This is a genomic window from Streptomyces sp. ML-6, from assembly GCF_030116705.1.
Taxonomy (GTDB): Bacteria; Actinomycetota; Actinomycetes; order Streptomycetales; family Streptomycetaceae; genus Streptomyces.
This window is the reverse complement of sequence record NZ_JAOTIK010000001.1, coordinates 2,420,406-2,478,076: the sequence shown is the minus strand read 5'-3', so window position 1 is coordinate 2,478,076 and position 57,671 is coordinate 2,420,406. Positions and strand designations below refer to the sequence as shown.

44 protein-coding genes, 1 tRNA gene and 1 pseudogene (2 of these 46 cut by a window edge) are annotated in these 57,671 nt (G+C 72.0%); 31 read left to right on the top strand and 15 right to left on the bottom strand.

What is annotated here, in order from left to right; all coding sequences use genetic code 11:
• Positions 1 to 552, bottom strand: the 5' portion of a protein-coding gene (locus tag OCT49_RS10735; RefSeq protein WP_283851659.1) for a helix-turn-helix domain-containing protein. It extends 288 nt beyond the left edge of the window; the window shows 552 of its 840 coding nt (coding positions 1-552); its start codon is at positions 550 to 552; its stop codon lies beyond the left edge, outside the window.
• 137 nt (positions 553 to 689) lie between these two features.
• Between OCT49_RS10735 and OCT49_RS10730 the strand changes: the two genes are divergently transcribed.
• From OCT49_RS10730 to OCT49_RS10720, 3 genes are all read left to right on the top strand, one after another.
• Entirely contained in the window at positions 690 to 974 is a 285-nt protein-coding gene (locus OCT49_RS10730) for a hypothetical protein (protein WP_283851658.1), read from the top strand.
• The gene (locus OCT49_RS10725) at positions 971 to 1,324 is read left to right on the top strand and encodes a hypothetical protein (RefSeq protein ID WP_283851657.1); all 354 of its coding nucleotides are present in this window, start codon (positions 971 to 973) and stop codon (positions 1,322 to 1,324) included. Before OCT49_RS10730 ends, OCT49_RS10725 begins: the two co-directional genes overlap by 4 nt.
• Before the next feature lie 87 nt (positions 1,325 to 1,411).
• Positions 1,412 to 2,065, top strand: coding sequence for a hypothetical protein (locus OCT49_RS10720; RefSeq protein ID WP_283851656.1), 654 nt, complete (start codon positions 1,412 to 1,414; stop codon positions 2,063 to 2,065).
• A 184-nt stretch (positions 2,066 to 2,249) separates the two neighbouring features.
• Here the strand turns inward: OCT49_RS10720 and OCT49_RS10715 are convergent, their stop codons facing one another.
• Together OCT49_RS10715 and OCT49_RS10710 are read right to left on the bottom strand one after the other, a co-directional pair.
• Complete coding sequence (locus OCT49_RS10715; RefSeq protein ID WP_283851655.1) at positions 2,250 to 2,720, bottom strand: hypothetical protein; 471 nt, start codon at positions 2,718 to 2,720, stop codon at positions 2,250 to 2,252.
• A complete protein-coding gene (locus tag OCT49_RS10710; RefSeq protein WP_283851654.1) occupies positions 2,717 to 3,016 on the bottom strand; it encodes a hypothetical protein in 300 nt (99 codons plus the stop codon). Before OCT49_RS10710 ends, OCT49_RS10715 begins: the two co-directional genes overlap by 4 nt.
• A gap of 104 nt (positions 3,017 to 3,120) precedes the next feature.
• Between OCT49_RS10710 and recD2 the strand changes: the two genes are divergently transcribed.
• Positions 3,121 to 5,379, top strand: coding sequence for an SF1B family DNA helicase RecD2 (gene recD2, locus OCT49_RS10705; RefSeq protein WP_283851653.1), 2,259 nt, complete (start codon positions 3,121 to 3,123; stop codon positions 5,377 to 5,379).
• A gap of 197 nt (positions 5,380 to 5,576) precedes the next feature.
• Entirely contained in the window at positions 5,577 to 6,866 is a 1,290-nt protein-coding gene (locus OCT49_RS10700; protein ID WP_283851652.1) for a citrate synthase, read from the top strand.
• A 576-nt stretch (positions 6,867 to 7,442) separates the two neighbouring features.
• Here the strand turns inward: OCT49_RS10700 and OCT49_RS10695 are convergent.
• The 3 genes from OCT49_RS10695 to OCT49_RS10685 all read right to left on the bottom strand — a co-directional run bounded on the left by OCT49_RS10695 (position 7,443) and on the right by OCT49_RS10685 (position 11,989).
• Complete coding sequence (locus OCT49_RS10695; protein WP_283851651.1) at positions 7,443 to 9,866, bottom strand: heavy metal translocating P-type ATPase; 2,424 nt, start codon at positions 9,864 to 9,866, stop codon at positions 7,443 to 7,445.
• A gap of 119 nt (positions 9,867 to 9,985) precedes the next feature.
• Positions 9,986 to 10,294, bottom strand: coding sequence for a heavy-metal-associated domain-containing protein (locus tag OCT49_RS10690; RefSeq protein ID WP_283851650.1), 309 nt, complete (start codon positions 10,292 to 10,294; stop codon positions 9,986 to 9,988).
• Between the two features lie 687 nt (positions 10,295 to 10,981).
• Positions 10,982 to 11,989 carry a sugar phosphate isomerase/epimerase family protein gene (locus tag OCT49_RS10685; protein ID WP_283851649.1) on the bottom strand — a complete coding sequence of 336 codons (1,008 nt, stop codon included), beginning with the start codon at positions 11,987 to 11,989 and terminating at the stop codon, positions 10,982 to 10,984.
• A gap of 132 nt (positions 11,990 to 12,121) precedes the next feature.
• On the opposite strand from OCT49_RS10685, the gene iolC reads away from it, so the two are divergent.
• From iolC to mmsA, 5 genes are read left to right on the top strand one after another with little or no spacing between them, the layout of a single operon-like run.
• A complete protein-coding gene (gene iolC / locus OCT49_RS10680; protein WP_283851648.1) occupies positions 12,122 to 13,222 on the top strand; it encodes a 5-dehydro-2-deoxygluconokinase in 1,101 nt (366 codons plus the stop codon).
• Positions 13,219 to 14,163: a Cgl0159 family (beta/alpha)8-fold protein gene (locus OCT49_RS10675; RefSeq protein WP_283851647.1), complete on the top strand. Its 945-nt coding sequence runs from the start codon at positions 13,219 to 13,221 to the stop codon at positions 14,161 to 14,163. Before iolC ends, OCT49_RS10675 begins: the two co-directional genes overlap by 4 nt.
• Positions 14,160 to 15,044, top strand: coding sequence for a 5-deoxy-glucuronate isomerase (iolB, locus tag OCT49_RS10670; protein WP_283851646.1), 885 nt, complete (start codon positions 14,160 to 14,162; stop codon positions 15,042 to 15,044). The genes OCT49_RS10675 and iolB overlap by 4 nt, the downstream gene beginning before the upstream one ends.
• On the top strand, positions 15,041 to 16,921 hold the full coding sequence (iolD, locus tag OCT49_RS10665) for a 3D-(3,5/4)-trihydroxycyclohexane-1,2-dione acylhydrolase (decyclizing) (RefSeq protein ID WP_283851645.1): 1,881 nt from the start codon (positions 15,041 to 15,043) through the stop codon (positions 16,919 to 16,921). The genes iolB and iolD overlap by 4 nt, the downstream gene beginning before the upstream one ends.
• A gap of 25 nt (positions 16,922 to 16,946) precedes the next feature.
• Positions 16,947 to 18,446: a CoA-acylating methylmalonate-semialdehyde dehydrogenase gene (gene mmsA / locus OCT49_RS10660; protein WP_283851644.1), complete on the top strand. Its 1,500-nt coding sequence runs from the start codon at positions 16,947 to 16,949 to the stop codon at positions 18,444 to 18,446.
• A gap of 71 nt (positions 18,447 to 18,517) precedes the next feature.
• On the opposite strand, the gene OCT49_RS10655 is transcribed toward mmsA, so the two are convergent.
• Together OCT49_RS10655 and OCT49_RS10650 are read right to left on the bottom strand one after the other, a co-directional pair.
• A complete protein-coding gene (locus OCT49_RS10655; RefSeq protein WP_283851643.1) occupies positions 18,518 to 18,940 on the bottom strand; it encodes a hypothetical protein in 423 nt (140 codons plus the stop codon).
• A gap of 227 nt (positions 18,941 to 19,167) precedes the next feature.
• A complete protein-coding gene (locus OCT49_RS10650; RefSeq protein ID WP_283851642.1) occupies positions 19,168 to 19,941 on the bottom strand; it encodes a VC0807 family protein in 774 nt (257 codons plus the stop codon).
• Positions 19,942 to 20,404: 463 nt separating this feature from the next.
• On the opposite strand from OCT49_RS10650, the gene OCT49_RS10645 reads away from it, so the two are divergent.
• Positions 20,405 to 22,975 carry an alpha/beta fold hydrolase gene (locus OCT49_RS10645; protein ID WP_283855747.1) on the top strand — a complete coding sequence of 857 codons (2,571 nt, stop codon included), beginning with the start codon at positions 20,405 to 20,407 and terminating at the stop codon, positions 22,973 to 22,975.
• On the top strand, positions 22,972 to 23,880 hold the full coding sequence (locus OCT49_RS10640; protein ID WP_283851641.1) for an ABC transporter permease: 909 nt from the start codon (positions 22,972 to 22,974) through the stop codon (positions 23,878 to 23,880). Before OCT49_RS10645 ends, OCT49_RS10640 begins: the two co-directional genes overlap by 4 nt.
• A 19-nt stretch (positions 23,881 to 23,899) precedes the next feature.
• On the opposite strand, the pseudogene OCT49_RS10635 reads toward OCT49_RS10640, so the two are convergent.
• Positions 23,900 to 25,527 (bottom strand): annotated as a pseudogene (locus OCT49_RS10635) (nuclease/transposase family protein).
• Positions 25,520 to 26,095 (bottom strand): IS607 family transposase, encoded by a 576-nt coding sequence (locus OCT49_RS10630; RefSeq protein ID WP_283851640.1) that lies wholly within the window; start codon positions 26,093 to 26,095, stop codon positions 25,520 to 25,522. Before OCT49_RS10630 ends, OCT49_RS10635 begins: the two are co-directional and overlap by 8 nt.
• Positions 26,096 to 26,232: 137 nt before the next feature.
• On the opposite strand from OCT49_RS10630, the gene OCT49_RS10625 reads away from it, so the two are divergent.
• The gene (locus tag OCT49_RS10625; RefSeq protein WP_283851639.1) at positions 26,233 to 26,847 is read left to right on the top strand and encodes a DUF4291 domain-containing protein; all 615 of its coding nucleotides are present in this window, start codon (positions 26,233 to 26,235) and stop codon (positions 26,845 to 26,847) included.
• Here the strand turns inward: OCT49_RS10625 and OCT49_RS10620 are convergent.
• On the bottom strand, positions 26,844 to 28,430 hold the full coding sequence (locus OCT49_RS10620) for an ABC transporter substrate-binding protein (protein WP_283851638.1): 1,587 nt from the start codon (positions 28,428 to 28,430) through the stop codon (positions 26,844 to 26,846). The genes OCT49_RS10625 and OCT49_RS10620 overlap by 4 nt on opposite strands.
• 929 nt (positions 28,431 to 29,359) lie before the next feature.
• Here OCT49_RS10620 and OCT49_RS10615 point away from each other — a divergent pair.
• From OCT49_RS10615 to OCT49_RS10595, 5 genes are all read left to right on the top strand, one after another.
• On the top strand, positions 29,360 to 31,000 hold the full coding sequence (locus tag OCT49_RS10615) for a vWA domain-containing protein (RefSeq protein WP_283851637.1): 1,641 nt from the start codon (positions 29,360 to 29,362) through the stop codon (positions 30,998 to 31,000).
• Positions 31,001 to 31,084: 84 nt separating this feature from the next.
• Positions 31,085 to 31,543 (top strand): anthrone oxygenase family protein, encoded by a 459-nt coding sequence (locus OCT49_RS10610; protein WP_283851636.1) that lies wholly within the window; start codon positions 31,085 to 31,087, stop codon positions 31,541 to 31,543.
• Positions 31,544 to 31,852: 309 nt separating this feature from the next.
• Complete coding sequence (locus OCT49_RS10605) at positions 31,853 to 33,364, top strand: FG-GAP repeat protein (protein ID WP_283851635.1); 1,512 nt, start codon at positions 31,853 to 31,855, stop codon at positions 33,362 to 33,364.
• 90 nt (positions 33,365 to 33,454) lie between these two features.
• Complete coding sequence (locus tag OCT49_RS10600; RefSeq protein WP_283851634.1) at positions 33,455 to 34,747, top strand: sensor histidine kinase; 1,293 nt, start codon at positions 33,455 to 33,457, stop codon at positions 34,745 to 34,747.
• On the top strand, positions 34,720 to 35,379 hold the full coding sequence (locus OCT49_RS10595; RefSeq protein ID WP_502963355.1) for a response regulator: 660 nt from the start codon (positions 34,720 to 34,722) through the stop codon (positions 35,377 to 35,379). The genes OCT49_RS10600 and OCT49_RS10595 overlap by 28 nt, the downstream gene beginning before the upstream one ends.
• 28 nt (positions 35,380 to 35,407) lie before the next feature.
• Here the strand turns inward: OCT49_RS10595 and OCT49_RS10590 are convergent, their stop codons facing one another.
• Complete coding sequence (locus OCT49_RS10590) at positions 35,408 to 39,031, bottom strand: P-loop NTPase family protein (RefSeq protein WP_283851632.1); 3,624 nt, start codon at positions 39,029 to 39,031, stop codon at positions 35,408 to 35,410.
• A 159-nt stretch (positions 39,032 to 39,190) separates the two neighbouring features.
• On the opposite strand from OCT49_RS10590, the gene OCT49_RS10585 reads away from it, so the two are divergent.
• The 6 genes from OCT49_RS10585 (at position 39,191) to OCT49_RS10560 (ending at position 44,711) form a co-directional block, all read left to right on the top strand.
• Positions 39,191 to 39,370 (top strand): hypothetical protein, encoded by a 180-nt coding sequence (locus OCT49_RS10585; RefSeq protein WP_283851631.1) that lies wholly within the window; start codon positions 39,191 to 39,193, stop codon positions 39,368 to 39,370.
• 263 nt (positions 39,371 to 39,633) lie between these two features.
• Entirely contained in the window at positions 39,634 to 41,154 is a 1,521-nt protein-coding gene (locus OCT49_RS10580) for a type I-E CRISPR-associated protein Cse1/CasA (RefSeq protein WP_283851630.1), read from the top strand.
• Complete coding sequence (casB, locus tag OCT49_RS10575; protein WP_283851629.1) at positions 41,151 to 41,747, top strand: type I-E CRISPR-associated protein Cse2/CasB; 597 nt, start codon at positions 41,151 to 41,153, stop codon at positions 41,745 to 41,747. The genes OCT49_RS10580 and casB overlap by 4 nt, the downstream gene beginning before the upstream one ends.
• Positions 41,744 to 43,117: a type I-E CRISPR-associated protein Cas7/Cse4/CasC gene (locus OCT49_RS10570; RefSeq protein ID WP_283851628.1), complete on the top strand. Its 1,374-nt coding sequence runs from the start codon at positions 41,744 to 41,746 to the stop codon at positions 43,115 to 43,117. Before casB ends, OCT49_RS10570 begins: the two co-directional genes overlap by 4 nt.
• Positions 43,114 to 43,992: a type I-E CRISPR-associated protein Cas5/CasD gene (gene cas5e / locus OCT49_RS10565; RefSeq protein ID WP_283851627.1), complete on the top strand. Its 879-nt coding sequence runs from the start codon at positions 43,114 to 43,116 to the stop codon at positions 43,990 to 43,992. The genes OCT49_RS10570 and cas5e overlap by 4 nt, the downstream gene beginning before the upstream one ends.
• Positions 43,989 to 44,711: a type I-E CRISPR-associated protein Cas6/Cse3/CasE gene (locus tag OCT49_RS10560; protein ID WP_283851626.1), complete on the top strand. Its 723-nt coding sequence runs from the start codon at positions 43,989 to 43,991 to the stop codon at positions 44,709 to 44,711. The genes cas5e and OCT49_RS10560 overlap by 4 nt, the downstream gene beginning before the upstream one ends.
• Positions 44,712 to 45,039: 328 nt before the next feature.
• Here the strand turns inward: OCT49_RS10560 and OCT49_RS10555 are convergent.
• Positions 45,040 to 45,112, bottom strand: a tRNA-Arg gene (locus OCT49_RS10555).
• 328 nt (positions 45,113 to 45,440) lie between these two features.
• Here OCT49_RS10555 and OCT49_RS10550 point away from each other — a divergent pair.
• From OCT49_RS10550 to OCT49_RS10520, 7 genes are all read left to right on the top strand, one after another.
• Entirely contained in the window at positions 45,441 to 47,090 is a 1,650-nt protein-coding gene (locus OCT49_RS10550) for a dynamin family protein (protein ID WP_283855746.1), read from the top strand.
• Positions 47,090 to 49,129 (top strand): GTP-binding protein, encoded by a 2,040-nt coding sequence (locus OCT49_RS10545; RefSeq protein WP_283851625.1) that lies wholly within the window; start codon positions 47,090 to 47,092, stop codon positions 49,127 to 49,129. Before OCT49_RS10550 ends, OCT49_RS10545 begins: the two co-directional genes overlap by 1 nt.
• Positions 49,130 to 49,228: 99 nt before the next feature.
• Positions 49,229 to 49,837, top strand: coding sequence for a single-stranded DNA-binding protein (locus tag OCT49_RS10540; RefSeq protein WP_283851624.1), 609 nt, complete (start codon positions 49,229 to 49,231; stop codon positions 49,835 to 49,837).
• Positions 49,838 to 50,093: 256 nt separating this feature from the next.
• Positions 50,094 to 51,539 carry a Cys-Gln thioester bond-forming surface protein gene (locus OCT49_RS10535; RefSeq protein ID WP_283851623.1) on the top strand — a complete coding sequence of 482 codons (1,446 nt, stop codon included), beginning with the start codon at positions 50,094 to 50,096 and terminating at the stop codon, positions 51,537 to 51,539.
• Positions 51,540 to 51,898: 359 nt separating this feature from the next.
• A complete protein-coding gene (gene ettA / locus OCT49_RS10530) occupies positions 51,899 to 53,563 on the top strand; it encodes an energy-dependent translational throttle protein EttA (protein WP_283851622.1) in 1,665 nt (554 codons plus the stop codon).
• A gap of 5 nt (positions 53,564 to 53,568) precedes the next feature.
• Positions 53,569 to 53,991 (top strand): acyl-CoA thioesterase, encoded by a 423-nt coding sequence (locus OCT49_RS10525; protein ID WP_283851621.1) that lies wholly within the window; start codon positions 53,569 to 53,571, stop codon positions 53,989 to 53,991.
• Positions 53,988 to 54,671 carry a DUF8010 domain-containing protein gene (locus tag OCT49_RS10520; protein WP_283851620.1) on the top strand — a complete coding sequence of 228 codons (684 nt, stop codon included), beginning with the start codon at positions 53,988 to 53,990 and terminating at the stop codon, positions 54,669 to 54,671. The genes OCT49_RS10525 and OCT49_RS10520 overlap by 4 nt, the downstream gene beginning before the upstream one ends.
• A gap of 162 nt (positions 54,672 to 54,833) precedes the next feature.
• Here OCT49_RS10520 and OCT49_RS10515 read toward each other — a convergent pair whose 3' ends face one another.
• Positions 54,834 to 55,796 (bottom strand): ATP-binding cassette domain-containing protein, encoded by a 963-nt coding sequence (locus OCT49_RS10515; protein ID WP_283851619.1) that lies wholly within the window; start codon positions 55,794 to 55,796, stop codon positions 54,834 to 54,836.
• Positions 55,793 to 57,671, bottom strand: the 3' portion of a protein-coding gene (locus tag OCT49_RS10510; RefSeq protein ID WP_283851618.1) for an FtsX-like permease family protein. 923 nt of this gene lie beyond the right edge of the window; the window shows 1,879 of its 2,802 coding nt (coding positions 924-2,802); its start codon lies off the right edge, out of view; the stop codon is at positions 55,793 to 55,795. The genes OCT49_RS10515 and OCT49_RS10510 overlap by 4 nt, the downstream gene beginning before the upstream one ends.

Here is a 57,671-nt window from a genome sequence, read left to right as displayed (position 1 = left end):
CATGTCGGCGATCTTGCGCAACTGTTCCGCCATGACCTGCGGGCCACCGACGCGCCGTCGGAGGGACGCTTCGTCGAGCAGCGCCCAGACGACCGGACGCGCCGACTCCGCGAGCATCCGGCCACGCTCCAGGCGGTTGACGACGAACGTGTCAAGCTCGTCCGGCTGATAGTTGGTGCTGAACGCCTCGAAGACGGCGCGGGCGTACGGGCCGGTCTGGAGCAGCCCGGGGATCAGCGACAACCCGTACAGGCGCACTTCGGTGGCCTGTCGCTCCAACTCCGCCACGGGCGCGAAGTGCTGGGCGAACTTCGAGTCCAGGTCCTCCAGCCACCGGGCGAAGAACCCGTCGGTCCCCAGCGCCCGGTCGATCCGCTGCGCATCCTCCGGGTTAGGTAGTCGCCGTCCCGCCTCGTAATGACTGATCAGCGTGGGCGAGCAGACCACCACCTCGCCCAGCGCCTCCTGCGTCAGCCCCGCCGCGATACGCCGTAACTTCAGCTCCTCGCCGTACTTCTCCCGAGGTGTACGAGGCCTTCGCTTCGTCCCCATGCGCTTCAACTCCCCGTCTTGACGGACGCGCTGTCATCCCCGACCCCCTGGAGCGTAGCCACGCCCGACCCCACTCTGTGATGAGTTCGGCACAGAGCGCATCCGTTCGTGGGTATTCAGAGGGAGAGCACACCGACATGAAGAATCTCGTCCGCCGGGTCACCGAGTCGCTGAGGCGGCTGGTGTGCCCAGGCCCCGCCACCGTCCATCCCTGCTCCTGCGTGTACGCGGCCGGTCCTACCGCCCGCCGTACCGGTGAGCGTCCGCCGCGCGGCGAGGACAGCCCACTGGTCCGTCCGTATCTCGTGGCGCACGAGCGGCAGATGGCCGAGGCCCGACGTCGGCGGCGCACGCTGTGGCTCGCCGTGCACGGTGTGGACATCGGTCCCCGGCCCGCCTTCGGAGCGGAGGTTGCCGCGTGAACGCGGAGCGGCCCCAGCACCACACGTTCAGGCTGCTGCCCTGGACGGGGGCGGAGGGCAAGCCGAGTTACGTCCTGGGGGACGGTACCGGCTACGTGTCACGGATGGCCGACGGCATCGAGAGCGTCCAACTCGGCATGGCGGACGATCTGCTCGGCCACGCCGCCGAACTGCTGGCGGACCAGAGCGTCACGGGGCCGGAGCTCCACTTCCTGGCCAGCCGGTTGAGCGAGTCGCTGCGGGAGGTCAAGGCAGTCGCCGAGAGCCGGGGTTCGCGACTGAACGCGAGTGGGTCCGTTCCGGACACCGACGGGCTCAGGCATCGAGAACCGGACATCGACATCCGATGAGTCCACAAGCCGCTTGACGGGCTCCCGGGCTGTCACCAAACCTGTTCATGCAGCTCAGAGAACATGTGACAGTACGGGGGCTCAACGATGGCCATTCCCAGGCCGCAGACCAGCCAGTTCGAGGCGTTCACCACGAACCTCGCCTACGCCCGCAAGATGGTCGACGCGGGGCGGTATCTGGCTCCGTTCCAGCCGGGGACGGTCGATGTCGACGACTTCTACCGTGCCGCCTGGGTGCAGGCCGTGGCGGCCATCGACCACTGGTTCCATGAGGAGCTCTTCCGCCGCGTCGCCGAACTGGCGGCCAAGGACAGCCCCGAGATGCCGCTCCAGCTTCGCAACTACGAGATCCCTCTGCACCGGGTCGAGGCCGTGCAGCGTGGTGATGTCACGCTGGCCGAGGTGGTCGTCGAGCATGTCAAGGAGAGGTGGGGCAACGCCTCACTCCAGAATCCGCGCGCCATCTCCGACGTACTGAGGCTCGTCACCGAGAAGAACGTCTGGCAGGGCGCAGCCGCGCAGATCAACACCTGGCAGGGGGGTCGCACCGCGTACACGGACAAGACGCTGAAGGCGCAGTTCATGAGCATCACCACCCGCCGCAACAAGATCGCGCACGACGCGGATCTGGTGGCCGGAGACCTCAAGCAACGGCGCCCCATCACCGAGCCCGACGTCACGGATGCGATCAACTGGATCGACCGCATCGCCCTGGCGATGGCGCACGTACTCGACGAGTAGGCACCGAACGTGCCGAGGTGACGCGGCCCCGGCCAGGCGCGGCACCCGCTCAGCGCCCGACGGATTTCCCGGGCGGCGCCTCACCCCGAAGCGCCGACGCTCGATCACGGCAGTGGTCGGCCGACCGTTCCCGGCACGGGCCGTTGCAGCCACGGGCACCGTTACGGCCAGGTGGACTCGCCCGTCAGATGGCCACGGCCGAGACATCGGCTCCGGGCAGTGTGGCGGCGTACGCCTTGATGTCGTCGGTGTCGGAGGTCAGCACGGCGCCTCCGCCGTGGGCGGCTGCGACGAAGACGGCCAGCGCATCCACCGGGTCGGGACGTTTCTTGGGCGGTAGCGCGGCCGTGCCGATCATGTCGCCGATCGTTTTCCAGTTCTCGATGGTCATGCCCCCCGCACAGGGAAGGCAATTGGGCACCTGGTCCACGGGGAAGCGGGCCCTGGTTCCTGGGTACACGACCACGTCGGCGAGGATTCGCTTCCACTCGTAGGCGGTCTTCGGGCTTGTCCGCCAGGCCTGCGAGAGGGCGGGACCAGGGATGATCGGTCGGTGTCCGCCGGCTGCGACGAAACCCTTGTGCAGGACGTGTGCCCGACGGTTCTGGCTCACCAGCGCCATCAACATGCCGGTGTCGTAGACGACTACGTTCACGAGGCGGCCTCGTCGCGGGAAGGGCGGCCGAGGATCGCGGCAACCTCCGCCCGTTCATCCCCGGTCAACTCGATCTCGTCACCGGCCCAGGTGCCGGTGCCGGCATTCTCCTCGGCCTCCGCGCGCGCCTCCTCGAACGGCCTGAAAATCCTCCGGACACGGTCCTGCTGGTCCATCTGGGCTTGTGCGGCGATCGTGAGGAATGTGGAAACATCGAGTCCGGCGTCTGCGGCGTGCTCTCTGATCCGGTCGCGAACCTCGGACGGCATGCTGATCGAAAAGCGCTCGGTAGCCATACGGTCACGATAACACCGAGTGTTACGGGGTGTCGTGGGCTCGGTGCATGTCAGCTTCCGGCGTGGCCCACCCGCTGTCGGTTCCGCCCGGTACCGTCGCACCCATGTCCACCACGTCCGCCACGCCCCCCAAGCCGAACATGGCCGTTCTGGAAGGCGTACTCGAACGGATCACGTACGCCAACGAGGAGAACGGATACACGGTCGCGCGCGTCGACACCGGTCGCGGTGCCAACGACCTGCTCACCGTGGTCGGTTCGCTGCTCGGTGCGCAGCCCGGTGAATCGCTGCGCATGGAAGGCCGCTGGAGCTCGCACTCGCAGTACGGCAAGCAGTTCACCGTCGAGAACTACACGACGATCCTGCCCGCCACTGTCCAGGGCATCCGCCGCTACCTCGGCTCCGGCCTGATCAAGGGCATCGGCCCGGTCATGGCGGACCGGATCACCACGCACTTCGGGGTCGACACCCTCGACATCATCGAGCAGGAGCCGAAGCGGCTGATCGAGGTGCCCGGCCTCGGGCCCAAGCGGACGAAGATGATCGCCGCCGCCTGGGAGGAACAGAAGGCGATCAAGGAAGTGATGGTCTTCCTCCAGGGGGTCGGGGTCTCCACCTCCATCGCCGTCCGCATCTACAAGAAGTACGAGGACGCGTCGATCTCCGTCGTGAAGAACCAGCCCTACCGGCTGGCCGCCGACGTCTGGGGCATCGGCTTCCTCACCGCCGACAAGATCGCCCAGGCCGTCGGCATCCCGCACGACAGCCCGGAGCGGGTCAAGGCCGGTCTCCAGTACGCGCTGTCGCAGTCCACCGACCAGGGGCACTGCTTCCTTCCCGAGGAGCGGCTGATCGCGGACGGGGTGAAGCTCCTCCAGGTCGACACGGGCCTGGTCATCGAGTGCCTCGCCGAACTGGCCGAGGACCCGGAGGGCGTCGTACGGGAGAAGGTGCCGTCGCCCGAGGGCGGCGAGCCGGTCACCGCCGTCTACCTGGTGCCCTTCCACCGTGCCGAGGTCGCCCTCGCCGCCCAGGTGCAGCGGCTGCTGCGGACCCCTGACGAGCGGCTGCCGGCCTTCGCGGACGTGGACTGGGACAAGGCGCTGGCCTGGCTCGCGAAGCGCACGGGGGCGGATCTGGCGCCCGAGCAGGAGGCGGCGGTCCGGCTCGCGCTCACCCGGAAGGTCGCCGTGCTGACCGGTGGCCCCGGCTGCGGGAAGTCGTTCACCGTCCGGTCGATCGTGGAGCTGGCGCGGGCCAAGAAGGCCAAGGTGGTGCTGGCCGCGCCGACCGGACGGGCGGCCAAGCGGCTGTCCGAGCTGACCGGCGCCGAGGCGTCCACCGTGCACCGGCTGCTCGAACTGAAACCGGGCGGCGACGCCGCGTACGACCGGGAACGCCCGCTGGACGCCGATCTGGTCGTCGTCGACGAGGCGTCGATGCTGGACCTGCTGCTCGCCAACAAGCTGCTGAAGGCGGTGGCGCCCGGCGCCCATCTGCTGCTCGTCGGAGACGTCGACCAGCTGCCGTCGGTCGGCGCGGGGGAGGTGCTGCGCGATCTGCTCGCCGCCGGCAGCCCCGTACCCGCCGTCCGGCTCACCACGATCTTCCGCCAGGCCCAGCAGTCCGGCGTCGTCACCAACGCGCACCGGATCAACTCCGGGATCCCGCCCCTCACCCAGGGCCTCAAGGACTTCTTCCTCTTCGTGGAGGACGAGACGGAGGACGCCGGGGTGCTCGCGGTGGACGTCGCGGCCCGCCGCATTCCGGCCAAGTTCGGGCTGGACGCGCGCCGGGACGTCCAGGTCCTCGCCCCGATGCACCGCGGACCGGCCGGGGCGGGCACGCTCAACGGGCTCCTCCAGCAGGCCATCACCCCGGGCCGCCCGAGCCTCCCCGAGAAGCGGTTCGGCGGCCGGGTCTTCCGGGTCGGCGACAAGGTCACCCAGATCAGGAACAACTACGACAAGGGGGAGAACGGCGTCTTCAACGGCACGGTCGGCGTCGTCACCGCCCTCGACCCGGACGAACAGACACTGACGGTCCTCACCGACGAGGACGAGGAGATCGGCTACGACTTCGACGAACTGGACGAGCTGGCCCACGCGTACGCGATGACGATCCACCGCTCCCAGGGCAGCGAGTACCCGGCGGTCGTCATCCCCGTGACCAAGAGCGCCTGGATGATGCTCCAGCGGAACCTGCTGTACACCGCGGTGACCAGGGCGAAGAAGCTGGTCGTGCTGGTCGGCTCCCGGCAGGCGATCGGCCAGGCGGTCCGCACGGTTTCCGCGGGCAGGCGCTGTACGGCGCTGGATTACCGGCTGTCGGGGGGCGCGGGCGGAGGATCGACGGAAAAATGATCGATCAAATCGGTGGGAAACATCACGCAGCCCTTCCGGAACCGGAAGCAAGGGGGCAGGATGAGTAGGCTCGCGGCACTGAGTGCCGCGAGTAGGTCCAATGGACGACCCCGAGTGCACTCTCCTGAGCCAAATGGGGGAGGGTGGAGACAGTCAGGGAACCTCGAAGAAGAGGCACTACGTCGGTGAGGGATGACGTGAGCGACAACTCTGTAGTACTGCGGTACGGCGACGGCGAGTACACCTACCCGGTGATCGACAGCACCGTCGGCGACAAGGGCTTCGACATCGGGAAGCTCCGGGCCAATACCGGTCTGGTGACACTGGACAGCGGATACGGCAACACCGCAGCCTATAAATCCGCCATCACCTACCTCGACGGTGAGCAGGGCATCCTCCGCTACCGCGGCTACCCCATCGAGCAGCTCGCCGAGCGCTCGACGTTCCTGGAGGTCGCGTACACGCTCATCAACGGTGAGCTTCCCAAGGTCGACGAGCTGTCGGCCTTCAAGAACGAGATCACCCAGCACACGCTGCTGCACGAGGACGTCAAGCGCTTCTTCGACGGCTTCCCGCGCGACGCCCACCCGATGGCCATGCTGTCCTCGGTCGTCAGCGCGCTGTCCACGTTCTACCAGGACAGCCACAACCCGTTCGACGAGGAGCAGCGCCACCTCTCGACGATCCGGCTGCTGGCCAAGCTGCCGACGATCGCGGCGTACGCCTACAAGAAGTCGATCGGCCACCCCTTCGTCTACCCGCGCAACGACCTCGGGTACGTCGAGAACTTCCTGCGCATGACCTTCTCGGTCCCCGCCCAGGAGTACGACCTGGACCCGGTCGTCGTCTCCGCGCTCGACAAGCTGCTCATCCTGCACGCGGACCACGAGCAGAACTGTTCGACCTCCACCGTGCGTCTGGTCGGCTCCTCGCAGGCGAACATGTTCGCCTCGATCTCCGCCGGCATCTCGGCGCTGTGGGGCCCGCTGCACGGTGGCGCCAACCAGTCGGTGCTGGAGATGCTCGAGGGCATCCAGGCCAACGGCGGCGACGTGGACTCCTTCATCCGCAAGGTGAAGAACAAGGAGGACGGCGTCCGGCTGATGGGCTTCGGCCACCGCGTCTACAAGTCCTTCGACCCGCGCGCCAAGATCATCAAGGCCGCGGCCCACGACGTGCTGTCCGCGCTCGGCAAGTCCGACGAGCTGCTGGACATCGCGCTGAAGCTGGAGGAGCACGCGCTCTCCGACGAGTACTTCGTCTCGCGCAACCTCTACCCGAACGTGGACTTCTACACGGGTCTCATCTACCGGGCCATGGGCTTCCCGACCGAGATGTTCACCGTGCTCTTCGCGATCGGCCGCCTGCCGGGCTGGATCGCCCAGTGGCACGAGATGATCAAGGAGCCGGGTTCCCGCATCGGCCGCCCGCGCCAGATCTACACCGGTGAGGTCCTGCGCGACTTCGTTCCGGTCGAGAGCCGCTGAGCCCACCACACCCCCGCACGACCCCCGGCCGTCACGGCGGCCGGTCGACTTCGCCCCGCGTACCGCGCTTTCGCACAGAGCGCGGTGTTCGGGGCGATCCGCGTTCCCGGCGGAACACCGCGGCCGGACAGGCTCCCGGCGGAACGCCGCGCCGGACAGAGAGAAGCGCCTCGCCATCGATCCCCCCACGGGCCGACAGCGAGGCGCTTCCCATGTCCCGGAGCGGATTCCCCCCACGGGATCCGGCCGGGCGTCTGCGGGAGCCGAAGCTCCTGGGTGCTCCTCGACCGCAGCGAACTGCGTCGTTCTTCACTCGTACTGCGGGTACCGCTGTACTGCGTGTGGTGCCGTACTGCTGTGGTGCCGTACTGCTCGTGCGATCTGCCGGGGTACGTACGCACGGGAGGGCCGCTCAAAGCTCCCCGGTGCACGTGCCCCGGCCAACGCTTGCCCGGAGCGTCCCCCAAGACACTCCGCGGACGTCCCCCAAGACATCCTTGGCATCGCACTCTTAGACTCACGAACCCGCCGGATGGTTACCCTGAAATCCATGTGATCTGGATCTCTTTGTGGAAATTAGGTGAAGGCGCGCAACCGCAGGCTGTTCGTCACGACGAAGACCGATGAGCACGCCATCGCCGCTCCAGCAATCATAGGGTTGAGCAGGCCAAATGCCGCAAGGGGTAGGGCGGCGACGTTGTAGCCGAATGCCCAGAAAAGGTTGCTTCTGATAGTGCTCAGGGTGCGCCGGGAGAGCCGGATCGCGTCGGCGGCCACCTTGAGATCTCCACGAACCAGCGTGAGGTCGCTCGCCTCGATCGCGGCGTCCGTGCCGGTGCCCATCGCCAGACCGAGGTCGGCGGTGGCGAGCGCGGCCGCGTCGTTGACCCCGTCGCCGACCATGGCGACCGAACGGCCCTCGGCCCGGATCTGCTCGATGACGTGCACCTTCTCCTCGGGGAGCACCTCGGCGTGGACCTCGTCGATCCCGACGGCACGGGCCACGGCCTCGGCCACGGCGCGGCTGTCGCCGGTCAGCAGGACGGGGTGGAGGCCCAGGGCGCGGAACTCCGCGACGGCCTCCGCGCTGGATTCCTTGATCCGGTCGGCCACGGTGAGGACACCGAGTGCCTCGCCGTCCCGGGCGACCGCGATGGCCGTACGCCCCTGGGCCGCCGCGTCCGCGACGGCGTCGGACAGCGCGCCGGGGAGGGCGATGCCCGCGTCGGCGAGGAGCTGTTCGCGGCCGACGAGGACGGCGTGGCCCTCGACGACGCCCTGGACGCCGAGTCCGGCGATGTTGGCGAAGTCCTCGGGGGTGGGGAGGGCGGTGCCGGTGCGTTCGGCGGCTCCGGCGGCGACGGCCTGGGCGATGGGGTGCTCGGAGGCGTGCTCGAGGGCGCCGGCGAGGCGCAGGACGTCGTTCTCGGTGGTGGTGTCGGTGGTGTGGACGGTGAGGAGGGTCATGCGGCCGGTGGTGACGGTGCCGGTCTTGTCGAGGACGATGGTGTCGACGCGGCGGGTGGTCTCCAGGACCTCGGGGCCCTTGATGAGGATGCCGAGCTGGGCGCCGCGTCCGGTGCCGACCATGAGGGCGGTGGGGGTGGCCAGGCCCAGGGCGCAGGGGCAGGCGATGATCAGTACGGCCACGGCCGCCGTGAACGCCGCGGTCACGTCATCCGTGGCGAGCAGCCATCCGGCCGGCGTGGCCAGCGCGATCAGCAGCACCACGGGGACGAAGACGGCGGAGATCCGGTCGGCGAGGCGTTGGGCGGCGGCCTTGCCGCTCTGGGCGTCCTCGACGAGTTTCGCCATCCGGGCCAGCTGGGTGTCGGCACCGACCCGGGTGGCCTCCACGACGAGCCGGCCGGAGGTGTTCACGGTGGCCCCGGTGACGGAGTCCCCGACGCCCACGTCCACGGGGACGGACTCGCCGGTGAGCATGGCGGTGTCCACGGCCGAGGCGCCCTCGACGACGGTGCCGTCGGTGGCGATCTTCTCGCCGGGACGGACGACGAACCGGTCGCCGACGGAGAGCCGGCCGACGGGAACGCGCACCTCCACGCCGTTCCGCAGGACGGCGACGTCCTTGGCGCCCAGGTGCATCAGCGCGCGCAGGGCGGAACCCGCCTTCCGCTTGGACCGTGCCTCCAGGTAGCGGCCCAGCAGGATGAAGGTGATGACGCCGGCGGCCACCTCCAGATAGATGGTGGAGGCGCCGTCGGTGCGTGAGACGGTGAGGTCGAAGCCGTGCCGCATCCCGGGCATGCCCGCGTCCCCCAGGAACAGCGCCCACAACGACCAGCCGAAGGCGGCCAGGGTGCCGAGCGAGACCAGGGTGTCCATGGTGGCCGCGCCGTGCCGGAGATTGGTCCAGGCGGCCCGGTGGAAGGGCAGCCCGCCCCAGATCACGACGGGAGCGGCGAGGGTGAGCGAGAGCCACTGCCAGTGGTCGAACTGGAGGGCCGGGATCATCGCGAGCACGACGACGGGGGCGGCGAGGACGGCCGAGACGATCAGCCGTTGCCGCAGCCGCCGCAGCGAACCGGCTTCTTCCGAGCCGTCGTCCTCGGTGCTGGTGCTGGTGCTGGTGCTGGTGCTGGTGCTGGTGGCGGTATCGATGCCGGTGGCGTCGTCGGCGCTGGTACCGGTGGCCGTTCCCGTGCCGGTGTCGTTCTCGGCGCCGGTGGGGGCGTCGGCGCCGGCATCCGTACCGGCGTCCGGAGGCGGGGCGGGGGTGGCGGCTTCGGGGTGGTCCACCGGCTGCGCCGTGTAACCGGTCCTCTCCACCGTGGCGATCAGATCCGTGAGGCCGGTCCCCGGACCGTAGGAGACCCGGGCCTTCTCGGTGGCGTAGTTGACGGTGGCGGTGACGCCGTCCATCCGGTTGAGCTTCTTCTCGACGCGCGCCGCGCAGGAGGCGCAGGTCATCCCGCCGATCGAGAGTTCGGCCCGCGAACTCTCCGCCGCCGGGGTCTCGGCCGCTGTTGCGCTGTGCATGTCCGAACTCCTGAAATGCCGACCGGGCCGTGCCCCACCAGTATCTGCTGGTGGGTCCGGCCGACGGCAAAGAGGGTGATTCGGTTGTTATCCGGTATGTCGGTGGTGCCCGAGGATGCTCAGGCCCGGCCGACGAGCTCGTAGCCGGCCTCGTCGACGGCGGCGCGCACGGCGTCGTCGGACAGCGGGGCCTCGGAGGTGACGGTCACCAGGCCGGTGGAGGCCACGGCCTTCACCGAGGTGACGCCCTCGATGCCGGAGACCTCCTCGGAGATGGCGCCCTCGCAGTGGCCGCAGGTCATGCCGGACACCTGGTAGACGGTGGTCACCGCGCCCGCCTGCGCGTCGGTGTCCGCGCTGTCGTGGCAGGAACCGGTGGGCGAGCAGCAGGAGCCGGTGGCCTGGGGGAGCTGGGTCTCGGCGGTCATGGTGTTCTCCTCTTCGACGGACGCGGAAGGTTGCGGTGTCGGGCGCCTCCGGAACTCCCCGGCGGCCCGACAACATCACTCTATACCCCTAGGGGGTATTAATGCGAGCCCTGTCGATGATTCGGCCCGGCGGCCCGCACGCCCCGGGCCGGCGAGCGCGGCCGGGCCGGTGCGATGGGCGTGATCACGATGAAGCCGCCAGCCGGGAAGAGCGGGAAGAGGGTGAACGTGTGCTCCCGCTCGGCAGTGGGAATCGGCGTGCATCCCTGGGCGAGGAGCATCCGGCCCGGGCCCGCCCCGGTCACCCTGGCGGCCGGCCGGATCGCGATGCCGGGCACCGAGTCCCGGAGCGAGTGCAGCACGGCGACGGCGGGATGCGTGCCGATCGCGGGCGCGGCGAAGCGAAAACGCCCGTTCGGCCGCCGGAAGGGTCGGCAGGGCCGCGCACGTCTGCCGGCCGATGGCGGAGATCAGGCCGCCGGGGTGCCCCGGCCGGTCGGGGCGAGGGCGGCGGACGGAAGGGCCGTGGTCAGGGCGGGGGTGGTCGCGGCCGCCCCGCGGGACGACGGCGTCTTTCGGATCACGGCGCGTCGTTCCCCGGGCGGTGGTGGGGCGTACGGCGTCGGCGCCCCGCCGGAACCGGGCACCGGCTTCCCGCCGAGGGCATCGCCGCGCACCGCCGCCACGTCACTGCCCGGGATCGTTCGGCCTGCCCGAAGCCCGGCCCGGCCCCCCGCCGCCGTCAGGGGCCGTGCCACCCTCCCGAGGCTCCCCGCCCTCCCGACGCCCGCCGCAGGAACGGAGGAACTCCCGGGTGCGGCGGGCGATGGGGAACGGCCGGTCGGGCGGACACGGATACATGTCCTGCTCGACGATGGCGAAGAGGTCGACGTCCAGCTTCCGGGCCGCGGCGAGCACCGGCTCCAGCGCGGGCACCCCGCCCGGCGGTTCACACATCACGCCCCGGGCCACGGCCGGCCCGAACGGCACCCCGTCCGCCACGACCCGGGCCAGCACCTGCGGATCCACCTGCTTGAGGTGCAGGTAGCCGATCCGTTCGCCGTAGGTCTCGATCAGCTCGACGCTGTCGCCGCCGCAGTAGGCGTAGTGCCCGGTGTCGAGGCAGAGCGAGACGAGGTCGGGATCGGTGGCGTCGAGGAAGCGGCTGACGTTCTCCTCGGTGTCGATGTGGGTGTCGGCGTGCGGATGGACGACGATCCGCAGCCCGAACCGGTCCCGCACCTCGCGGCCCAGCCGCTCCGTCTGGGCGGTGAGGTCGCGCCACTGCTCCGCCGTGAGCTCGCGGTCCTCCAGGACCTCGCCCGTCCGGTCGTCGCGCCAGAACGAGGGGATGACCACCAGATGCCCGGCCCCCATCGCCCGGGTGAGTGCCGCGATGTCGGCGACATGCGCCCAGGTCCGGTCCCAGACGCCCGGGCCGTGGTGCAATCCGGTGAAAACCGTTCCGGCCGAAACCGTGAGCCCCCGGCGGCTGGTCTCCTCGGCGAGGCGGGCCGGGTCGGTCGGGAGGTAGCCGTACGGGCCGAGCTCGATCCACTCGTAACCCGCCGCGGAGACCTCGTCGAGGAAGCGCCGCCAGGGCACCTGCCGCGGGTCGTCGGGGAACCACACCCCCCACGAGTCGGGTGCCGAACCGATGCGGATGCGGGACGGGGCGGGCGCCGAGGACGTCATGGCGCCCAGCCTTCCGGCCGGGGCGACAGGTGTCAATCATTCGTCCGTATGTCCGGACAAAGCATTGACACGATTGCGGGGCAGGGTTAGACCTGGGGTCAGTCGCCCCGGACGCCGGCCGAAGGGATGCTCATGCCTGAGCCGTACGACGTGATCACCATGGGCCGGATCGGTGTGGATCTCTACCCGTTGCAGAGCGGGTTGCCCCTGGCCGAGGTGGACACGTTCGGAAAGTTCCTGGGCGGCTCGCCGACCAACGTCGCCGTCGCGGCGGCCCGGCTCGGACGACGGACGGCGGTGGTGACCCGCACGGGCCGGGACGCCTTCGGGGAGTACCTGCACCGGCAGCTGCGGGAGTTCGGGGTGGACGACCGGTGGGTGACACCCGTCGACGCGTACCCGACACCGATCACCTTCTGCGAGATCTTCCCGCCCGACGACTTCCCGCTCCACTTCTACCGCAGGCCCAAGGCCCCCGACCTGGAGATCCACCCCGGGGAGCTGGACCTCGGGGCGATCCGGGCCGCCCGGGTCTTCTGGATGACGGGCACCGGCCTGTGCGCCGAGCCGAGCCGCGCCGCCACCCTCGCCGCCCTGCGCGCCCGCGACCGGTCCGGCACCACCGTCTTCGACCTCGACTGGCGCCCGATGTTCTGGGACGAGGCGGCGGGGGACACGGCGGAAGGGGCCCCGGTGGGAGGGGCCACCGGGGAAGGGGCTTCGGTGGAAGGGGAGGCCGCGGCGGAGGGCCCCGGCCCCGCGCCCCTCCCGGCCCCCGCGCCCCGTTCCGTCCCCGCCGCCCGCTACCGCGAGGCCCTCGCCCACGCCACCGTCGCCGTCGGCAACCTCGACGAGTGCGAGATCGCGACCGGCGAACGCGAACCGCGTGCGGCGGCCCGCGCCCTGATCGACGCCGGGGCCGAACTCGCCGTCGTCAAGAAGGGCCCCGGGGGCGTGCTCGCCATCCACCGCGACGGCACGGTGGCCGACGTGCCGCCGCTGCCCGTCGAGGTCGTCAACGGCCTCGGCGCCGGGGACGCCTTCGGCGGGGCGCTCTGCCACGGACTCCTCGCGGGCTGGGACACCGACCGCGTCATGCGGTACGCCAACGCCGCCGGCGCCATCGTCGCCTCCCGGCTCGCCTGCTCGTCCGCCATGCCGTTCCCGTACGAGGTCGAAGCGGCCCTGGCCGAGGGCGCCGTCGTCCCCCGCCCCACCGGAGCCGCCCCATGACACCCCCGGCCTCCTCGGTCCGCGACCTCGTCCGGCTGCGCGTGCACCATCCCGAGGCCGTCGCCGAAGCCGCGGCGCGCCGCCGCAGACGCCCCCTCGTCGGCGACCGCGGACGGCTGATGATCATCGCGGCGGACCACCCGGCCCGCGGCTCCCTCGCCGTCGGCGACCGCGAACTGGCCATGGCCAACCGCTTCGAACTCCTGGAACGGCTCTGCCTCGCCCTCTCCCGCCCCGGCGTCGACGGCGTGCTCGCCACCGCCGACATCCTCGACGACCTGCTGCTCCTCGGCGCGCTGGAGGAGAAGGTCGTCATCGGCTCGATGAACCGCGGCGGTCTCGCGGGCGCCGCCTTCGAGCTCGACGACCGGTTCACCGGCCACCGCCCCCAGGACCTCGCCCGGCTCCGCTTCGACGGCGGCAAACTGCTGCTCCGGATCGACTACGACGACCCCGGCTCGCTCGACACCATGCACGCCACCGCCCGCGCCATCGACGCCATGGCCGCGCACCGGCTGCCGGTCTTCGTCGAGCCGTTCCTCTGCCGCCGCAGCGGGGGCCGCCTCCACAACGACCTCGGTGCGGAGGCGGTGACCACCTCGATCGCCATCGCGTCGGGGCTGGCCGGGACCTCCGCGTACACCTGGCTCAAGGTCCCCGTCACCGACGACCCCCACGCCATGGCCCGGGTGATGGAGGCGTCGACGCTGCCCGCCGTGCTGCTGGGCGGGGAGGTGGGCGACGACCTGGACGGCGCGTTCGAGAAATGGCGCACGGCCCTGCGCCTGCCCACCGTCCAGGGGCTGGTGGTGGGGCGCTCGCTGCTCTACCCGGCCGGCGGGGACGTGGCCGCGGCCGTCGACACCGCCGTCTCGCTGCTGGAGCCGGCCGGATCCGGGAAAACGGAAACGGACCGGAGAACGGGTAGGGAACGGCCATGACGACGGACGACGAACAGCACCGCCACCACCTCCGCGCCGGAACCACGGCGAACGGCCCCTACGCCCTCGACATCGGCCCCGAGCAAGCCGGATGGGACCGGTCGGCCCTGCGCGTCCTGGAACTCGGCCCCGGCGGAATTCACACACTCGTCACCGGGGAATGCGAGTGGATCGTCCTTCCGTTGACCGGCGGCTGTACGGTGCACACCTCAGGTGAGATCTTTGAACTACTGGGCCGGGAAAGCGTGTTCAGCGGCGTGTCCGACTTCGCCTATGTACCGCGCGACGCCCACGCACAGATCGCCTCCGGCGCAGGAGGCCGCTTCGCCCTGGCAGGAGCGAAGTGCGAGCGACGACTCCCCGCTCGCTACGGCCCCGCGCCGGAGGTACCGGTCGAACTGCGCGGCTCGGGGACCTGCTCGCGCCAGGTCCACAACTTCGCCGCCGCCGACACCTTCGAGTGCGACCGGCTGATCGCCGTCGAGGTCCTCACCCCCGGCGGCAACTGGTCCTCCTACCCGCCGCACAAGCACGACGAGCACCGCCCCGGCGTCGAATCCGTCCTGGAGGAGATCTACTACTTCGAGGTGGAGCACGACGGCCTCGGCTACCACCGGGTGTCGCCGTCCCGGCCCGGCGGCACGGACGTCCTCGCCGAGGTGCGCAGCGGCGACACGGTCCTGATCCCCGACGGCTGGCACGGCCCGTCCATCGCCTCCCCGGGCCGCACCCTCTACTACCTCAACGTGATGGCGGGCCCCGGCGAGAAGCGGGAATGGCTGATCAGCGACCACCCGGAGCACGGCTGGATCCGCGACACCTGGCCGTCGCAGCCGATGGACCCCAGACTTCCCCTCCACGGGCCGGAGGACCGCCCATGAGCACCCGCCGCCTCACCACCGCCCAGGCCCTGGTGGCCTTCCTGGCCCGCCAGTACACCGAACGCGACGGCCGGCGGCAGCGGCTGATCGGCGCCACCTGGGGCATCTTCGGCCACGGCAACGTCGCCGGCATCGGCCAGGCGCTCGTCGAGTCGGGCCGGGCCATGCCCTACCTCCAGGGCCGCAACGAACAGGCCATGGTGCACGCCGCCGTCGGCTACGCCCGCCAGTGCGGGCGGCTCTCCGCGCACGCCGTCACCACCTCCATCGGCCCCGGCGCCACCAACCTCGTCACCGGCGCCGCCCTCGCCACCGTCAACCACCTCCCCGTCCTCCTCCTGCCCGGCGACACCTTCGCGGCCCGGCCCGCCGACCCGGTGCTCCAGCAGCTCGAAGTCCCGTACGCGGGCGACGTGTCGGTCAACGACTGCCTGCGCCCCGTCTCCCGCTACTTCGACCGGATCACCCGCCCCGAGGCCCTGGTCCCGGCCGCCCTCCAGGCCGTACGGACCCTGACCGACCCGGCGCAGACCGGTGCCGTCACCCTCGCGCTGCCGCAGGACGTGCAGGTCCAGGCGTACGACTGGCCGGAGGAGTTCTTCGCCGAACGCGTCTGGCACGTACGCCGTCCCGCCCCCGACCCGCAGGAGTTCGAGCGGGCGGTGCGGGCGGTGCGCGGCGCCCGCAGGCCACTGATCGTGGCGGGCGGCGGCGTCCACCACAGCGCGGCCGAGCACACCCTCGCCGCGTTCGCCGCCGCCACCCGCATCCCGGTCGCCTCCACCCAGGCCGGCAAGGGCTCCCTGCGGCACGACCACCCCGCCGACGTCGGCGGCATCGGCCACACCGGCACCGCGACCGCCGACGAGCTGGCCCGCACCGCCGACCTGGTCATCGGCATCGGCACCCGCTACTCCGACTTCACCACCGCCTCCGCCACCCTCTTCGCGAACCCCGGGGTCCGCTTCCTCAACCTCAACATCACCGGCTTCGACGCCCACAAGCTCGGCGCCCTCCCGCTCGTCGCCGACGCCCGCACCGCCCTCGAAGCCCTCACCACCGCGCTCGCCGAGCGCAACCACCGCGTCGACCCCGCCTACGAGACCGAGTACACCGACGCCAAGGAGCGCTGGGAACGGCGCGTCACCGCCGCGTTCACCGCCCCCGACCCGCACGCCCGCCCCACCCAGGCCCAGGTCGTCGGCCTCCTCGACGGCCTCGTCACCGAGGACGACATCCTGATCAACGCGGCCGGTTCGCTCCCCGGCGACCTGCACAAACTCTGGCGGGCCCGCTCCCCGCAGCAGTACCACGTGGAGTACGGCTACTCCTGCATGGGCTACGAGATCCCGGCCGCGATCGGGGTCCAGCTGGCCGCCCCCGACCGCCCGGTCTGGGCCCTCGTCGGCGACGGCACGTACCTGATGAACCCCACCGAGATCGTCACCGCCGTGCAGCAGGAACTCCCGGTGAAGCTGGTCGTCCTGCAGAACCACGGCTACGCGTCCATCGGCGGGCTCTCCGAGGCGGTCGGCGCCGAACGCCTCGGCACGGCCTACCGCCACCGCGCCGCGGACGGCACGTTCACCGGCCCCCCGCTGCCCGTCGATCTCGCGGCCAACGCGGGCTCGCTCGGGATGCGGGTGCTGCGCGCCAGGAGCGTGCGCGATCTGCGCGAGGCCCTCCGCGAGGCGCGGGCCGCGGACCGTCCCACTTGTGTCTACGTCGAGACCGAAACGGCAGACACAGTGTCGGGCCCCCCTCCGGCACAGGCGTGGTGGGATGTTCCCGTTGCCGAGACGGCCACCCGGCCGTCGGCCGTGAAAGCCCGGGAAGAGTACGACCGCCACGTCGCCGACCGTCGCCACCACCTCTGAAGACGCCATCGAAGGAGTTTCTGTCATGAAGACCGTCAACCACTGGATCGGTGGCAAGACCGTCGAGGGCGCGTCGGGCAACTACGGCCCGGTCACCGACCCGGCCACCGGAGAGGTCACCACCCGGGTCGCGCTCGCCTCCCTCGACGAGGTCGACGCCGCGGTCGCCGCCGCGAAGGACGCCTACGCCTCCTGGAGCACGTCCTCGCTGGCCACCCGCACGGCGATCCTCTTCCGCTACCGCGCGCTGCTGGACGCCCGCCGCGACGAGATCGCCGCCCTGATCACCGCCGAGCACGGCAAGGTGCACTCGGACGCGCTGGGCGAGGTCGCCCGCGGCCTGGAGATCGTCGAGCTGGCCTGCGGCATCACCACCCAGCTCAAGGGCGAGCTGTCCACCCAGGTCTCCAGCCGGGTCGACGTCGCCGCGATCCGCCAGCCGCTCGGCGTCGTCGCCGGCATCACCCCGTTCAACTTCCCGGCCATGGTGCCGATGTGGATGTTCCCGCTGGCCATCGCCTGCGGCAACACCTTCGTGCTCAAGCCCAGCGAGAAGGACCCGTCGGCCGCGAACCTGCTGGCCGAGCTGGCCGCCGAGGCCGGCCTGCCGGACGGCGTGCTGAACGTCCTGCACGGTGACAAGGTCGCCGTCGACGGCCTGCTGAACCACCCGGACGTCGCCGCGGTCTCCTTCGTGGGCTCCACCCCGATCGCCCGGTACATCCACACCACCGCCTCCGCCAACGGCAAGCGCGTCCAGGCCCTCGGCGGCGCGAAGAACCACATGCTGGTGCTGCCGGACGCGGACCTGGACGCCGCCGCCGACGCCGCCGTCTCCGCCGCGTACGGCTCCGCGGGCGAGCGCTGCATGGCGATCTCCGCGATCGTCGCGGTCGGCTCGATCGCCGACGAGCTCGTCGCCAAGATCAAGGAGCGCGCCGAGAAGATCAAGATCGGCCCCGGCAACGACCCGACGTCCGAGATGGGCCCGCTGATCACCGCCGCCCACCGCGACAAGGTCGCCTCCTACGTCGCGGGCGCCGCCGCCCAGGGCGCCGAGGTCGTGCTCGACGGCACCGGTCACACCGTCGAGGGCTTCGAGAACGGCCACTGGATCGGCCTCTCCCTGCTCGACCACGTGTCCACCGACTCGGACGCGTACAAGGACGAGATCTTCGGCCCGGTGCTGTGCGTCCTGCGCACCGAGACGTACGAGGAGGGCGTGGCCCTCATGAACGCCTCGCCGTTCGGCAACGGCACCGCGATCTTCACCCGGGACGGCGGCGCCGCCCGCCGCTTCCAGCTGGAGATCGAGGCCGGCATGGTCGGCGTCAACGTGCCGATCCCGGTGCCGGTCGGCTACCACTCCTTCGGCGGCTGGAAGGACTCCCTCTTCGGCGACCACCACATCTACGGCAACGACGGGGTGCACTTCTACACCCGCGGCAAGGTCGTCACCACCCGCTGGCCGGACCCGGCCGACGCCCCGGCGGGCGTGGACCTGGGCTTCCCCCGCAACCACTGATTCGTTCCGAGCCCCCTCCCCGCGGCCCGCACGGACACCTCCCCCGTCCGTGCGGGCCGTCCCGCGTGCGCTCACGCGCGTCGCAGACCCAGGTACTGGAGCGCGCCCATGGCCGCCACCGTCAGGCCCTGGAACACGATCCATCCGTTGCCGACGCCCGTCGCGGTCAGCGCGTCCACGGCGACCGTCACGACGCTCGCCACGGCCCAGGCCGTGTTCAGGGCGATGACGGCGGCGACCGGGCCGCGGCGGATGTTCTCCTGGCGGGAGACGGCCAGCACCCACAGCGCGTACCCGACGAGGAACACGCCCACCGGGTACTGCACCGAGAGGCGCACGCCGAGGAAGGAGTCCAGGACCGTGGCGAGCCCGAGGTATCCGAGGCCGTTCGCACCGGTGAGGACGGCGTCCGCCAGGAGGGCGAACCGGAGAAGGCCGTCGGAGCGGTCGGTGCCCGTCGCAGGGACCGTACCCGCGTTCCGGAACGACATCATGAGGTCTTCCTTTCGTTGCTGCGTCGCCGGTCCGGGTGCGGGACCGGAGGGGCGCAGGCCCCTGCGGGGAAGGTAATGACCGGCCCGCGAACGCCTCAATTACCGGAGAGGTAATGGCAGTCCGGCAGAAAAGGGCCGGGGAGGAGCCGCGAACGGCTCCTCCCCGGCCCTCGGCCTCCGGCCCCCCTCCGGCCGGTGGCCCGTCACCGGGTCATCGGGGCACCGGGTCACCTGGCGGAGGTCTTCTCCGTACGGGCGGCCTCGGCGATCATCCGCTGCATCGGGACGGCGCCCACCCGCCCCGAGACCAGGAACGCGGACACCAGCGTCGCCACCATGATCACCGTGCCGAGCCACACCATCGTCTCCACCGGCACCGTGTACGCCCCCACCGTCCGCACCACGCACTCGCCCAGCAGCGCCGCACCCCACACCATCGAGAACCGGATCTCCGCCCGCCGGAACGCCGCCGACCCGGCCGACAGCCGCTGCCAGGCGGCGGCCCTGTCCGCGTCGCCCCCCACCAGCCAGGGCCGCAGGCCCGCGGTCATCATCGGCTGCCCCTTCAGTGCGGTCACCAGGACGACGAGCCCGATGATGCTGCTCACCCCGCTGTCCTTGGCGAGCATCAGCCGCGGGTCGCCCACCACCAGACTCGTCAGCAGGCCCACCGCGTTGACCGTCACGATCAGCGCGGCCAGCCCGTTGAGCCGCTGCCCGCGCACCACGCTCCACACGGTGCGCACGGCCGGCAGCACGCTGCTCCAGGCCAGCGCGGCGAACGTGCTCATGCCCGTCGCCTTCAGCGTGTAGTACGAGGCGAGCGGAACCGCCACGTCCACCAGCAGCGGCAGCACGCTGTCCAGCACCGCCCTGCGCGGCGTGAACCGGCCGGTGGCGGCCGGGGCGTCCATGACCGGGACGTCCGCGACGGGGGCGGTGACGGCGGCGACCGGGACGACTGCGACGGGGGCGGTGACGGTGGCGGCCGGGCTGGTCATGACGGGTTCCTCTCCCGTGGGGCGGGGGCCTTGCGCGGCCCCGCTCTCGATGGGTACAGACTGGCCGCCGGGGCCCGTTGCCCGGCAGAGCCGCGTGTACCGAGGTCCGTATGACGAATGTCAGGGGCCCGGCATGACACCGCCGGGGACACCACACCGCCGAAGACGCTTCCGGGGACGCTTCCGGGGACGCCGCCCCGCCCCGGGAAGCACGCGCGGCACCGCGCGCCCGTCCCGACGACGCGCCCGTCCCGATGCCACGGCATACCGCGTCCGCAGTACGGCGGGCGGGCGCCGTACGTCCGGAGGAGGCCGAGGAGTTCCCCCTGGTGGCTGTCCGCGCGCGGCGGTCGTCCGCTTAGGGTCGGGGACCATGGACACCTCCGATGCGCATGCGCCCCGGTGGCGGCGACTGCTGCCCCGCAGGCGGAGCCGATGGGGCGCGGGCCTCGCGGCATTCGTCGTGCTGGCCGGTGCGGGAACCTGGACCGCCGCGGCCGACGACGGCGCGCCCGCCGTGCACCGCAAGGACCGGACGATGCGGTTCGACGGGGTGTCCATCGACACCTCGTACTTCACCACCGGCGGCACGGAACGCCGGCCGGCCGTGCTGATCGGCCACGGCTTCGGCGGCAGCAAGAACGACGTGCGGGCCCGGGCCGAGCAGCTGGCCGGTGCCGGATACGCCGTGCTGACCTGGTCCGCGCGCGGGTTCGGGAAGTCGGGCGGGGAGATCTCGCTCAACGCCCCCGACCGCGAGGTCCGGGACGTCTCCCGGCTGATCGACTGGCTCGCGGACCGGCCCGAGGTGGAACTCGACGCCGAGGGCGACCCCCGCGTCGGGATCACCGGCGCCTCCTACGGCGGAGCCGTCTCGCTCCTCGCCGCCGGGCACGACCAGCGCGTCGACGCCGTCGCACCGCAGATCACCTACTGGAACCTGGCCGACGCCCTCTTCCCCGACGGGGTCTTCAAGAAGCTCTGGGCCGGAATCTTCGTCACCACCGGCGGCGGCTGCCAGAAGTTCGAGAAGCGGCTCTGCGAGATGTACGAACGGGTCGCCGTCAGCGGAAAACCGGACGCCGCCGCCCGCGCGCTGCTGACCGAGCGTTCCCCGAGCGCCGTCGCCGACCGGATCCGGGTGCCCGCGCTCATCGTGCAGGGGCAGACCGACTCCCTCTTCCCGCTCGGCCAGGCCGACGCCATGGCCGGGGCGATCGGCGGCAACGGCGCCCCGGTCGCCGTCGACTGGATCGCCGGCGGACACGACGGCGGCGACCCGGAGACCGACCGGGTGCACCAGCGCGTCGGCCGCTGGTTCGACCGGTACCTGAAGGACGACGAGAACGCCGACACCGGCCCCGCCTTCCGCGTCACCCGCACCGGAGGCATCGACTCCACCGACGGGGCCGCCCTCGCGCGCGGAGCGAGCAGCGCCACCTACCCGGGGCTGGACAGCGGCAAGGAGGAGATCGGCATCGGGCGGCGGACGCAGACGTTCCGCAACCCCGCCGGGGCCAGTCCGCCGGCCGTCTCGGCCGTGCCCGGCGTCGGCGGCGGCCTCTCCCGGCTGTCGTCCCTCGGCGTCGGGCTCTCGCTCGACTTCCCCGGCCAGCACGCCCGCTTCGACTCGGCCCCGCTGGACGCGCCGCTGAACGTCACCGGCACCCCCACCGTGACCGTCGACCTCAGGACGGACTCCGGCGACGCCGTCCTGTTCGGGAAGGTGTACGACGTGTCCCCGGACGGCAGGCAGCAACTGCTGCCCTCCCAGCTGGTCGCCCCCGTCCGCATCCCGCAGGACCGGCAGGGCAAGGGTGTACGGCTCACCCTCCCCGCCATCGACCACCGCTTCGACGCCGGGCACCGGCTCCGCCTGGTCCTCTCCACCACCGACCTCGGCCACGCCTCCCCGGCCGCGCCCGCGACGTACACCGTGACCCCCGCCGGTCCGCTCACCGTCCCCACCGCCCCCGGCCTGAAAACCGCGGCGGCCCCGCTGCCCCGATGGACCTGGGCCCTGCCGGCCGCCGCCGTCGTGATCGCCGCCGCACTGCTGTTCACCGCCCGCCGCCGCACCGCGGCCCCCGCGCCCGACCCGGCGCTCGCCGACGTGCCGCTCCGGATCACCGGGCTGTCGAAGAAGTACGCGAAGTCCGCCGACAGGTACGCGGTGCAGGACCTGTCCTTCCGGGTCGAGAAGGGGCAGGTGCTCGGACTCCTCGGCCCCAACGGCGCGGGCAAGACCACGACCCTGCGCATGCTGATAGGGCTCATCACGCCCGACGACGGCGAGATCCGCGTCTTCGGACAGGCCGTCCGGCCCGGTGCGCCCGTGCTGTCCCGCGTCGGCGCGTTCGTCGAGGGGGCCGGCTTCCTGCCGCACCTGTCCGGGCGCGCCAACCTGGAGCTGTACTGGCAGGCCACCGGAAGGCCCGCCGAGGACGCGCACATCGAGGAGGCCCTGGAGATCGCCGGGCTCGGCGACGCCCTGGCCCGCGCCGTCCGCACGTACTCGCAGGGCATGCGGCAACGGCTCGCCATCGCCCAGGCCATGCTCGGCATGCCGGACCTGCTCATCCTCGACGAACCGACCAACGGGCTCGACCCGCCCCAGATCCGCGAGATGCGGGACGTGATGATCCGCTACGCCGCCGGGGGCCGGACCGTCATCGTCTCCAGCCACCTGCTCTCCGAGGTCGAGCAGTCCTGCACCCACCTCGTGGTCATGGACCGCGGCCGGCTCGTCCAGGCCGGCCCGGTCGCCGAGATCACCGGGTCCGGGGACACGCTGCTGGTCACCAGCGCGCACGAGGTGACCGAACCCCTCGCGGAGAAGGTCGCCGCGCTGCCCGGGATCGGCTCGGCCGCCCGCACGGAGGACGGCCGCGGGCTGCTCGTACGGCTCGACGGCGCCACCCCGGCCGAGCTGATCGCCGAACTGGTCCGGCTCGACGTGCCGCTGACCGGTGTCGGGCCGCACCGCCGACTGGAGGACGCGTTCCTCACCCTGATCTCCGGAGGCTCCGCATGAGTGCCGCAGCCGATGTCACCGAAACCGCAGACACCGCCGGGGCCACCGGGGCCGCCGTCGGGGCCCCCGGCTACCGCGCCCGGCACACCCTGCCGCTGCGGGTCGAGGCGATGCGCCAGCTGCGCAGACGCCGCACCCTGGTCATGGGCGGGGTGCTGGCGGCCCTGCCGTTCGTCCTGATCGTCGCGTTCGCGATCGGCGGCACCCCGGAATCGCGGGGCGGCGGCAACGACCGGATCACCCTGATGGACACCGCGACGGCCTCCGCCGCGAACTTCGCCGCGACCTGTCTGTTCGTGTCCGCGGGGTTCCTGCTGGTGGTGCCGGTGGCGCTGTTCTGCGGGGACACCGTCGCCTCCGAGGCCGGCTGGTCCTCGCTGCGCTACCTGCTGGCGGCGCCCGTGCCACGGGCCAGACTGCTGTGGAGCAAACTCGTCGTGGCACTCGGCTTCAGTCTCGCCGCGATGGTGCTGCTGCCGCTCGTCGCCCTGGCCGCGGGGGCCGTCGCGTACGGCTGGGGACCGCTCGCACTCCCCACCGGCGGCGCGCTCGCGACCTCGGACACCCTGCCCCGGCTGGCGCTCGCCGTCGCGTTCGTCTTCGTCTCGCAACTGGTCACCGCCGGACTGGCGTTCTGGCTCTCGACCAGGACCGACGCCCCGCTGGGCGCGGTCGGCGGCGCGGTCGGCCTGACCATCGTCGGCAATGTGCTGGACGCCGTCACCGCACTCGGCTCCTGGCGCGAATTCCTGCCCGCGCACTGGCAGTTCGCCTGGGCGGACGCGCTCCAGCCCGAACTGGAGTGGGCCGGCATGGCGAAGGGCGCGGCGATCTCGGTGACGTACGCGCTGATCCTGTTCGCCCTCGCCTTCCGGGGCTTCGGCCGCAAGGACATCGTGTCCTGAACCGGTCACTCAACCGTTCCTAATCAGTGAGCAGGAGTGAGTCTTGGACCCATACCTGGTCACTGCGGACACCCCGAACGGTTTTGGATGTCCTGGTTGCCCGCGTACTCGCCGCGTCCGGCGGCACGGATCGTGTCCGTGGTCCGGGGATGCGGGGGCGGGGTCCCTCACGCCCAGGGGCACACCGGTCGGCCTGGATGGTCCGATGCCCGTGCACATCGCTCTGGTGTGCACGGGGCGGTGTCGTCCGTCGCCGGATCGGGTGTCCCTGGGCGCGTCGTCCGATCGCGATGCTCGCTGCATCGTGCCGGGTGGTCTTACGGGTGGGGCCGGCCATCGGCTTTTGCCAGTGCTGGGCGCCCCACTTGCTGGTGTAGGCCGGGTCCACGGCGATGATCGCGATGCCTGTGGCGTCGGCCATGGAGGTCAGCCGGGCGCGGAGCTTGCCCGTCGGCATGCCGGAGATGAGTTGCCGGAATCGGCGCTTGCGCCCGTGCTTCTCTCTGGTCTTCTCGGTCTGGAAGTCGAGGTCTTCGACCGCGATGGCCTTGACGCCGCAGGCTTTGGCCCAGTTCAGCAGCCGTGTGAGGGCGTGCCGTACCTGGGCGTCGCGGTGCTGGGCGCCTTGAGACAGGTCGTAGAAGAACCGGCGCGGCCGGCCGATCGGGTTGCCGTGGGTGTCCAGGCGCCATGCGGCGAGGTGGTCGGCGTTGGTGTCCACGCCGATCACGCCGCCCGCGAGGGCGGCTTGGAGTGGGATGGTCGCGGTGGGTGGGATCTGCCAGGAGGCGTCCACGTACCAGCGGCCGCGCCCGGTGTCGTAGTGGATGCGGTAGGCCACGGCCCGGTTGGCCTCCACGCGGTCGGCCCACTCCTGCTCCCGGTAAGGGAACCGCAGCTTGGCAGCGAGTACGTACCGGCCGTGCCGGGCGTTCGCCAGGTCGGCGAGCGGGGCCGGGAGCTTGATCGACACTTCGCCCTCGGGCGTGATGCGGATCGTCTCGTTGCCGAACCTTTTCCCCGACTCGCCGTCCGCCTTGAGGAACCAGCGCCCCGCTTCCCCCGCTCACGCCACTGGGACGCGGTGAGCTGCGCCCTGTCGAGGTTGTGACGGGTGCCCAGCAGACGGTTACCGCCACGCACGACGTGCACCCGACCCGCTTCCCGGTCGGCCCGAACCTTCTCGAGCCGGTCCTCCAGCACGTGCAGGCGGCGCGCTTTGTTAAACCACTCGTGCGTGGAGCGGTAGCCGCCCGGAGTCTGCTTGGTGCCCTTCCGGCCGACCGGCAGCGACAGCCGGTGCCGGATCGTCGCGATACCGGCTTCGAGGCCCTGCACGTGCGCGGCCTGGCCGCGCCGGGCGAGCGCCCACTGGTCATGCGTGGCCTTCGTGATCGCCCCGGCCCACCTGGACGACGACTGGGCCGTCAGGTCCCGCTTACGGACCGCCCATGACTCGGCGGAGTGCTCCAAGCCGTCGGTGCAACGCGCTTTGAGGTCCTTCGAGGCGAGCGAGCCCAGGTGCGCCCCCACCAGGCGCAGAACCTTCTCATCCGCGGGCGTGAGGTCCCCCAGCCGGGTACGCACCGCCACACCGGACGGGCCGAGAGCGACGAACGGCGCGGCGATCGGGCGGAGGTCAGCCATGTTCGGCCGCTTCCAGTGCCTTGCGGGCACGGTTCCTCGCCGACCTGCGCCCGTACAGACGGGCGCAGAACGACGTCAGTACCTCCACCATGTCCCGCACCAGGTCGTCTGCGACCTCGCCGTCGTCCACCACCAGCAGGCGACGGCCCGTCGCCGACAAGGCGGCCTCGACAAGCTCGACGTTCATCCGGCCGAGCCGGTCCTTATGCTCCACCACCACGGTGGTCACGTTCGGGTCGGCCAGCAGACGCCGGGCCTTCGAACGGCAGCCGTTCATCCCCGAAGCGATCTCCGCCTCGACACGAACGACCCGGTGACCGGCGTTCACCGCCCACGCCGACAGCCGCGCGACCTGGCGTTCCAGATCGGTCTTCTGATCGTGCGAGGACACACGGGCATACAGGCCCAGACCACCGATGGCCTCAGGCGTAGTGTTCGCGTCGATGTTCACCAGGATCGTGCGCGGTCCGACCCGCTGAGCCGGTACCGGCAACACCCCCTCACGGAACCAGCGATACGCGGTCTGCGGATGCACACCCTGCGTCTTCGCCCATTCCGTCAGATTCACACCCCGACAACGACACTCACTCACACATGGTTACGCTCACTTACCCGACTTCGCGGACCAGCAGGTGCAGACCCCTGGCCCCCGGTCCCCGGGAATTCGTTCGCGGGGACCGGCGGGCCGGTGTTCTGATGGGGGCCATGACCGCTCCGACCAGGCCCCAGTACGAGATCCGCGCCCAGTACACGGACACCACGATCACCGTCTACCAGGCGTACACCCCGTCCATCGGCCTCCCGGCCGCGCGCGACGGGCGCTTCCCCGACACCTGGAAGCGGGACCGCATGACGTGGATCAAACCGAGCTTCCTGTGGATGATGTACCGCTGCGGCTGGGGCACCAAGGAGGGCCAGGAGACCGTGCTGGCCGTCGAGATCACCCGCGAGGGCTTCGACCGGGCCCTGTCCGGGGCCGAACTCTCGCACTACGTCAGGGGGGTCCACCCGGACCGCGCCGCCTGGCAGCACGCCCTGCGCCGGGCCCCGGCGCGCGTCCAGTGGGACCCGGAGCGGGACCTGCGCCTGGACCGGCTGCCGTACCGCTCCCTCCAGCTCGGGCTCTCCGGCGAGGCGTCACGGCGGTACGCGGACGAGTGGACGGTGTCCATCCGCGACGTCACCCCGCTCGCCCGGCAGGTCCACGCACGGGTCGCGGCCGGGAGCCTCGACGAGGCGGCACGGCTCCTGCCCCGGGAGGTCCCGTACCCCCTGGGCGCCGCCCCGGTCCCGGTCGCCCCCGGTGACCCCGTCCCCTAGGACGCGGTGCTGAGCTCCCAGAACCGGAAGACGGTCGAGTTGTCCAGGCAGTTCTGCAGGCCCCGGACGTCCTCGTGGGCGACCGCGTACTGCTTGCCCTGCCACAGCGGCAGCAGCGGCAGCTGGTCGGCCACGATGTCCTGGAGCTTCATGAACTCCTGCCGGGTCTTCGCCCGGTCGGTCATGGACGACGTCCGCGGGATGATCCGGGAGATCTCGCCGTTCTCGAAATTGTTCGCCAGGACGTTGCCCTTGCCGAAGAACGGCTGGGTGAAGTTGTCGGGGTCGGGGTAGTCCGGCACCCAGCCCTTCACGTAGATGCCGTACTTGCCCTTGGCGATGTTCTTCTCGTACTCGTCGAAGGGGACGGACTTCATCCGGGCCTCGAAGAGACCGCTCCGGTTCAGCTGCTCGGCGATGGTCCGCAGCTCGTCGTCGGTGGCGGGACCGTAACGGCTCGGGGTGGACCAGAGGGTGAGCTTCACCTTGTCGGTGATGCCGGTGTCCTCCAGGATCTTCTTCGCCAGCTTCGGCCGCGGGCTGTCCCCGTACGTGTCGAAGAAGGAGGTCCCGTGGCCGGTGATGCCGACCGGGACGATCGAGTAGAGCGGGGTCGCCGTGGACTCGTAGACCTTGCTGACCAGGGCGTAACGGTCGACGAGGTGGGCGATGGCCTTGCGCACGGCGATCTTGCCGACCACGGGGTCGGCCACGTTGAAGACCAGGTGCTGGACCTCGGCGCTGTTCCCCTGGACGACCTCGATGCCGTCCTTCTCGGCGGCGGGCGAGGTGTCCAGGGCGGCTATCGCCTTGGCGGTGAGACCGCGGTACGCGATGTCCACGTCGCCCTTCTCCAGGGCGGACTTGAGGGCCTGCTGGTTGCCGCGGAACAGCCGCAGCGTCACACCGGAGTTCTTCACCTCGGCGTTGCCCTGGTAGCCGGAGTACACCGAGAAGTCGGCCTTCGACTTGTCGATGGAGTCCAGCTCGTAGGGCCCGGAACCGACCGCCTTGTCGCCCTTGAGCAGTCTGTCCGCCGGGTAGATCTCGTGGTCCACGATGGAACCGGCGCCCGAGGCGATCTTGCTGGGGAACGTCGCGTCGGGCACCTTGAGGCGGAAGACGACCGTCCGCACGTCCGGGGTTTCGATCGACGCGATGGTGGAGAGCAGCGGCGCCGGACCCGCCGGGTCGTTGATCCTGATCGCCCGGTCGAAGGAGTGCTTGACGTCCTTCGACGTGAGGTTGTGGCCGTTGCTGAACTTCAGCCCCTCGCGCAGGGTGCAGGTGTAGGTCTTGCTGTCGTCCGAGAAGCCGCACTCGTCGGCCGCCTCCGGCACCGGGGTGGAGGAACCGGGCGGGAAGCTCAGCAGGGACTGGAAGACGTTGTTGAACAGCAGCCAGGACCCGGGGTCGTAACCCGCGGCCGGGTCCGTCGCGAGGATGTCGTCGGACATCCCGACGACCAGACTCTCCTTGGCGTCGAACTGCCAGATGTCGTTCTGGGCCCCACAACCCGTCAACAGCGTCGCTGCCAGGCCCACGGAGATCAGGGCGCCCGGCCGACTCGTACGAACCTTCACAGAACGTGCCTCATACTCTCGGCCGGGAGGAGTTGTTCCCGGGCAACCGGATCGGGTCAGGAAAAGCTGTGAACACCGCGGCCGTCCGACGGAAGCCGGTCCGGCCGCCGGGGCCGTGGTGCGGACCGGCGGCCCTTCCGGACCCGATGTTCACCCAGGAACTCTACGCGCGGTGACCTGACGTCAAATTCCAGCAGATGAACAGGAGAAGACAGGTTGTGGTCGGTCTCGTGGTGCTGTTGAACACCTTTATTAGTACACGGCGCCGAGCGATGGTGCAGCATGGGACGGAAAAAGCCGGGGGCGACAGGCGGGTTGGCCTGAAAAATCTGGCGGCCGATCGCGACGGCCGGGCGGCGGAAGTCCCGTGGTGGAGGTGTGTTCCGGTGTGCCCACTGGTGTCGACCATGACATAGCAGCAGATCAGGGCTGCGTCACCGCTCCTTTTGGACACCGTGGAACCTCGTGTGCCGAAACTCGCCGGACCCTATTCCTGGATAAATACGGGAAACCCCGTTTCCGGCGCCTTACCGCCCTGATGGCGGTTCGGAAGTGATTCAATCGCGTTCGCCTTTCTGGTCCTTCTGGTTCTCTCTGGTCCTCTGATCCCCATCTGGGGCCACTCGGGCGCCTTTTCCGCATCACCGTCGGAGTGTCACCTTCCGCGGCATGTGACGGTTCGAACCGGCCGCCCGCACGGACCCTGCCGCTCCGCGCACGGCCGGGGTCACGGATGCGGGCCCGGCCACCCGCACCGGCTCGGCGACGTGCCCCCGCCGTGAGGACTTCGTGGCCCGATCTTGACGTTCCGCCCGTTTCCCGGCCGCTGTTGCCGCATCGAGATCCTTCCGCAACGTCTTCGTCGACTCCGACGCGCCGCCTCGCACGTCACATTCACAAGTGCAGGCACCAAGACATTGGGGGAAGCGATGGAACGCCGGACAAGGAAGCACGGGGCGCGCCGGGCGGACACGCGCGGGGCGGGACTCCCGCGGAGGTGGCAGGGGGCCCTCGGGGTGCTGCTGGCGGGAGGAGTGCTGCTCACCGGATGTTCGGGCACCTCGTACGACTCCACCACGACCGACCAGCGGGGCGTACGGGGCGGGGCCCCCGCGCCCGCGCCCGCCGCTCCGGGCGGCGCGGCCGGGAGCGGCACGGAGAAGAAGCGGGACGTGGCCGGGCCGAAGGAGTCCGCGCGGCCGGCCGCCCCCGACTACCTGTCCACCTTCGCCCTGGACGTCGACACCGCCTCCTACGGCTACGCGCGCCGCGTCCTGGCCGACGGCAGCCTGCCGAGGCCGGACACCGTGCGGCCCGAGGAGTTCGTCAACAGCTTCCGCCAGGGCTACCGGAGGCCGGAGGGCAACGGCTTCGCCGTGAACATGGACGGGGCCAGGCCCGTGGCGAAGAACACCGACTGGTCGCTGGTGCGGGTCGGGCTGGCCACCAGGCCCGCCCCCTCCCGGGACGCCCGCCCGCCCGCCGCGCTCACCTTCGTCGTCGACATCTCCGGCTCGATGGCCGGAGCGGGCCGCCTCGACCTGGTGAAGCAGTCCCTGCGCATCCTGGCCGGCGAACTGCGCGACGACGACTCGATCTCCCTGGTCACCTTCAGCGAGAAGGCGGAGACCCTGCTGCCGATGACCCGGGTGGGGGGCCACCGGGACCGGATCCGCGACCGGGTCGACGCCATGGAGGCCACCGACTCCACCAATGTGGAGGCCGGCATCGAGCGCGGCTACGAGGAGGCGGTCGAGGGCCACGTCAAGGGCTCCACCAACCGGGTCGTCCTGCTCTCCGACGCGCTCGCCAACACCGGCGAGACCGAGGCCGGGGCCATCCTGGAACGCATCGACTCCGCCCGCCGCGAGTACGGCATCACCCTCTTCGGGGTCGGCGTCGGCAGCGAGTACGGCGACGCGCTGATGGAGGAGCTCACCAACAAGGGCGACGGCCACACCACGTACATCGCCGACGAGGCCCAGGCCCGCAAGGTCTTCGTCGACCAGCTGCCCGCCCACCTCGAACTGACGGCACGCGACGCCAAGGCCCAGGTCGCCTTCGACCCGAAGACCGTGAAGCAGTTCGAGCTCATCGGGTACGAGAACCGGAAGGTCGCCGACGAGGACTTCCGCGACGACCGCGTCGACGGCGGCGAGGTGGGCCCCGGCCACACGGTGACGGCGCTCTACGCGGTGCGCCTCAAGGAGGGCGCGTCCGGCCACGTGGCGACCGCGACCGTGCGCTGGCAGGACCCGAGGACCAGGGCACCCCACGAGCGGACCGGCTCCATCGCCACGGACGCGATCGACGGCCCGCTGTGGGGCGGCGCCTCCAAGCGCCTCCAGGTGACCGCCGTAGCCGCCTACTTCGCCCAGTCGCTGCGCGGCGAGGAACTGACGGGAGCGCCCGGCCTCGGCGAACTCGCCTCGCGGGCCGGGAAGCTGGCGTCCGACACCGAGGACGACTCGGTACGCAAGCTGGCCACCGCGATCGAGCAGGCCGCCCGGCTGCGTGACGGCAGGCGCGACGGGGCGACCGGGGGAGAACCCGAGGGCGAGATCGACTGACCTACGGATGAAGGGAGTTGACGCGTCGCACCGCCCTGCGGAAGGGGGCTGTGCGACGCGTGCGCCGACGACATGATGTACCCCATGTCCTCCTCCCTCGAATCCCTGTTCCTGGTTCTCGCCGTCGTCACGACCGGGCTCTACGCCGGGCTGATGCTGACGTTCCTCACCTCGATCATGCCCGGCCTGGCGATCCTGCCGGACGAGCGGTTCACGGACGCCATGCGCCGCTTCAACGAGAAGGTGCCCGGCCCGTTCTTCCTGCTCCTCTTCGTCGGGGTGATCGCCTTCCCGGCCGTCGTGGTCTTCGGCGACGACGGCACCGACCGGGTGCTCGCCCTGGCGGCGCTGGCCTGCGCGGTCGGCAGCCACCTGATCACGATCGCCGGCAACGTCCCGCTGAACAACCGCCTCGCGCAGTCGGAGGGCGGCGACGACAGCGCCGCCCGCGCCGCCTTCGAAGGCCGGTGGAACCGCCTCCACCGGGTCCGGACGCTCCTGTCGGTCGCCGCGTTCGTCCTGCTGGCCGTGGTCGGCTCGTAGGACGTTTCCGCCCCACGGGCCGAACCCCTCGCACGGGCCGGACGCTGCGACCCGCCCCAGACCCTGCGAGCCGCCCCGGCCCTTCACGCGGGCCGGCCTCTCCGCACGCCCGGCTCCCTCGCACGGGCAGGCCCCTTCGCCCGGACCGGACCACGAACGGACCCGCCGCGCGCCCGGCGCGTGGAGGAGCTGTGACGGTCCGGCCCGCGGGGCAACCCCGGCGGGCGTCCGCCGGTCTGAGACTGCACGGTGCCGGTACCCCGCGCACCTTCCGGAACGTTCTCCTCGAACCCGACCGAAGGAGCCCCCGTGGCAGCCCGTGCCCTCGGAACCACCGTGGTCCTCGCCATCACCGCGGCGACCGCCGTGATCACCCTTCCCACCGCCGGGGCGGCGACGCCCGGACCGGCCCCCGTCGCGGCCCCGGCGTCCGCGAACGCCGCCGTCCCCGCCCCGACCGCGCGCCGCGACGACTTCAACGGCGACGGCTACCCGGACGTGGCGTTCACCGCCCCCGAGGCCACCGTCGCGGGCAAGGCCGGAGCCGGGTACGTGGGCGTGGTGTACGGCTCCGCGAAGGGCCTGCAGACCTCCACCAAGCAGGTCTTCACCCAGGACTCGCCCGGCATACCGGGCACCGCCGCGGCCGGTGTCCGGTTCGGCAGTGCGACGGCCGGTGCCGACCTCGACGGGGACGGGTACGGCGACCTCGTCGTCGGCGCGGAGAACGAGAAGGCCGGCACGCCCGGGTCCGCCGGTTCGCTCACCGTGATCTGGGGCGGCCCGCAGGGCCTGTCCGGCGGCGCGACCCTGCTGACCGGCGACGAGCAGTACGAGGGCATCGGCGGCAGGATCGCCGTCGGCGACTTCGACGGCGACCGTCACGCGGACGTGGTCACCCTCGGCAGGAGCGACCTCCACGTGCTGTCCGGCCCGTTCGGCCGCGACGGTGGTGCGGCGGCCCCGGTCAGGGAGATCCGCGACATGGACGACCTGCGGTACATGGACCTCGCCGCGGGCGACTTCGACGGCGACGGCCGCGACGACCTCGCCGGTGTCGTCCACGACGGCGACGAGTACGACGCCCGGCGCGCCATCGTCCGCCGGGGCGGCGCCACCGGCCTCGCCGAGGAGTACACCGTCGTCAAGGGGGCGAACGGCTACAGCCTCCAGGCCGGCGAGACCGTCGCGGCCGGCCACGTCGACGGCGACAAGTACGCCGACCTCGTCGTGGGCCGCATGATCGAGGGCTACGACAGCGACCTGGACAACCCGCTCGCCCTGGGCGGCATGATCACCTACATCCCGGGCGGCGCCACCGGCCCGCGGGGCGACCGGGCCAAGGTCTTCAACCAGGACAGCGCCGGTGTCCCCGGCGTCGCCGAGGTGCACGACAAATTCGGTGCCTCGCTGTCGGTCGGTGACATGAACGGCGACGGCTACGGCGACATCGCCGTCGGCGTCCCCGGCGAGGCCATCGGCACGAAGAAGCGGGCGGGCTCGGTCCTGATCCTCCCCGGCACCGTCTCCGGCCCCACCGGGACCGGCACCCTGGGCTTCAACCAGGACACCCCGGACGTCCCCGGGGCCGCCGAGGCCGGGGACGGGTTCGGCGCCGCCGTGAAGCTGGTCGACGCCGACCGCGACGGCCGCGGCGAACTGGTCGTCGGCGCACCCGGCGAGAACACGGGCGCGGGCTCCCTGTGGGTCCTCCCGGACACGGCCTCCGGAGTGACGGCCAAGGGCTCGTTCACCTTCGGCCACGGCACCCTCGGCACGGTGGGCACGGGCGCGCGACTCGGCGCGTCGTTCAACCGCTGACGACGTGTCCCGGGGGTGGGGCCCGCCCCACCCCCGGGAGTGGGGCGGCGGGTATGTCCCGCCCCCGGAACCGCCTCCTACGGTGGGGCCATGCGTCCCCGCACCGTGTGGCAGGCCCTGCCGAACCCCCGTTATCCGCTGACCTCCTGGCCCTGGCGCTCGGCCGGTTACCTGCTCGGCGGCGCGGTGACGGGGGCGGCCCTCCTGGTGGCGGGCGTCCTCGGGGCGGTCGTGGGCGGCGCGCTCTCCCTCGTACTGATCGGGCTGCCGCTGCTCGCGCTCATGGCCCTGACCGGGATTCCGGTGGCGGCCCTGGAGCGGCGCAGGCTGCGGCTGATGGACCCCGCCCCGGCGCCGGACCCGCACCGCAGTCCCGCCGGACCGGGGCTGCGGAGCTGGCTGGCGTGCCGGTTCCGGGAGCGGGCCACCTGGCGGGAGCTCGGGTACGCGGTGCTGTTCGCCGTGGTCCTGTGGCCGCTCGACGCCCTCGTGGTGGCCGTCTGCGCGGTCGTACCGCTGACGATGGCGGCCACCCCCGTGCTGCTGCGGGTGTACGGGGACGGCGAGGAGCTCCGCGTGGTGAAGCTGTGGACGGTCACGACGTGGCCCGAAGCCTTCGCGACGGCGGCGGGCGGGCTCCTGCTCCTGCTGTTGAGCGGCCACGCCCTGGGCGCGGCGGCCGGGGCGCGCGCGGCCCTGACCCGTCTCCTGCTCGTCCCCGGACCGATGGAACTGGACGGCCGGCTGGTCGAACTGGCCCGTTCCCGCGTCCGGTTGGTCGACGCCTTCGAGGCCGAGCGCCGCCGCATCGAGCGCGACCTCCACGACGGGGCCCAGCAACGCATCGTCGCGCTCACCATGATGCTCGGCCTGGCCCGGCTGGACGCCCCGCCCGGCCCGCTCGCCGACCAACTGGCCAGGGCCCACGAGGAGGCGGGCCGGGCCCTGGCCGAACTGCGCGAACTGATCCACGGCATCCACCCCCGGGTCCTGGCCGACTACGGTCTGCGGGCGGCGGTCGCCGACGCCGCCGAACGCTCCGTGGTCCCCGTCGACCTGCGGCTCGACCTGCCCGGCAGACTTCCCGAAGCCGTCGAGGCCGCCGCGTACTTCGTGGTCTGCGAGGCGCTGGCCAACGTCGCCAGGCACAGCGGGGCGAGCCGCGCCGAGGTCAGCGGCGGCCACACCGGGGACCGGCTGTTCCTGGAGATCCACGACGACGGCCGGGGCGGCGCGAGCACGGCCGGGGGCGGCAGCGGGCTGACCGGCCTGGCCGACCGGGTGTCCGTGCTCGATGGCAGACTTGCGCTGTCCAGCCCGGCCGGAGGACCGACCCGATTGCGTGTGGAGATTCCTTGCGAGTGGACCGATCGCTCCGCGTAGTCCTGGCCGAGGACAGCGTGCTGCTGCGCGACGGCCTGGCCGGCCTGCTCGCCCGGTTCGGCCACGAGGTGGTCGCGGCGGTCGGGGACGCGGAGGCCCTGGTGGCGGCCGAGGCCGAACACACCCCGGACATCGTCGTCACGGACGTCCGGATGCCGCCCGGCTTCCAGGACGAGGGCCTGCACGCCGCGATCCGCCTGCGCACCCGGCGCCCCGCGCTCCCGGTGCTGGTCCTGAGCCAGTACGTGCAACGCACCTACGCCGCCGACCTCCTCGACTCCGGCGACGGCTCGGGCGTCGGCTACCTGCTCAAGGACCGGATCGGCCAGGTCGAGGAGTTCGTCGACGCCCTGCACGAGGTCGCCGCCGGCGGCACGGTCGTCGACCCGGAGGTCGTGCGCCAGCTCCTGCGCCGCCGCCGCGACCCCCTGGAACGCCTCACCCCCCGCGAACGCGAGGTGCTCGCCCTGGTGGCCCAGGGCAGATCGAACGGCGCCATCGCCCGCGAACTGGTCGTCTCCGAGGCGGCGGTGGGCAAGCACATCGGCAACATCCTCGCCAAACTCGACCTTCCCCCCGCCGACGAGACGCACCGCCGGGTCCTGGCGGTCCTGACCTACCTGCGCGCCTGACCACCCCTCCCCTCCCCGCTCCACCCGGTCAGAACCCCTCACGGGCGTCGCCGGAAGTGTGCGCGAGGGCGAGCTCCGCGAGCCTGGGAAGGACCTCGGGTGCCAGCCGGGGCAGGAGCGGCAGCGCGTACCGCCAGTGTTCGCCCGCCAGTACCTCCCGCACGAGACCGTGGGCCGCCTCCTCGTCACGGGAGGCGTCCGTGCCGAGCGCATCGGCGAGCGCGAGGAAACGCAGCACGGAGGTGCGCTGCGGAACCCACCCGTCCGCGGCCGGAACGACTACCCGGACCCCCGCGAGATACCCCGCCACCGCAGCCAGGGCCGCCGCCCGTTCCTCCGGATTCCGGGCCCGTCCCGCGGCGTCCCGGGCGGCCGGGGCGCCCTCCAGGAAGGCGTGCAGGAGCGCCCACTCCGCCACGGGCAGCTCGCCCCGGGGCAGGAGCGTCCTGAGCGCGTAGCTCTTCCAGGAGCTCAGCCTGCCCTCTGCCATCGGCGGCACCCCGGGGCAGCACCTGCCCGAGCCGAGCAGGATGTTCAGCAGCACGGTGTGCGCCTTCCACCCGTCGAGGGGGTCCTCCGGCCGGGCGCAGGCGCTGCGCAGCGCCGCACACATGTCGGCCCCGTGCTCTCTCGGATCGGGCAGCACGAGCAGCAGGTCCACCAGGTCGGGCAGGGCCGTTTGTCCTCTCAGGAACGGCAGAGCGGCCGACCTGCCGAGCCCAGCGGCGTGCTCCTCGACGAACCGGTGGGCGGCCCGGGGATCGTAGGGGGCCGTTCCCGCGGCCACGGCGAGCCGGGCCCGCTCGGCCCCCCGGCGTCCGGCGGCAGTGGCCGGGGCCGGCCGGGCCGCGAGCCTCTGCTCCGCGGTGTCGGCCTCGCCGGCCCGGGCGAGTGCCTGGGCGACGAGACCGTGCACGGACAGGTCATTCGTCAGCACCGCAGCCCGCGCGGCGTCCCGGGCGAGCCGTTCGGCCCCGGCGACGTCCCCGCCCGCCGCGCAGCCCAGTGACACGACGGCCAGCGCGCCCGCCAGCTCATCCGGCTCCCGCGACCGCTTCGCGAGGCGGACCGCCTCGTCGGTGAATCCCGCCGTCGCGAGCGATTCGGCCAGCGGAAGCCCCCACCTGTGGGTGTCCGCCACCGATGTGTGCCCTTCCCACCGGGCGAAAGCCGCCGCGAGGAGCCTGCGGCCGACGACGGGCTTCTCCTCCAACGCCACCCGGATCTCGTCGAACTCGTCGGGATCCGCACGGGGTTCAGCCGGACAGGAGTCACCCTCCTGCTCCAGTACGGCGAGAGCCGGACTCCGTACGTCCTCGTCGAGCACGTCCAGGTGCAGCTCGGCGGGCACCAGGCCGAGGAGGCCGCGCGCACCGTCCTCGTGCCCGGTGTCGCGCAGGACGGCCACCACGCGCGCGAGAGTCGTGGACAGTTCGAGACGCAGATGGGCGCGGTCGGCCGATGAGCGTGCTTTCGGGGCGACGAAGGCATCGACCAGGGCCTGGTGTGCTTGGCGTGCCAGTGCTCCGGCCGTGTCCGGACGCGTCGGCAGCAGGGCGTCGGCGCCGGCCGCCAGCAGATCGACATGCGTCAGATCAGACGAAGGGTCCAGCTCGGCGCAGAAGCTCTCGATGCGGTCCTGGAAACGGGTGTCGTCCCTCGCCAGGCATGACCAGATCCCAAGGGCTTCGGCCTGCTCGTCGGACGTACCGAGACTCAGGGCTTCCGCGTGTTCGGCCGTCCCGTCGAGCAGACCGGCCCGGTCCTCCCCGCCGAGCGCCTTCATGGCACGGACACGGTCCGCCCAGCCGGCATCCGGGAAGCCGGCGACGACACGCAACATCGCGTGCCCGGACGGGTATTGGCCGCAGGCGCACAGGGCGATTCCCGCCTCGACCAGCCCGGTGGCCCCCCGGCCCCGACCGGCCGGGAGCGCCAACGCCCGCTCCGCCCGTGCGGCCGCCTCCCGGCCGACCTCCTCGGCCTCCTCCCGCCCCTGGCGGCCGAGGACCACGGCCACGTCCGCCAGGCGCAGGGCCGCGGCTGTCCCGTCGGGCGGGGAGGAGGCGAGCTCGCGGGCCCTGCGGGCCTGCCCGGCGAGGGCGAACAGCCCGGGGAAGTCACGCGGCACGAGCCGGGTGCGCCCGGACAGCACGGTCCGGGAGAGGGCCACTTCCGCAACCGTCCCCGTGACCTCCTGTCCCGTGACCTCCTGTCCCGCGACCGGTACGAGGTCGAGTTGGGCCAGCGCCTCGTCCGGGCGGCCCGCCGCCACGAGCCGCGACTGACGCCGCGGATCGAGCACGATCCGCTCGACGCGACCGGTTCCGCGCAGCAGCCGCGGGTAGTGGGACAGCAGGTAGTCGGGCGTGGACTCCGGCCAGCCCCGTGTCCGCCAGCGGTCGGCCCAGGCGTGCAGCCGTCCGGCGCAGTCCTCCAGCAGAGCTGGATCGAGCAGTTCCCCGGCAACTCGCAGCAGGGCTTCATGGCCGGTCACTTGGCCGTCGGTGCCGACCCTCACGGCGTCGGTGACCAGTTGGAGGCTCCGCGAGCTCTTCAGCAGCTGGTCGATCTCGTCCTGTTCCACCCCCGCCAACTCGGCCAGTTCCCGGGCGCGCAGGCCGGTTCCGGCCACGGTGAGGAGCCCGATTACGGTGAGGAGCCCGGTGGCTGTGCATCCCGGCGAAGACGCACCCAGCCGTTCCAACTCCTTGTGGGCGGCGAGCCGGGCGCCCTGCTCACCCACGAACGGGGGGAGCTCCCGCACGTACCTCCGTTTCCGCAGGGGATGGGAAGCGGGTACGTCGGAAGGCGGTTTCGCCGTGGGCCGGCTCGACACGATGACGCGGACCATGGAGTTCCGTGCCAGTTGGGGGAGCAGCGACGCGATGCTGGGGGACGAGCGCCGGGTTCCGGGGGGTCCGTCATCCCATGCGGCATCCTCGTCCAGGCCGTCCACCACGATCAGCAGCCGACGCTGTCGCGTCGCGGCCCTGTGGTAGAGCCTCTGGAGATCTGCGGGCGTCGGGGCGGGCCCTCGGGTCCTCGGCCGCCTCGTCAGTCTGTTCACCATGTCGGTCACGAACCGGTCGTGACGATTGTTTCCTTCGGCCCCGGAGACGAAGTAGTGGACGAGGTCGACCCCCTCGGGCGGCTGTTCCACGAAGTTTTTCAGCAGCGTCGTCTTCCCGGCCCACTGCGGTGCCTGCCACCAGAGGTACGAAGGAGCGTCCACGGCCGGTTCGGTGGCGAAGTCGTACATGGTTCTGAGCCCCGACTTGTAGTGCTGCAACGCCTCGCCGCTCAGGTTCCGCACACGGGCCTGGCGAGAGGAGATGCCCCGGCGCCCGTCCGTCTCCCGCTGCGCGGCTTCGAGCGCCTGCTCCCACCCGGCATCGAACTCCGCAGGTTCACCGGCTCTGCCTCGAAGGCTCTTCACCAGCCCCCTCACGTTCGGCGTGCTGGCGCGCTGCGGGGCCGACACACCACGGCACCAGGTCAGGACGGTTTTCGGACGCAGCCCCGCTTCTTGGACACAGGCCGCGAAACCACCGGCCTCCGACGCCTCGGCTCTGCCGCGCAGCTCCGTCAGCCTGCGGCCGAAAGCGGCGAGCGCCGGTCGACTATCACGGTCGTCCCGAATGGGCTTCACGATTTCTCCACGGTTGCGTTGACTGAAGTTCATCTTCCCGGCGGGGCTGGGGTTTTCGACGGTGCGGCCGACCGGACATCGCTGGCCACGGGGACGGGTCGTCAGGGTGGTTCCACCGCCCGGGAATTGAGCCCGGGCGTCGAAACGAAAGGACCGCTCGTGCTCACGTTCTCCGCCCTTCTCCAGGACGCGACCTCCCTCGCCGCCATCAGCGCCACGGCCTACACGGGGCTCCTCGCCACCGTCGCACTCGCCTCGGTCCTGGCCCCCACTCCGGAGCACCGCCGCGACGCCCGCGCCACGCTGACCATCCTGATGAGGCGGCGCCCACCGAGGTGAAGCAGGAGCGGGGAGGGGGAGTGGTCGTGGCTGGATCCGGCCCTCCCTCTGCCCCGCGGGGTGGCGTGAACTTGCCTGCGGGGGGCCTCCATTGGGGGTATTCGGACAATCTTGCCGACGACCGACAGCACTTGGATTCTCACTGCTAGCGTCTCACCGGTCACAACGTGTGGCCATCTGTGAGAGTGGTAGTTGATCCTTTGCCCGACGTTTCTGCCCCGCCCCGGCGGATCCCTTCCTGGGATCCCCGGCACCAGCCCTGCGTGCCTGTCATCTCCCAGGAGGGCGAGGCCCTCCAACTGTCCTTGCTGGGTGTCCTCCGCCGTGCCGAGGAGCTGAGCGCCTTTTCCTGCCCGACGCCGGGCGAGGGGGTCGCCCTCATCGAGTACCTGCTGGGCATCTGCTTCGCGTCCGGAGCCTTTCCCTCCTCCGACGAGGAGTGGTGTGCCCGGGTCGAGAAGAAGCATCCGCTCGACGAGGCCGCGACCTGGCTGGCCGGACAACCGGCGGACGAGTGGGACCTGTTCCACCCGGAGCGGCCGCTGGGGCAGAACAGCGAACTGGCGCCCCAGTTCGAGGAGGACGGCGCGGGGCCGGCGCAGCTCGTCCTGGAGCGGGTCGGTGACTACTGCCAGCTCTTCGACCACCACCACCTCGAACACCCCGAGCCGCTCCCGGCCGCCGAAGCCTTCCGGGCCTTGCTGGCCCAGCACGTCTACGGGCTGTCGGGCCGGGCCCGGGTCTCCGGCAAGCGGCTCGGTCCGAAGCTGACCAACCTCGCCGCAGGGCGGCTCCAGGGTCGCGTCCGCGTCGTGGTCGAGGGCCGGACCGTCGCGGACACGCTGCGGATGAGCCTCTATCCCGCCCCGGGCGGAGGAAGCGGGCACTTCAACCGGTCGTGGACGACCGGGGAGAACCCGCGCCGGGAGTTCAGGACGAAGCCGCCGGGCCGTGTTCCCTCCGGCCCCGCCGACCTGCACAGTTACCTCGGGCGCTCGGTGCTGCTGCGCCCGGTGCCGGCGGCGGAGGGGGAGCCCGTCCTCGTCGACCGGGTGCTGATCGGGGCCGGTGAACTTCTCGACCTCGACCCCGAACGCGACCTCGACGACGCCGTTCTCGGGAAGAAGCTGAACGGGCACCGCAAGCCGCTCTGGCCCTCTCCCACCCGCGCCCTGTGGCGTGAGGCGCACGCGCTCTACAGCGCGGCGACCAGGGAGACGGAGCGCCTGTACGGGCGATTGCGGAACATCGACTTCCCACAGGACGGCAGCGGTCCGCCCTGCACGTTCTGGGCCGTCGGGATCATCGCCGACAAGACCGCCCCGGCCACTTGGACGGAAGGCCGCTTCCCGTACGCGCCGAGCATGGGAGAAGCGCTGTGCGAGGCGTCCCGGCGCGGCTCGGACATCGCCGAGTACGTGGCCCGGTCCCTGGAGCGTGCCGCGTACGCCGCCTGGAAGGTCACCTACTCGAACCCGAAGCCCGCCGATCGCGCCGCGCAGCTGGCCCGGTTCGACGCCCGGCGGGAGTTCTGGCCCGCGGCGGAGGAGCCCTTCCTGGATCTGCTCCACGAGACGGCCAGGGGCGGGGACGTGCCGCCCCTGCTCTTCGACTGCGCCCGTGAACTCCGTTCCAGGGCGGAGGAATTCCTCAGGAACCGGCTCGACGCGCTCCCGCGCAACCGTGAGGGAATGCTCGCCCGCGCCCGTGCCGAAGCCCGCTTTCGCGATGACATGGCCGCCGCGAAAGCCCCCGCCGAACTCCGAGAGGCTGCGCAGAGATGACGCAATGGACCGGCCCCGCCCCCGACGGGCGGGGCGGTGAACAACTCACGGCCTGGCTCGTCAGCCTCGTGCACAACCGGGAGTACGGAAAGCTCGCCGAGCTGCGCCGCACCACACCGACCGAATCCCACATCCGCGCCGGCTGGTACGGCCCGGAGGAGCAACGCGAGATCTACGAGAAGGTCGCGTTCCTCTTCGGCGTCTACCACCAGGGCGCATCCGTCCCCCTGTACGGGGAAGGGAACCTCGGCGAAGCGGCCCGGAGGATCGGGGACGGCGTGGGGCGCGGGCCCGACAACCCCGGGGCGCAGCGCCTGCTGTCGCGCGTGGTCGCGAGCCGTCGCATCCCCTGGCGGCACCTTCAGCACGCGGTCGCCCGGCTGCGGGCCTGCGAACAGCCGCCGCCCTCCTGGGCCCGGCTCACCGAGGACCTGACCCGATGGCACGACCGCAAGGCGCGGATCGCCTACCAATGGACGGTGGACTTCCACCGGCCGGCCACGCGGAGCCGTGGCGCGACGACCGGCCGGAGCACGACCGGTGGCCGCAGCGGAACGAACAATCAGTCGACGCGGAAGGACCCGAGCACGTGACCGAGGCCCCCCGAAGCCAGTTCCTCTCCCTGCACGTGCTGGAGACGCTGGTCGCCGTGCTTCCCGTGCGGGACGAGAACGGTTCGCCGAAAAGTCTGGTTTACGGCGGTGTGGAACGGCACATGATCAGCAGCCAGTCGCGTCGCCGGGCCGAGCGGGTGCACGCGCGCGACCGGGCCAACGCCGGTGTCGGCGCCCTGGCCGGGCGGAGCACGGGGCTCCGTACCCGGGAGTGGGCGCTCATCACCGCCAAGTCCCTGGAGGACGACCACGGCTGGGACCAGGAAGAGGCCATCACCACCGCCCGTGCGGTCATCGAGGCCGTCGGCCTGAAGTTCGGAGACCTCGGCAAGAAGACCGTGGCCAATCTGACCAAGGTGCTCCTCTTCGCCCCGGCCGACACCGGAACCCGGATCGCCGCCCACGTCCACGAGCACGCCGAGGAACTGCGTGCCTGGCGGGACGAGTACCTGCGGGCCCAGGAGGAGAACGGGAAGAAGAAGGCCGGACGCAAGGGTGCCCGGAAGGCGGACCAGGGCCCGGAACCGGAGGAGGCGGACGGGGCGGCCAAGGCCGATCTGCCGCCCCTGGCCAAGCAGCACCGCGACGCCGTGCTGTTCGCCATCGCACCGCGCGACGCCATCGACATCGCGCTCTACGGCCGCTTCCTGGCGGAGATCGCGGACTCGCCGAACGTGGACGGGGCCGTGCAGAGCGGCCACGCCTTCACCGTCCACGAGGCGGAGCAGGTCGATGACTTCTACGCGGCTGCGGACGACGCCAAACTGCACCGCAAGCGGAACGCGCTGGACTTCCTCGACTCCGCGGACGACGCCGGGGCCGGCATGACCGGCTACCAGTCGCTGATCTCCGGCACCTTCTACCGCCACGCCGTCCTCGACCGCGCCCAACTGCACACCAACCTCCGCGCCACCGGGATGACGGAGGCCGAGGCCGCCGAGACGGCGGTCGCCGCCGAGCAGGAATTCGTCAACGCCTTCGTGGAGGCGTTCCCCGAGGCGAAGAAGAACTCGACGGCCTCCACCGGCTCACTGCCCGCCCTGGTCCTCGCCTTCGAGGGCACGCGCCCCTACAACTACGCCGCCGCCTTCCAGCTCCCCGTGGACGAGAACCCCGTCGGCCCGAAGGGTGAGGGCCGGGCCGGTGAGGGGGGCGAGGGCCCGGCCGGCCCGGCGTCGGTACGCAGGCTGCTGAGGCACCACGCCTTCGTCAGCGCGCGCCGCCCCGACCTGACGGCCGCCCGGGTCCTGACCTACGACCCGCAGATCGACGCCGTGCTCGAGGAACTCGCTGCGGCCGGTGAGACCGACGTGACGGCCGTGACGCTGATCGAGGAGCTGACGCCGTGAGCCACCACGTACTGCTCATCCGGCTCGCCGCCCCGCTCCAGTCCTGGGGCGTGGCGGGCCGGTTCTGGCGGCGTGACACTCACAGCAGACCCACCAAGTCGGGTGTGATCGGGCTGTGCGCCGCCGCGCTCGGCCTGCCGCGCGAGCCGTCGCCGGAGGACCCCGGCAACGATCCGCTCGCCGAACTGGCCCCGCTGCTCTTCGGCGTACGGGCCGACCACCCCGGGAAACCGGTGCGCGACTACCACACCGTCGGCGCCGGCCGGTACCCGCTGCGCCCCCGCGACCTCGTCACCGACCACCGGCGTGCCGCGGCGGCGGCCGCTCTGGTGGACGCGGAGACCGGGGACACCTTCGGTCACCACGAACTGGGGGACTGGTACGGGGCGCCGAAAAGGATCGCCGCCGACCCGCTCTCCGGCACGCTGGTCTCCGCCGAAGTGCGCAGGAAGGCGATGACCACCGAGCGCTGGTACCTTGCCGACGCCGCTTTCCTGGTGGGGCTCCAGCACTCCGACCGGAAACTGCTGGAACGGATCGCCCACGCCCTGGAGCACCCGAAACGCCTGCTGTGGCTCGGCCGGAAGTCCTGCCCTCCCTCGGGGCAGTTGGCCCTCGGGGTCGAGTCCGGCACGCTCGCCGAGGTCTTCGAGAGGGTGGCGCTGCTGCCCTCACCGTCCGAGGCACGCCCCCGGGCGGGGGGCGACCGGCCGTGGGCGTGGATCGAGAGCCCGCGTCCGGTGCCCGGCATCGGCCCGGTCATGGACCAGCCGGTGGGCTTCCACGCCATGGGGCCGAAGCACTCCGCGCGCTGGGAGACCAGAACGCGTGTCACCATCGCCCCGCACGCCCGCGATTGGGAGATCATCCTGTGACAGCGCCCCGTGCCGAGGCCGCCAGATTCGTCGCCACCCAGACCCTGCTGACCCTGGATGCCAGGCACCCCTACGCCGCCAAGTCGCTGATCGACGCCCAGGACATGCACCGGACCGTGATGAGCGGTTTCCCGGGCTGGGTCGACGACGGCAGCCGTGACGCCCGTGCCCAGATGGGCATCCTCTCGACCTGGTCCCTGAATCTTCGCGAGGCCCGGCTCTCGCTCGTCGTCCAGTCCCGGGTGCCCGGCGACTGGAGCCGGATCCCGCGGGCGGCCCTCGCCGAGGAACCCGAGATCCTGACCCTCGACCGCACCTTCGGCGTGGGGGACACGATCGAGTTCCGCACCGTCGTCAACCCCGTGTACAGCCGTCCCCCTGCCCCGGGCTCCCCGGAGAAGACCCGGGGCAAACGGGTCGCCCACACTCGCCCCGACCACGTGAAGGCGTGGTTCGTCCGCCGCCTCCAGCCCCTCGGCGAGCCCTCAGTGGCCTCCGACGGCCTGACCGGACTGGGGGTCGACGCGCAGGCCGACCACCTGGCCGTTCGTATGCTTCCCCGGATCTCCAGCCCCGCTCCCCACGAGGGCCTCCGTCTCGTCCGCGCGGAGATCAGGGGCAAGGCGACCGTGACGGACCCGGAGACCTTCGTGGGGGTCCTGACGAATGGGTTCGGGCACGGGCGCGCCTACGGATGCGGATTGATGCTGGTGCGCTGAGGCCCATATCCTCCGCCGACGACCGCCCCCGCCGCCCCCGCCGACCCCGGCGGGGGCGCGGTGAGCCAGTTCTCGTCGTGGACGGGAAGCCCCAGTCCGATGATCCGCCTCATCCGGCGTCGACTCTCCCCTCCGGCCAGGAGGACGCCATCGGGTGACCCTGCGCGAGAGGCGGGCGCGGACGGAGAACAGCTGCCGCAGGACGCCCCACCCCTCGGGTGGAACCCAGGCCACCAGGCCTTATGCCCTCACTACGCGGCCTTCGCTAGCGTGCCCATTCGAGAAAAAGGCCCTCCTGGCAGGAGGGCCCATGGGCCTGCGTGCTGTGCGCCCCCGGCAGGACTCGAACCTGCGGCCAAGCGCTTAGAAGGCGCCTGCTCTATCCACTGAGCTACGGGGGCCGGGTGGTGGCCTCGGCGGACTGGAGCCCTGGGGCCGGGCCGGTCGGTGACCAGCCGGAACAAGGATAGAGCTCCTGTCGCCTCGTCCTGGTTGCTTCACCTGCGTGGCACGATGTGGAGGTTCGGTGAAGCGAACCGATAATCGCAGGTAGGTGGGATTCGCGCACCGCTTTTGGCGTCTCGCGCGCCGGGTGTTGTGCACTCGTTATGCCTGCGCCCCACTCGTCCCCTCTGTCCCGACTCCGTTTTCGGGGGAGAACCGGCGCGCAGAGGTGGTTATACGCTTCAAAAAGGCTCCAAAATTGGGCATTCTTCGCATGTGGTGACCTTGGATGGACGGCCTCAGCTCATCGACGCACTCTCCGCCCTGCGCGACCGTGTCGCCGCCGTGCGTCTTCCGCTTCCGCTGCCGGGGGCGGCGCGCGCCCGGCAGACCCGGGACGAGCTGCTCGCCCAGCTCGACGACTACCTGCTTCCCCGGCTGAGGGATCCCGAAGCGCCCCTGCTCGCCGTCGTGGGCGGATCGACCGGTGCGGGGAAGTCGACGCTCGTCAACTCCCTGGTGGGGCGACGGGTCAGCGAGGCCGGGGTGCTGCGGCCGACCACCCGGACACCGGTGCTGGTCTGCCACCCGGACGACCACCACTGGTTCGCGGAGGTGCGCGTACTGCCGCAGTTGACCAGGGTCTGGCTGCCCCCTCAGGAGACCGGCGACCCCGGCAGGTGCGACGGCCTCGACGAGCTCGACGGGGGCGAGGAGGAGGACGCGAACGCGTTGCTCGTCGAGACCGCGCCCGGAATGCCGCGCGGGCTCGCGCTGCTCGACGCGCCCGACATCGACTCGCTCGTGGTGCGCAACCGGGTGCTGGCCGCCGAGCTGATCTGCGCCGCGGACGTGTGGGTGATGGTGACCACGGCCTCCCGGTACGCGGACGCGGTGCCCTGGCACCTGCTGCGCACCGCCAAGCAGTACGACGCCTCGCTCGTCACCGTCCTGGACCGGGTGCCGCACCAGGTGATCGGCGAGGTCTCCCGGCAGTACGGGGCGCTGCTCACCCGGGCCGGCCTCGGCGAGGTGCCGCGCTTCACCATCCCCGAACTGCCCGAGTCGGCCGGGGGCGGCAACGGGCTGCTGCCCACGACCGCGGTCGCCCCGCTGCGGGCCTGGCTCAGCCACCGGGCCCAGGACCCGGCCGCCCGCCAGCAGGCCGTCGGGCGCACGGCGGCCGGGGCCATCGCCTCGCTGGACGTGCGGATGCTGGAGCTGGCCGGGGCCGTCGCGGCACAGTACGCGGCCTCGGTACGGCTGAGCGGGGTGGTCGAGGACGCGTACCGGACGGAGGGCGCCCGGGTGCGGCGGAGGCTGCGCAGCGGCGGCGTGCTCGCCGGGGACGCCCGGACCAGATGGCGCGGCTACCCCCTGTACAGCACCTCCGAGGAACTCCTCGAAGCGCTGGTCGAGAGCCTCGCCGCGCTCCTGCAGTGCGCCGTGGCCGCCGCCGACGAACAGATCCGCACGACCTGGCGGCGCGATCCGGCGGCCGGGGTGTTCGGCTTCGAGGACGTCGGCCGGGAGGCCGGGGGATGGGGGCCCGCCGAGGACATCCGGGGCCGGATCGCCATGGCCGTACGGCGGTGGTGGCGGGTCCTGGAGGAACTGGCCGAGGAGGAGGTGCGCCGGCTGGAGCGCAACGCCGCACCCGACGCCGGGACCGTGACGGCGCTGCTGGCCGCCGCGCTGCTCGGCGGCCGTCGCACCCGCCGCGCCGGGGAGCAGCTCGCCGAGCGGATCGGCGCCCAGGGCGCGCTGCGGCTGCGCGACAAGGGAGGGGCCCTGCTCACCGACTGCCTCGACCGGGTGCTGAACGGCGAGCGCGACCGGCGGCTCGCCCCGCTCGACGCGCTCGACGTGGCCCCGGAGCCGCAGGCCGAACTGATCGCCGCGCTGTCCGTACTGCAGAAGGAGAGGTGGCAGTGATGACTGCCGTCACCGACGAGGAAACCGGCCGGGGCGGGAGCCCCGCCCCGCACGGGAACCGGAACGCCGGCGTCCCGGGGCGGAGGACCGGGACGAGGACGGGCACGGGCCCGGACGCCGAAGGGGCCCCGCGGGCGGCGGACACCGGCCGGGACACCGACGACGAGGGGCGGGACGGCGGCGGGGCGGGCCACCCGGCCGAGCCGGGCCGGGAATGGAACGACGGGCTCATCGCCCGGCGGGCCGCCGCCAGGACGGCCGATCCCGAACCAGAGACCGTAGGCGACGACGCGCGGCCGCCCCAGGTCGAGGCGTACGTGCCCTCCGGCGGTCCGCTCCGGCCGAGGCTGGACGCGCTGCGCGAACTCGTCGGACTGTCCAGGGCCCGCCTCGACGGGGACACCCTCGCCGAGGCGGAGCGGGTGCTCGACGAGGCGGCGGCGCGGCAGCGGCTCTCCTCCCGGCACACCGTCGTCGCCATCGCGGGCGCGACCGGGAGCGGCAAGTCGACCCTCTTCAACACCCTCGCGGGCGCCCAGATCTCCGACACCGGGCTGCGCAGGCCGACGACCTCCGCCCCCATCGCCTGTTCCTGGACCGACGGGGCCGCGGGTCTGCTGGACCGGCTCGCCATCCCGGGGCGGCTGAGGCGCAGGCCGCAGCAGGGCGGCGCGGAGTTTGACGAGGCCCTGCAGGGCCTCGTCCTGGTCGACCTGCCCGACCACGACTCGGCGGCGACCAGCCACCGTGACCAGGTCGACCGGGTGCTCGCCCTGGTCGACGCGGTGATCTGGGTCGTCGACCCGGAGAAGTACGCGGACGCGGCACTGCACGAGCGCTACCTGCGCCCGCTCGCCGGACACGCCGAGGTCACCTTCGTCGTCCTCAACCAGATCGACCGGCTGCCGGGCGACACCGCCGACCAGGTCCTCGACGACCTGCGCAGGCTGCTCGACGAGGACGGCATGGCCCTGGGCGAACACGGCGAACCCGGCGCCACCGTCATGCCCCTGTCCGCGCTCACCGGTGAGGGAGTGGGCGAACTGCGCGAGATGCTCGGCCGGTTCGTCCAGGAACGCACCGCGGCGGCCCGCCGGCTCTCCGCGGACGTGGACGCCGCCGCGGCCAGGCTCCGCCCGGTGTACGTGGCCGAGGGACGGGCCGGACTCGGCGAACAGGCCCGCGAGGAGTTCGCCGACCGGCTCGCGGAGGCCGTCGGGGCGGCGGCGACGGGCCAGGCGGCCGAGCGCGAGTGGCGCCGCAACGCCGGACGGGCGTGCGGCACGCCGTGGTTGCGGCTGTGGCGCCGGTACGAGTCCACCCGGCGGCCCGGGAGCCCGGAGCGCCCCGCGCAGCCGGCGCCCCCCGAGGAACGGCTCACCTCCCGGCAGCGCGTCGAGCAGGCGGTCCGGGCGGTGGCGGACGAAGCCGCGGCCGGGTTGCCGGGCCCCTGGGCGCAGGCGGTCCGCGAGGCGGCGGTGAACGGTGCGGAGGGGCTGCCGGAGGCTCTCGACGAACTGGTCGAGCGGGCCGGGGCCGTGGCGGAGCGGGGCCGGGCGAACGGTACGGACGGAGCCGGCGGCGCGGGCGATGGGAGGCGCGGTCCGGTGGCCGGGGAGCCGGGGGCGGCCGGGACCTCCGGCGCGGCGCACGGCGGGCGGGCGAACGGGCGGCCACCGAGGCCGAAGTGGTGGCCGGCCGCCGTGCTGGCCCAGGTATCGATGACGCTGTTGCAGGTCTTCGGTGGTCTCTGGCTGGTCGGTCAGATCGTCGGGGTGCTCGAACCGGGCTTCGTCGTCCCGGCCCTGGTGATGCTGGCCGGGGTCGTCGGAGGCCCCTTGGTGGAGTGGTCGTGCGTGGCCGCGGCGCGGGGGCCGGCGCGACGGTACGGGCAGGAGGCCGAACGGCAGTTGCGCGAGGCGGCGGCGGCGTGCGGGCGGGCGCGGGTCCTCGACCCGGTGGCGGCCGAACTCGCGCGGTACCGCGAGGTGCGGGAGAGGTACGTGACGGTGACGGAGATTTCCACAACCGGTACGTAGTCCACAGGCCCCGGCAGGATTTCCGCCTCTCCTTCAACCTGGGATCGGTGACCGCGCGGAAGCGGTCACCGATCCGAAGGCCGAAGGGGAGGCGGAGTCATGAACGACACCTTGGTGACGCTGGTGGGCAACGCGGCGACGGGCGTGGAGTTCCGGGAGACGGCGTCCGGCGGAATGGCCCGATTCCGCTTCGCGGTGACGCCACGTCGCTGGGATCGCGGGAAACAGCTCTGGACCGACGGGCACACCAGCTTTTTCACCGTGTGGGCCTGGCGGGCGCTGGCCCTGAACCTGTCCGGTTCCGTTTCCGTCGGGGAACCGCTCGTCGTACACGGCAGGCTGAAGGTGCGTGAGGAGGAACGGGAGGGGCGGCGGAAGACGTTCGTGGACATCGAGGCGGTGGCGGTGGGCCACGACCTGACGCGGGGGACGGCCGCGTTCCGGCGCGTGGCGAAGGGGGCGCCCGCCTTGACGGTCCCTGTGGGCAGCCCGGACGGGGCGGGCGGTCCGGGTGGCGGCGACCCGTGGGACAGGGGGAGCGACGCGAGCGACGGGGGTGCTGGGGGCGACGGCACTGAAGGAAGCGATGGCGCTGAAGGAAGTGAAGGGGGCGGGGGAAGCGAAGGGGAGGAACGGGGTGTGCGGCGGGGGCGCGGGCGTCCTACGGCGCGTCAGAAGGCCGAAGGGGAACTCGCCCCGGTGTCGTGAACGGTCCGGACCGGCCGGACAGATGGAACGTGAACCGGAGGGGGCGGGATGGTTCCGGCCCGAAGGGGCAAGGGGAACGTATGTGAGATCGGCGATAACGATTCCGAGTCGGAATGGTTGTACGGCGGTATGACTGGGGACTGTTCATCTTTTCGTCCCTAGGATTCCCCCGTACTCACGGGGCACTTGAGTCGACTGGCAGGACAATCCCCACACGCGTATCGGGCGCGGAGGGTCCTGCCCGGAGGGGAATTCTGTGTTTTCTGCTTCTTCAGCGACCGCTTCGCCGTCCAGGGAGACGACGACCGGTTCTTCACGGCGGCGCGGCATGACCAGGCTGGCCGCGTCCGTGGTGGCGTCCGGGTTGGTCATGGCAGGCGTCCTCGTCGGCGCGGGCAGCGCGGTCGCCGATGAGACCCCGCAGCACCAGGGCGGCGCGTCCGCGGTTCTGGACGGGTTGAAGACCTACGACCGCGCTGTGCTCCACGCGGACGGCAAGAACCAGGAGCTGCCCGCCGGTCTCTTCGAGATGACCGTCGACGGCGGCGGCAAGCTCAAGACGTACTGCATCGACATCCACAACCCCACCCAGGACCGGGCGAAGTACCTGGAGACCCCCTGGGACCAGACCTCGCTCAACACCAACAAGAACGCGGGCAAGATCCGCTGGATCCTGGAGCACTCCTACCCGCAGGTCGACGACCTCGCGGCGCTCGCCAAGGCGGCCGGCACCGGCCCGCTCACCGAGAAGACCGCGGCGGCGGGCACCCAGGTCGCCATCTGGCGCTACTCGGACGACGTCGAGGTCGAGGCCCTCGACGGCCAGGCCGAGAAGCTCGCCGACTGGCTGGAGAAGAGCGCCGTCGCCCAGGCCGAGCCCAAGGCCTCCCTCGCCCTGGACCCGGCCGCGGTCTCCGGCAAGTCCGGTGAGAAGCTCGGCCCGATCACCGTCCGCACCAACGCCGGCCAGGTCTCCGTGACCCCGCCCGCCGACGCGGCGAGCGGCGTCAAGGTCACCGACAAGAGCGGCAAGCCCGTCACCACCGCGGCCAACGGCGCCGAGCTCTACTTCGACGTCCCGGCGGGCGCCGCCGACGGCACCGCCTCGCTGACCGTCCAGGCCACCACCTCGGTGCCGGTCGGCCGGGCCTTCGCCGGTGTCACCAAGAGCCAGACCATGATCCTGGCCGGCTCCAGCGAGTCCACGGTCTCCGCGACCGCCACCGGCACCTGGGCCAAGAAGGGCGCCATCCCGGCCGTCTCGGCGAAGAAGAACTGCGCCAAGGGCGGCGTGGACGTCACCGCGAGCAACGAGGGCGACGAGGCGTTCACCTTCGAGCTGGCCGGTGCGAAGCACACCATCGAGGCGGGCAAGTCCGAGACGGTCACCGTCCCGGTCGCCGAGGACCAGGCGTACGACTTCACGATCACCGGCCCCGGCGGCTTCAGCAAGACCTTCAAGGGCGTCCTGGACTGCAAGACCAGCGGCAGCACCACCGGCGGCACCGACACCCAGACCGGCGGGGAGAAGCCCGCTCCGGCCACCTCCGGCTCCAGCGCCACCGGCGGCTCGGGCGACCTCGCCGAGACCGGTGGCTCCAGCGCCACCCCGGTCATCGCGGGCGTCGCGATCGCCCTCGTCGTCGTCGGCGGCGGCGCGGTCTTCCTGCTCCGCAAGCGCAAGACTCAGGCCTCCGCCTGATCGAGCGGTGACGAAGGGCGGGCGGATCGTCGCGCCCGCCCGGTGACGGCCCCGGTACGCGGCTGCGGACACTGATCACAGCGTCCGCAGGCCCGTACCGGGGCTTTCGCGTGCTCGGGGCGGCCTCCCCGCGGGGCGGGGCGGTCTTCCCGCAGGGCTCCGGGCCGGTCCGGCACCTCCGGGCGGGGGCGGGCGGCGATGCATCGGCTCGACCCCGGCTCGGCCCCGGTGCGGGGCTCCGGGCCGGGGCCGTACGGGATCTCCACGAGCCGGAGGCCGTACTGGTTTCCGTCCGGGTGCCGACGTCAGGCAAGATGGGTGTATCTGCCCACGCCTCTATTGCTGCCGGACGGTTTCTCTTGGCTGAGTACATCTACACCATGCGCAAGACGCGCAAAGCGCACGGCGACAAGGTGATCCTCGATGACGTCAACCTGAACTTCCTGCCCGGCGCGAAGATCGGTGTCGTGGGCCCCAACGGCGCCGGCAAGTCCACGGTGCTGAAGATCATGGCGGGCCTGGAGCAGCCGTCCAACGGCGACGCGTTCCTGTCGCCCGGCTTCACCGTCGGCATCCTCATGCAGGAGCCGCAGCTCGACGAGACGAAGACCGTCCTGGAGAACGTGCAGGACGGCGCCGCCGAGATCATGGGCAAGCTCAAGCGCTTCAACGAGGTCGCCGAGCTCATGGCGACCGACTACTCCGACGAGCTCATGGACGAGATGGGCAAGCTCCAGGAGGTCCTGGACCACGCCAACGCGTGGGACCTGGACGCCCAGCTGGAGCAGGCCATGGACGCGCTGGGCTGCCCGCCCGGCGACTGGCCGGTCGTCAACCTCTCCGGTGGCGAGAAGCGCCGCGTGGCGCTCTGCAAGCTCCTCATCGAGGCCCCGGACCTGCTGCTCCTCGACGAGCCCACCAACCACCTCGACGCCGAGTCGGTGAACTGGCTGGAGCAGCACCTCTCGAAGTACGCGGGTTGTGTCATCGCCGTCACGCACGACCGGTACTTCCTGAACAACGTCGCCGAGTGGATCCTCGAACTCGACCGCGGCCGCGCCATCGCCTACGAGGGCAACTACTCCACGTACCTCGACAAGAAGGCCGCCCGCCTCAAGGTCGAGGGCCGCAAGGACGAGAAGCGCGCCAAGCGGCTCAAGGAAGAGCTGGAGTGGGTCCGCTCCAACGCCAAGGGCCGGCAGACCAAGTCCAAGGCCCGTCTCGCCCGTTACGAGGAGATGGCGGCCGAGGCGGACAAGATGCGGAAGCTGGACTTCGAGGAGATCCAGATCCCGCCGGGCCCGCGTCTGGGTTCCATCGTCGTCGAGGTCGAGAACCTCTCGAAGGCCTTCGGCGACAAGGTCCTCATCGACGACCTGTCGTTCACGCTGCCGCGCAACGGCATCGTCGGCGTCATCGGCCCGAACGGCGCGGGCAAGACCACGCTGTTCAAGATGCTCCAGGGCCTGGAGACCCCCGACAGCGGCTCGGTCAAGATCGGTGAGACGGTCAAGATCTCCTACGTCGACCAGTCCCGCGCCAACATCGACCCGAAGAAGACCCTCTGGGCCGTCGTCTCGGACGAGCTGGACTACATCAACGTCGGCCAGGTCGAGATGCCCTCGCGGGCGTACGTCTCCGCGTTCGGCTTCAAGGGCCCGGACCAGCAGAAGCCGGCCGGTGTCCTGTCCGGTGGTGAGCGCAACCGCCTCAACCTGGCGCTGACGCTCAAGGAGGGCGGCAACCTGCTGCTCCTCGACGAGCCCACCAACGACCTCGACGTCGAGACCCTGTCCTCGCTGGAGAACGCCCTCCTGGAGTTCCCGGGCGCCGCGGTGGTCATCTCCCACGACCGCTGGTTCCTGGACCGGGTCGCCACGCACATCCTGGCGTACGAGGGCGACTCCAAGTGGTACTGGTTCGAGGGCAACTTCGAGTCGTACGAGAAGAACAAGGTCGACCGCCTCGGCGCGGACGCGGCCCGTCCGCACCGTGCCACGTACAAGAAGCTCACGCGAGGCTGATCGTCTTGGCTCGTCACATCTACAGCTGCCCGCTGCGCTGGTCGGACATGGATGCCTTCGGCCACGTGAACAACGTGGTCTTCCTCCGCTACCTGGAGGAGGCGCGCATCGACTTCATGTTCCGGCTGGCGCCGGGGGACGGCTCGCCGTCCTTCTCGGGCGGGTCCGTCGTGGCCCGGCACGAGATCGACTACATACGGCCGCTGGTCCACCGGCACACGCCGGTGACCATCGAGTCGTGGGTCACGAAGATCGGCGCGGCGTCGCTGACGATCGCGTACGAGATCAAGGACCCGGACGAGGTGTACGTACGGGCCTCGACCATCGTCGTGCCCTACGACCTGGCCCGGGCGCGGCCCCGCCGGATCTCCGAGGAGGAGCGGCTCTTCCTCGAGCAGTACATGGCCGAGGAGCCCGCTGCGGTATGACGACGGTGCCCGTACGGTCGCTGGAATTCGCCGACCCGGGGGAGGCCGCGGATCTCGCGGCCTTCCTCGGCCGGCTGCTCCACTACGACCGGGCCGCCGCGGTGCGGCTGCAGGCGGGCGGCGGGGCGCTGGCCGTGTTCGGCAGGCCGCCGTCGTTCGAGGTCCTGGCGATCCGGGCGGCGCGGCTCGCCGTCCCGGACGAGTTCGACGTCACCGTGTCCGCCGGTGAGCTCCTCGAATCCCTGGAGGAGTCCACCGGTGCGGGCGCGATCCCGGCCCCCGTCACCGGGCCGCCGTGGACGGGCGTGCTCCCGCCGCGCGGCGGCTGGCGGGAACAGCCGGGACTGCCGGGACCGCCGGCCCTGCGCGGCGCCGTCACCGCCGCCGTGGCCGAGTTCCGCAGCCGCGACGAGGCACTGCCCGAGGAACGCCGCACCCGGGCGGAACGGGACCGGATCGGCCGGGAGATCTGGTCCCGCACGGTCAGCGACACGGCCCTCCCGCTGCGTGCCGTGCACGCCGCCCAGTCGCTGGGCTTCCTGCGCGCGGCACCGGACTTCCCGGTCGCCCTGCTCGCCGTCGGCTCCTGGCTGCGACTGCGCACCCCGTTCGGCTCGATCGCCCTGCGCGGCCCGGGAAGCGGCCTCGGCGCCCTCGCGGTGACGGTGGGCGCGGGCTGAGGGCCCGAGAAGGGCGGGCGCCGGGGCGGCGCCGCAGGTGATCGGGGCCGCCCCCGGTGGCAGCCTCCCGGGGAAGCCCTCCGGCAGAAGCCCCCGGTGGCAGCCGGCCGGGCAGGTCCCTGGCAGAAGCCGAGCCGGCCGGGGCAGGCCCCGGCCCCTCCGTCACGGGCGCGGCTGGTCGTCCGGCCAGATTCCGATGTGGTCCTGCTCCAGCTCCAGCATCACCCGGTGCTCCATGCCGAGCGCCTCCGTGTAGTCGGCGGGCAGTTGCAGCCGGCCCGCGCGGTCGAGCATCGCGTACTCCCGGGCCACCTGGGACTCCTGGCCCGTCGCCGCGTCCACCTCGGTGCGGCGCAACACCTCGGAGGACGTACGGCCGTCGCGGATGGCGACCGTGCGGCGGACCTCGGACGCCACCGCCTGGTCGTGGGTGACGATCACGATCGTGGTGCCGAGCTCCTCGTTGGCGCGGCGGAACGCGGCGAAGATCTGCTCCCCCGTGGCCGAGTCGAGCTCGCCCGTCGGTTCGTCGGCGAGCAGCACCGACGGGTTGTTGGCGAGCGCCACCGCGATCGCCACCCGCTGCTGCTGGCCGCCGGAGAGCTGCTGCGGGCGCCGGTCGCGGCAGTCCGCGATGTCCAGGATCCGGAGCAGCGACTCGGCGCGGGCGGTCCGTTCGGCGTTCTGGCCCCGGCCGCGCAGCTGCATCGGCAGGGTGACGTTCTGGATGGCGGTGAGGTACGGGAGCAGGTTGCGGGCGGTCTGCTGCCAGACGAAGCCGACGACCTCCCGGCGGTAGCGGAGCCGTTCCTTCTGTCCCATCGACAGCAGGTCGCGACCGGCCACCTTCGCCGACCCGGCCGTCGGCACGTCGAGGCCCGCCAGGATGTTCATCAGGGTCGACTTGCCGCTGCCGGAAGCGCCGACCAGGGCCATCAACTCGCCCTCGGTGACCAGGAGATCGAGGCCCTGGAGGGCCTGCACCTCCACCCCGTCCGCGGAGAAGATGCGGACCAGCCGGTCGCAGGCGATCAGCGCGTCGTGCCCGTAGGAGGGCCGGTCCCGGTGGGCGGTGGCCCGCTGTTCGAGCTCGGCGAGGGTGGTGCCGGTCGACGGTGACGTCATCGGGGGTCTCCTGCCCTGAGTTCGGTGATCGATCCGCGGCGGCCCGCCCACCACGCCTGGACGGCGGCCATCGCGGCGGTGAGGACGACCACGCCGAGCGCCGGAAGCACCAGCGACCCCGGGTCGGGCCGCAGCCGGGCGGTGTCCGGCACGGTGGCGCCCGGCCCGTCGAAGAGCGCCAGCCCCACGAGGTCGACGCCCGGGGCCAGCAGCGTGATCGCCGCCCAGCCGACCAGCACCCCGCCGAGGGCTGCGGGCAGGGCCTGCGGCAGCGATTCCAGCCCCAGCAGCCGCCTGCCCTGCCGGGAGGTGAGCCCCATGGTCCGCAGCCGGGCCAGCAGGGCGATGCGTTCCGGTGCGGTGCGCAGCAGCGACAGCAGGACGGCCAGCAGGGCGTAGCCCGCCCCGACCGCGACCGCCGCCGCGTAGATCCCGCGCGCACCCCGCTGCATCGGGGTGTCGACGAACGTCGCCCGCTCCTCGGCGCGCAGCCGTACGGAGACGGTCTTGCCCCCCGGCCGGACGGCGTCCCGCAGCGCCTTCGGGTCCGGGTCGCCGGTCACCAGCAGGGTGGTGGTCAGCTTCCGGGTGAGCGCCGCGGAGTCGACGAGCAGGAACTCGTGGCCGGGGACGGCGGCGGTACGCGGCACGGTCCCGACCACTTGCACCCTGAGGTCCCCGGCCGGGGTGGTCAGGTCGCGCGGCCCGTCGCCCAGTTCCGCGGCGGTGGCCGGCGAGGCGAGCACCGGTACGACCACGCTCCCGGCCTCGCCCCTGCCCGCCCGCAGCCGGTCGGCCGGGAACGGCCCCAGGTCCGTCGCACGGGCCAGCCCGGCGTACGTGTCGGGGTCGACGCCCAGCACCACCGTGTTCTGCATGCTGCCGGAGCCGTCCGCGGCGGGCGGCAGCGGCACCTCGGTCACCACCTGCACCGCGGCCACCTGCCGTACGCCGTCCGTCTCCCGGACCTCCCGGACCAGGCGGGGCGGGAGCGGCGCCGTGTCGAGCAGCCCGCTGATCCGGGCGTCCGCGCCGACCGCGAGCACCGCAGCCCGGTCCCGGGCGTCCGAGACCCCGGCGAGGACCGAACCGCCGAACGCCGCCGTGGTCAGCGCCAGCAGCAGTGCGAGCAGCGGCAGCGCACCGGCCGCCGAACTCCGGCCGGCCCGGGCCAGCGACAGGAAGCCGACCGCCCCGCGCCGCCGGGAGACGGCCCGCGAGGCCAGCCGCAGCGGCCACGGCAGCAGCCGCACCAGGACCAGCGCCGCGATCAGCCCGACAAGCACCGGGGCCGCGCTGACCAGCAGGTCGCCGCCGCCGTCCGCCGTGCCGCGCCGCCGTAGCCCGGCCACCGCCCCCACCGCCAGCACCAGCGCGGTGAGCTCGGCGACCGTACGCAGCCGGGACGGGCGGGCGCCCATCAGGTCGTCACGGGTGTCGGGCAGCCGCAGCCGGCGATGCGGCAACACCGCCCCCACCGGCACCGCGACGCAGACCAGCGCGGCGACGAAGGCCGGTCCGGCCACCGAGGGCCACAGCCGGGCCGGTCCGAAGAACGGCAGCGCGGCCAGCAGCCCCAGCGCCGCCGCGGGCACCACGACCACCGCCGTCTCGGCGAGCAGCCGCCCGCCCATCCCGGCCAGCGAACCGCCGCGCGCCCGCAGCAGCGCCAGCTCCTCCCGGCGCCGCCCGCCGATCAGCCCGGCCGTCATCAGCAGCACCACGGCGGCGACCGCCCCGACGCCCACGGCGGCCACCCTGACCACCGGCTCGATCGCGGTGCGCAGCGTTTCGTACCCGGTGAGGATCCGGTCCAGTTCGGTCCGGAAGGTCGCGTTGTCACCGGCCACCGTCCGCAGCCGCACCAGTTCCGGG

Excerpts from the sequence above, each read along its gene's own strand:
- OCT49_RS10730 (WP_283851658.1), top strand. The coding sequence starts at position 690 with ATGAAGAATCTCGTCCGCCGGGTCACCGAGTCGCTGAGGCGGCTGGTG.
- OCT49_RS10720 (WP_283851656.1), top strand. The coding sequence starts at position 1,412 with ATGGCCATTCCCAGGCCGCAGACCAGCCAGTTCGAGGCGTTCACCACG.
- OCT49_RS10710 (WP_283851654.1), bottom strand. The coding sequence starts at position 3,016 with ATGGCTACCGAGCGCTTTTCGATCAGCATGCCGTCCGAGGTTCGCGAC.
- recD2 (WP_283851653.1), top strand. The coding sequence starts at position 3,121 with ATGTCCACCACGTCCGCCACGCCCCCCAAGCCGAACATGGCCGTTCTG.
- OCT49_RS10695 (WP_283851651.1), bottom strand. The coding sequence starts at position 9,866 with ATGCACAGCGCAACAGCGGCCGAGACCCCGGCGGCGGAGAGTTCGCGG.
- OCT49_RS10690 (WP_283851650.1), bottom strand. The coding sequence starts at position 10,294 with ATGACCGCCGAGACCCAGCTCCCCCAGGCCACCGGCTCCTGCTGCTCG.
- OCT49_RS10685 (WP_283851649.1), bottom strand. The coding sequence starts at position 11,989 with ATGACGTCCTCGGCGCCCGCCCCGTCCCGCATCCGCATCGGTTCGGCA.
- iolC (WP_283851648.1), top strand. The coding sequence starts at position 12,122 with ATGCCTGAGCCGTACGACGTGATCACCATGGGCCGGATCGGTGTGGAT.
- OCT49_RS10675 (WP_283851647.1), top strand. The coding sequence starts at position 13,219 with ATGACACCCCCGGCCTCCTCGGTCCGCGACCTCGTCCGGCTGCGCGTG.
- iolB (WP_283851646.1), top strand. The coding sequence starts at position 14,160 with ATGACGACGGACGACGAACAGCACCGCCACCACCTCCGCGCCGGAACC.
- iolD (WP_283851645.1), top strand. The coding sequence starts at position 15,041 with ATGAGCACCCGCCGCCTCACCACCGCCCAGGCCCTGGTGGCCTTCCTG.
- mmsA (WP_283851644.1), top strand. The coding sequence starts at position 16,947 with ATGAAGACCGTCAACCACTGGATCGGTGGCAAGACCGTCGAGGGCGCG.
- OCT49_RS10655 (WP_283851643.1), bottom strand. The coding sequence starts at position 18,940 with ATGATGTCGTTCCGGAACGCGGGTACGGTCCCTGCGACGGGCACCGAC.
- OCT49_RS10650 (WP_283851642.1), bottom strand. The coding sequence starts at position 19,941 with ATGACCAGCCCGGCCGCCACCGTCACCGCCCCCGTCGCAGTCGTCCCG.
- OCT49_RS10640 (WP_283851641.1), top strand. The coding sequence starts at position 22,972 with ATGAGTGCCGCAGCCGATGTCACCGAAACCGCAGACACCGCCGGGGCC.
- OCT49_RS10625 (WP_283851639.1), top strand. The coding sequence starts at position 26,233 with ATGACCGCTCCGACCAGGCCCCAGTACGAGATCCGCGCCCAGTACACG.
- OCT49_RS10615 (WP_283851637.1), top strand. The coding sequence starts at position 29,360 with ATGGAACGCCGGACAAGGAAGCACGGGGCGCGCCGGGCGGACACGCGC.
- OCT49_RS10610 (WP_283851636.1), top strand. The coding sequence starts at position 31,085 with ATGTCCTCCTCCCTCGAATCCCTGTTCCTGGTTCTCGCCGTCGTCACG.
- OCT49_RS10600 (WP_283851634.1), top strand. The coding sequence starts at position 33,455 with ATGCGTCCCCGCACCGTGTGGCAGGCCCTGCCGAACCCCCGTTATCCG.
- casB (WP_283851629.1), top strand. The coding sequence starts at position 41,151 with ATGACGCAATGGACCGGCCCCGCCCCCGACGGGCGGGGCGGTGAACAA.
- OCT49_RS10545 (WP_283851625.1), top strand. The coding sequence starts at position 47,090 with ATGACTGCCGTCACCGACGAGGAAACCGGCCGGGGCGGGAGCCCCGCC.
- OCT49_RS10540 (WP_283851624.1), top strand. The coding sequence starts at position 49,229 with ATGAACGACACCTTGGTGACGCTGGTGGGCAACGCGGCGACGGGCGTG.
- OCT49_RS10520 (WP_283851620.1), top strand. The coding sequence starts at position 53,988 with ATGACGACGGTGCCCGTACGGTCGCTGGAATTCGCCGACCCGGGGGAG.
- OCT49_RS10515 (WP_283851619.1), bottom strand. The coding sequence starts at position 55,796 with ATGACGTCACCGTCGACCGGCACCACCCTCGCCGAGCTCGAACAGCGG.